Source organism: Pseudomonas sp. LAP_36, assembly GCF_019456785.1.
In the GTDB taxonomy this organism is placed as follows: domain Bacteria; phylum Pseudomonadota; class Gammaproteobacteria; order Pseudomonadales; family Pseudomonadaceae; genus Aquipseudomonas; species Aquipseudomonas tritici.
Map to the genome: position 1 here is coordinate 1 of NZ_JAHZMS010000006.1, position 57,671 is coordinate 57,671.

At 61.6% G+C, this 57,671-nt stretch carries 47 protein-coding genes and 1 pseudogene (1 of these 48 running past the window's edge); 35 read left to right on the forward strand and 13 right to left on the reverse strand.

The window, feature by feature from the left end; genetic code table 11:
* Nucleotides 1-68 precede the first annotated feature (68 nt).
* Nucleotides 69-2,381: a peptidoglycan glycosyltransferase PbpC gene (gene pbpC / locus JBO08_RS19150; protein ID WP_220074902.1), complete on the reverse strand. Its 2,313-nt coding sequence runs from the start codon at nucleotides 2,379-2,381 to the stop codon at nucleotides 69-71.
* Nucleotides 2,382-2,522: 141 nt separating this feature from the next.
* Here pbpC and JBO08_RS19155 point away from each other — a divergent pair, with 141 nt between their 5' ends.
* Entirely contained in the window at nucleotides 2,523-2,816 is a 294-nt protein-coding gene (locus JBO08_RS19155; protein ID WP_049710209.1) for a hypothetical protein, read from the forward strand.
* A 52-nt stretch (nucleotides 2,817-2,868) separates the two neighbouring features.
* Here the strand turns inward: JBO08_RS19155 and JBO08_RS19160 are convergent, their stop codons facing one another.
* Complete coding sequence (locus JBO08_RS19160) at nucleotides 2,869-7,767, reverse strand: alpha-2-macroglobulin (protein WP_220074851.1); 4,899 nt, start codon at nucleotides 7,765-7,767, stop codon at nucleotides 2,869-2,871.
* Nucleotides 7,768-8,004: 237 nt separating this feature from the next.
* On the opposite strand from JBO08_RS19160, the gene JBO08_RS19165 reads away from it, so the two are divergent.
* Nucleotides 8,005-9,348, forward strand: coding sequence for an MATE family efflux transporter (locus tag JBO08_RS19165; RefSeq protein ID WP_065874281.1), 1,344 nt, complete (start codon nucleotides 8,005-8,007; stop codon nucleotides 9,346-9,348).
* A 127-nt stretch (nucleotides 9,349-9,475) separates the two neighbouring features.
* On the opposite strand, the gene speA is transcribed toward JBO08_RS19165, so the two are convergent.
* The 4 genes from speA to JBO08_RS19185 all read right to left on the reverse strand — a co-directional run bounded on the left by speA (nucleotide 9,476) and on the right by JBO08_RS19185 (nucleotide 13,599).
* On the reverse strand, nucleotides 9,476-11,389 hold the full coding sequence (gene speA / locus JBO08_RS19170; RefSeq protein WP_065874282.1) for an arginine decarboxylase: 1,914 nt from the start codon (nucleotides 11,387-11,389) through the stop codon (nucleotides 9,476-9,478).
* 142 nt (nucleotides 11,390-11,531) lie between these two features.
* Complete coding sequence (locus tag JBO08_RS19175) at nucleotides 11,532-11,903, reverse strand: translation initiation factor Sui1 (RefSeq protein ID WP_017849660.1); 372 nt, start codon at nucleotides 11,901-11,903, stop codon at nucleotides 11,532-11,534.
* 89 nt (nucleotides 11,904-11,992) lie between these two features.
* On the reverse strand, nucleotides 11,993-12,529 hold the full coding sequence (locus tag JBO08_RS19180) for an NUDIX hydrolase (RefSeq protein ID WP_065879936.1): 537 nt from the start codon (nucleotides 12,527-12,529) through the stop codon (nucleotides 11,993-11,995).
* 2 nt (nucleotides 12,530-12,531) lie between these two features.
* Nucleotides 12,532-13,599: a DUF2333 family protein gene (locus JBO08_RS19185; RefSeq protein WP_065874284.1), complete on the reverse strand. Its 1,068-nt coding sequence runs from the start codon at nucleotides 13,597-13,599 to the stop codon at nucleotides 12,532-12,534.
* A 299-nt stretch (nucleotides 13,600-13,898) separates the two neighbouring features.
* Here JBO08_RS19185 and JBO08_RS19190 point away from each other — a divergent pair, with 299 nt between their 5' ends.
* The 10 genes from JBO08_RS19190 to purH all read left to right on the forward strand — a co-directional run bounded on the left by JBO08_RS19190 (nucleotide 13,899) and on the right by purH (nucleotide 25,884).
* Complete coding sequence (locus JBO08_RS19190) at nucleotides 13,899-15,569, forward strand: PleD family two-component system response regulator (RefSeq protein ID WP_065874285.1); 1,671 nt, start codon at nucleotides 13,899-13,901, stop codon at nucleotides 15,567-15,569.
* A gap of 1,466 nt (nucleotides 15,570-17,035) precedes the next feature.
* Nucleotides 17,036-17,584, forward strand: a complete 549-nt coding sequence (locus JBO08_RS28515) for a methyl-accepting chemotaxis protein (RefSeq protein WP_405045938.1) — start codon at nucleotides 17,036-17,038, stop codon at nucleotides 17,582-17,584.
* 316 nt (nucleotides 17,585-17,900) lie between these two features.
* Nucleotides 17,901-18,356 carry a type II 3-dehydroquinate dehydratase gene (aroQ, locus tag JBO08_RS19200; protein WP_012721999.1) on the forward strand — a complete coding sequence of 152 codons (456 nt, stop codon included), beginning with the start codon at nucleotides 17,901-17,903 and terminating at the stop codon, nucleotides 18,354-18,356.
* 24 nt (nucleotides 18,357-18,380) lie between these two features.
* Nucleotides 18,381-18,842, forward strand: coding sequence for an acetyl-CoA carboxylase biotin carboxyl carrier protein (gene accB, locus JBO08_RS19205; RefSeq protein ID WP_065889044.1), 462 nt, complete (start codon nucleotides 18,381-18,383; stop codon nucleotides 18,840-18,842).
* 17 nt (nucleotides 18,843-18,859) lie between these two features.
* Nucleotides 18,860-20,221, forward strand: coding sequence for an acetyl-CoA carboxylase biotin carboxylase subunit (gene accC, locus JBO08_RS19210; protein ID WP_003188188.1), 1,362 nt, complete (start codon nucleotides 18,860-18,862; stop codon nucleotides 20,219-20,221).
* A 299-nt stretch (nucleotides 20,222-20,520) separates the two neighbouring features.
* Entirely contained in the window at nucleotides 20,521-21,399 is an 879-nt protein-coding gene (prmA, locus tag JBO08_RS19215) for a 50S ribosomal protein L11 methyltransferase (protein WP_065874288.1), read from the forward strand.
* Nucleotides 21,400-21,429: 30 nt separating this feature from the next.
* Nucleotides 21,430-22,689, forward strand: coding sequence for a DUF3426 domain-containing protein (locus JBO08_RS19220; protein ID WP_065879934.1), 1,260 nt, complete (start codon nucleotides 21,430-21,432; stop codon nucleotides 22,687-22,689).
* A 175-nt stretch (nucleotides 22,690-22,864) separates the two neighbouring features.
* Nucleotides 22,865-23,878, forward strand: a complete 1,014-nt coding sequence (dusB, locus tag JBO08_RS19225; protein WP_220074852.1) for a tRNA dihydrouridine synthase DusB — start codon at nucleotides 22,865-22,867, stop codon at nucleotides 23,876-23,878.
* Nucleotides 23,875-24,195, forward strand: coding sequence for a DNA-binding transcriptional regulator Fis (fis, locus tag JBO08_RS19230; RefSeq protein ID WP_003221275.1), 321 nt, complete (start codon nucleotides 23,875-23,877; stop codon nucleotides 24,193-24,195). The genes dusB and fis overlap by 4 nt, the downstream gene beginning before the upstream one ends.
* 81 nt (nucleotides 24,196-24,276) lie before the next feature.
* A complete protein-coding gene (gene purH / locus JBO08_RS19235; protein WP_220074853.1) occupies nucleotides 24,277-25,884 on the forward strand; it encodes a bifunctional phosphoribosylaminoimidazolecarboxamide formyltransferase/IMP cyclohydrolase in 1,608 nt (535 codons plus the stop codon).
* 14 nt (nucleotides 25,885-25,898) lie between these two features.
* Here the strand turns inward: purH and JBO08_RS28195 are convergent.
* Nucleotides 25,899-26,012: pseudogene (locus JBO08_RS28195) on the reverse strand (outer membrane lipoprotein carrier protein LolA); the annotation flags it as partial.
* 21 nt (nucleotides 26,013-26,033) lie between these two features.
* Between JBO08_RS28195 and purD the strand changes: the two are divergent.
* The 3 genes from purD to JBO08_RS19250 all read left to right on the forward strand — a co-directional run bounded on the left by purD (nucleotide 26,034) and on the right by JBO08_RS19250 (nucleotide 30,974).
* A complete protein-coding gene (purD, locus tag JBO08_RS19240) occupies nucleotides 26,034-27,326 on the forward strand; it encodes a phosphoribosylamine--glycine ligase (protein ID WP_065879932.1) in 1,293 nt (430 codons plus the stop codon).
* Between the two features lie 114 nt (nucleotides 27,327-27,440).
* The gene (locus tag JBO08_RS19245) at nucleotides 27,441-30,212 is read left to right on the forward strand and encodes a hybrid sensor histidine kinase/response regulator (protein ID WP_065874293.1); all 2,772 of its coding nucleotides are present in this window, start codon (nucleotides 27,441-27,443) and stop codon (nucleotides 30,210-30,212) included.
* 165 nt (nucleotides 30,213-30,377) lie between these two features.
* Nucleotides 30,378-30,974 carry a MarC family protein gene (locus JBO08_RS19250; RefSeq protein WP_003171467.1) on the forward strand — a complete coding sequence of 199 codons (597 nt, stop codon included), beginning with the start codon at nucleotides 30,378-30,380 and terminating at the stop codon, nucleotides 30,972-30,974.
* Here the strand turns inward: JBO08_RS19250 and JBO08_RS19255 are convergent.
* From JBO08_RS19255 to cobG, 5 genes are all read right to left on the reverse strand, one after another.
* Complete coding sequence (locus JBO08_RS19255; protein WP_220074854.1) at nucleotides 30,971-31,750, reverse strand: hypothetical protein; 780 nt, start codon at nucleotides 31,748-31,750, stop codon at nucleotides 30,971-30,973. The two genes, JBO08_RS19250 and JBO08_RS19255, sit on opposite strands and share 4 nt — an antisense overlap.
* A 236-nt stretch (nucleotides 31,751-31,986) precedes the next feature.
* The gene (gene cobJ / locus JBO08_RS19260; RefSeq protein ID WP_220074855.1) at nucleotides 31,987-33,624 is read right to left on the reverse strand and encodes a precorrin-3B C(17)-methyltransferase; all 1,638 of its coding nucleotides are present in this window, start codon (nucleotides 33,622-33,624) and stop codon (nucleotides 31,987-31,989) included.
* On the reverse strand, nucleotides 33,624-34,355 hold the full coding sequence (locus JBO08_RS19265) for a precorrin-2 C(20)-methyltransferase (protein ID WP_065879930.1): 732 nt from the start codon (nucleotides 34,353-34,355) through the stop codon (nucleotides 33,624-33,626). The genes cobJ and JBO08_RS19265 overlap by 1 nt, the downstream gene beginning before the upstream one ends.
* Nucleotides 34,355-34,981 carry a precorrin-8X methylmutase gene (locus JBO08_RS19270; protein WP_065874298.1) on the reverse strand — a complete coding sequence of 209 codons (627 nt, stop codon included), beginning with the start codon at nucleotides 34,979-34,981 and terminating at the stop codon, nucleotides 34,355-34,357. The genes JBO08_RS19265 and JBO08_RS19270 overlap by 1 nt, the downstream gene beginning before the upstream one ends.
* Complete coding sequence (gene cobG / locus JBO08_RS19275; protein ID WP_065874299.1) at nucleotides 34,974-36,320, reverse strand: precorrin-3B synthase; 1,347 nt, start codon at nucleotides 36,318-36,320, stop codon at nucleotides 34,974-34,976. The genes JBO08_RS19270 and cobG overlap by 8 nt, the downstream gene beginning before the upstream one ends.
* A 38-nt stretch (nucleotides 36,321-36,358) precedes the next feature.
* On the opposite strand from cobG, the gene cbiE reads away from it, so the two are divergent.
* The 9 genes from cbiE to JBO08_RS19320 all read left to right on the forward strand — a co-directional run bounded on the left by cbiE (nucleotide 36,359) and on the right by JBO08_RS19320 (nucleotide 44,408).
* The gene (gene cbiE, locus JBO08_RS19280; RefSeq protein WP_220074856.1) at nucleotides 36,359-37,564 is read left to right on the forward strand and encodes a precorrin-6y C5,15-methyltransferase (decarboxylating) subunit CbiE; all 1,206 of its coding nucleotides are present in this window, start codon (nucleotides 36,359-36,361) and stop codon (nucleotides 37,562-37,564) included.
* Nucleotides 37,561-38,286 carry a cobalt-precorrin-6A reductase gene (locus JBO08_RS19285; RefSeq protein WP_065874301.1) on the forward strand — a complete coding sequence of 242 codons (726 nt, stop codon included), beginning with the start codon at nucleotides 37,561-37,563 and terminating at the stop codon, nucleotides 38,284-38,286. The genes cbiE and JBO08_RS19285 overlap by 4 nt, the downstream gene beginning before the upstream one ends.
* A gap of 56 nt (nucleotides 38,287-38,342) precedes the next feature.
* A complete protein-coding gene (locus tag JBO08_RS19290) occupies nucleotides 38,343-38,675 on the forward strand; it encodes a type II toxin-antitoxin system RelE/ParE family toxin (protein ID WP_058423566.1) in 333 nt (110 codons plus the stop codon).
* A gap of 5 nt (nucleotides 38,676-38,680) precedes the next feature.
* Nucleotides 38,681-39,004, forward strand: coding sequence for a DNA-binding protein (locus JBO08_RS19295; RefSeq protein ID WP_049710234.1), 324 nt, complete (start codon nucleotides 38,681-38,683; stop codon nucleotides 39,002-39,004).
* Between the two features lie 416 nt (nucleotides 39,005-39,420).
* On the forward strand, nucleotides 39,421-39,816 hold the full coding sequence (locus JBO08_RS19300) for a DUF2946 domain-containing protein (RefSeq protein ID WP_065874302.1): 396 nt from the start codon (nucleotides 39,421-39,423) through the stop codon (nucleotides 39,814-39,816).
* 47 nt (nucleotides 39,817-39,863) lie between these two features.
* The gene (locus JBO08_RS19305; protein ID WP_049710236.1) at nucleotides 39,864-40,346 is read left to right on the forward strand and encodes a copper chaperone PCu(A)C; all 483 of its coding nucleotides are present in this window, start codon (nucleotides 39,864-39,866) and stop codon (nucleotides 40,344-40,346) included.
* 11 nt (nucleotides 40,347-40,357) lie between these two features.
* The gene (locus JBO08_RS19310; protein WP_065909658.1) at nucleotides 40,358-40,747 is read left to right on the forward strand and encodes a DUF2946 domain-containing protein; all 390 of its coding nucleotides are present in this window, start codon (nucleotides 40,358-40,360) and stop codon (nucleotides 40,745-40,747) included.
* Between the two features lie 93 nt (nucleotides 40,748-40,840).
* Entirely contained in the window at nucleotides 40,841-42,910 is a 2,070-nt protein-coding gene (locus JBO08_RS19315) for a TonB-dependent copper receptor (RefSeq protein ID WP_220074857.1), read from the forward strand.
* A gap of 115 nt (nucleotides 42,911-43,025) precedes the next feature.
* Nucleotides 43,026-44,408 (forward strand): PepSY domain-containing protein, encoded by a 1,383-nt coding sequence (locus tag JBO08_RS19320; RefSeq protein ID WP_220074858.1) that lies wholly within the window; start codon nucleotides 43,026-43,028, stop codon nucleotides 44,406-44,408.
* 18 nt (nucleotides 44,409-44,426) lie between these two features.
* Here JBO08_RS19320 and JBO08_RS19325 read toward each other — a convergent pair whose 3' ends face one another.
* The gene (locus JBO08_RS19325; protein WP_220074859.1) at nucleotides 44,427-49,034 is read right to left on the reverse strand and encodes a DUF4329 domain-containing protein; all 4,608 of its coding nucleotides are present in this window, start codon (nucleotides 49,032-49,034) and stop codon (nucleotides 44,427-44,429) included.
* A gap of 316 nt (nucleotides 49,035-49,350) precedes the next feature.
* Here JBO08_RS19325 and urtA point away from each other — a divergent pair, with 316 nt between their 5' ends.
* From urtA to ureC, 11 genes are all read left to right on the forward strand, one after another.
* On the forward strand, nucleotides 49,351-50,616 hold the full coding sequence (gene urtA / locus JBO08_RS19330) for an urea ABC transporter substrate-binding protein (RefSeq protein ID WP_065874307.1): 1,266 nt from the start codon (nucleotides 49,351-49,353) through the stop codon (nucleotides 50,614-50,616).
* Nucleotides 50,617-50,758: 142 nt separating this feature from the next.
* Nucleotides 50,759-52,261, forward strand: a complete 1,503-nt coding sequence (urtB, locus tag JBO08_RS19335; RefSeq protein WP_220074860.1) for an urea ABC transporter permease subunit UrtB — start codon at nucleotides 50,759-50,761, stop codon at nucleotides 52,259-52,261.
* Entirely contained in the window at nucleotides 52,261-53,328 is a 1,068-nt protein-coding gene (gene urtC / locus JBO08_RS19340; protein WP_065874309.1) for an urea ABC transporter permease subunit UrtC, read from the forward strand. Before urtB ends, urtC begins: the two co-directional genes overlap by 1 nt.
* Nucleotides 53,325-54,158: an urea ABC transporter ATP-binding protein UrtD gene (gene urtD / locus JBO08_RS19345; RefSeq protein WP_162490584.1), complete on the forward strand. Its 834-nt coding sequence runs from the start codon at nucleotides 53,325-53,327 to the stop codon at nucleotides 54,156-54,158. The genes urtC and urtD overlap by 4 nt, the downstream gene beginning before the upstream one ends.
* Nucleotides 54,159-54,170: 12 nt before the next feature.
* Nucleotides 54,171-54,869, forward strand: a complete 699-nt coding sequence (gene urtE, locus JBO08_RS19350; protein ID WP_049710245.1) for an urea ABC transporter ATP-binding subunit UrtE — start codon at nucleotides 54,171-54,173, stop codon at nucleotides 54,867-54,869.
* Between the two features lie 30 nt (nucleotides 54,870-54,899).
* Nucleotides 54,900-55,739 carry an urease accessory protein UreD gene (locus JBO08_RS19355; protein ID WP_065874310.1) on the forward strand — a complete coding sequence of 280 codons (840 nt, stop codon included), beginning with the start codon at nucleotides 54,900-54,902 and terminating at the stop codon, nucleotides 55,737-55,739.
* 59 nt (nucleotides 55,740-55,798) lie between these two features.
* On the forward strand, nucleotides 55,799-56,101 hold the full coding sequence (gene ureA, locus JBO08_RS19360) for an urease subunit gamma (protein WP_003171437.1): 303 nt from the start codon (nucleotides 55,799-55,801) through the stop codon (nucleotides 56,099-56,101).
* A gap of 10 nt (nucleotides 56,102-56,111) precedes the next feature.
* Complete coding sequence (locus JBO08_RS19365) at nucleotides 56,112-56,624, forward strand: GNAT family N-acetyltransferase (protein WP_065879923.1); 513 nt, start codon at nucleotides 56,112-56,114, stop codon at nucleotides 56,622-56,624.
* Between the two features lie 5 nt (nucleotides 56,625-56,629).
* Nucleotides 56,630-57,163, forward strand: coding sequence for a GNAT family N-acetyltransferase (locus JBO08_RS19370; protein ID WP_065889072.1), 534 nt, complete (start codon nucleotides 56,630-56,632; stop codon nucleotides 57,161-57,163).
* Complete coding sequence (locus tag JBO08_RS19375) at nucleotides 57,160-57,465, forward strand: urease subunit beta (RefSeq protein ID WP_065874313.1); 306 nt, start codon at nucleotides 57,160-57,162, stop codon at nucleotides 57,463-57,465. Before JBO08_RS19370 ends, JBO08_RS19375 begins: the two co-directional genes overlap by 4 nt.
* A 136-nt stretch (nucleotides 57,466-57,601) precedes the next feature.
* Nucleotides 57,602-57,671 carry the start of an urease subunit alpha gene (gene ureC / locus JBO08_RS19380; RefSeq protein WP_065874314.1) on the forward strand. Its footprint extends 1,631 nt past the window's final position, so the window shows 70 of its 1,701 coding nt (coding positions 1-70); the start codon lies at nucleotides 57,602-57,604; its stop codon lies off the right edge, out of view.

Genomic DNA, 57,671 nt, shown 5'->3' on the forward strand with positions numbered 1-57,671 from the left:
CCAGGGCTCGACAGCTGCTACGCAATTTCACTTTGAAGATGTGTAGATACTTATGCTGCGATGAGGGTTTAGTCGATGACGCTGAATTCCAGGCGGGCGGTTTGGCCGGCTTCGTCGAGGACGCTGAGTTGGTAGCGGCCCAGGTGTTCGAAGCTGGCGTTGATGAAGTCCTGGTTGGCGCTGTCGCCCAGTGGCGCGCCGTTGAGGAACCACCAGCGCCGGCCACTGCCGCCGAGGGCGGAGATTTTCAGGCGCAAGGTTTGCTGGCTGGCGGCGGGCAGGCGCAGTTGGTCGCCCTCGCGTACGCCAACGATCGACAGCGGTGAAGACGCGGCCAGCGCCGGTGGCGGGCAATCGGCGTCAGCGGGCGGGATGCGTGCTTCGCGGCGTTCGGCCCTTGGCAGCCAGGGTTCCAGGGGCGCAGGCCACAGGGCGATGTTTTTCGGCTCCGCACCCGGGCAATGGGCGTCGACCCGCAAGCCTTTGGCATTGACCCATACGCTTTCCATCAGGCCCACGCTCAACGGTTGGTCCAGTGCCTGCAAGGTCGGCGGCGTGGTGTTGTCCAGCGTCCAGGCGAAGCGCTGGCGGCGGCAATTGGGGTCGCTGCGGCTCATGGGCTGGCCTAGTGGCCAACAGATCGCTGCCACGCCGACATTGGCGGGCACCGGTTTGACCGGCGCGCTGATGCCGCGCTGGCTGTCGCGGTTGCTCAGTACGTCGTGCACCTGCAACATCAACGGCGCCGCCGAGGCCAGCCCGAACTGGCCCGGCACCGGCGTGCCGTCCGGGCGGCCGATCCACACGCCGATCAAGTAACGCGGCCCCACGCCAATCGCCCAGGCATCACGAAAGCCGTAGCTGGTGCCGGTCTTCCAGGCCAGGACCGGGCGTTGCACCAGCTCGGCACGCGGGTCGCGGTCGGGACGCGCCTGGCCGCTGAGTATGCGCCGCACAATCCAGGCGGACCCTGGCGACAGTAATGGCCGCTCCCTAAGCGCATCGTCCGGCTGTAATCGAATAGTTGCACTCCTGCCGTCACGGGCGAAGGCGCTATAGCCGCTCACCAGATCTTCCAGACGGCTGCCTGCGCCGCCCAGGATCAAGGCCAGGTTCGGCTCGGCCAACGCCGGCAACGCCAAAGGCACCCCCCCGATACGCATCTCGGCGGCGAACCGCTTCGGCCCATAGGCTTCCAGCAACTGTACCGCCGGCAGGTTGAGCGAACTGGACAGCGCCGTACTCGCCGGCACTGCGCCGGTAAAACCCATGGAGAAGTTGCCCGGCCGGTAATCCCCGTAACGCCGCGGCACGTCCTGCAGCAGGGACTCAGAATGAATCAGCCCGTCATCAAGGGCCATGCCGTAGAGAAAGGGTTTCAAGGTGGAGCCCGGCGAACGCAGTGCGCTGATCATGTCCACATGGCCAAAACGCTTGGCATCATTGATGTCCACCGAGCCGAGGTAGGCGCGTACCGCCATGGTTTCTTCCTCCACCACCAGGATCGCGGCGGAGGTGTGCTCCGGCAAGCGTGCACGCCAACCCAACAGCAGGTCTTCGAGGCGGCGTTGCAGGGTGGCATCCAGGGTGGTGCGGATCAGCGGCGGGCTGTCGGGGCGGTTCAGGCGGCGCGCGAGCAGGGGCGCCAAGCTCGGCTCCAGGCGCGGGGCGAGCAGCAGCGGTTCCTGCAGGGCTTCATCGACGGCGGCTTGCGGCCACACCTTGAACTCGCCAAGACGACGCAGCACTTTGTCGCGCGCTTCCTGGGCACGCTGCGGGTGACGGTCCGGGCGCAATCGGCTGGGCGCCTGGGGCAAAACCGCGAGCAAGGCGGCTTCGGCATGGGTCAATTGTGATGGAGACTTGCCCAGATACGCCCAACTGGCCGCCGCCACGCCCTGCAATGTTCCGCCAAACGGTGCGCGATTCAGGTAGAGGTTGAGGATTTCCTCCTTGGACAGGTGCCATTCCAACTGCGCCGTGCGCCACAACTGGCGCAACTTGCCGTGGAAGGTGCGCGAATGCGGATCCAACAACCGCGCCACCTGCATCGACAACGTACTGCCCCCCGACACCACACGCGCCCCGGTCAGGTTCTGCCAAGTCGCCCGTACCAGCGCCAGCGGGTTTACGCCAGGATGCTGATAGAACCAACGGTCTTCATAGGTGAGCAACGCATCCAGGTAATACGGCGACACTTCGCTGGTTTGCACGGGATAGCGCCACACCCCATTCGCATCGGCAAACCGCCATAACGGCGTGCCATCCTCAGCCAACACCACCCGCGCCAAATCATCCTGGGGCAACGGCAACGGCCAAACCCGATCCGCCCCCCATAACAACACCACCAACAACACCACTGCCCCCAAAGCCCAGCGCAGTAAATGTGGGAGCGTACACCCGCAAATGACGCAACTTAATCGCAAATTCAACCGAGCAAACCTCTATGCTTGTAGGGAACTAGCCTCTCGCAATAACAACCAAAGACACAGATACGCCCACCTCTTCATCAGGACACACACATGCAGGTAGAAAGCTTTTTCGAATGGCTGGGCCAGGCGCTCGGTTCCATCATCCGCTTTATCGTCGATGGCCTCAGCGGCCTGTTCGGTGCCCTGACCAACGCCGGCGGCAACTTCGTCGAAGGCCTGTCCCGCACCTTGGGCATGGACACCTCGATCATCAGCATCATCACCCTGATCATCGGCCTGCTGTTCCTGTATTCCGCCGTACGCGCCTTCATGCGCGCCTCGGTCATCATGGGCATCATCTGGCTACTGCTCGGCCTATGGCTCCTGAGCTGGGTCGTCCACTAACCCTACAAACACCTCAAACCCCCTGTGGGAGCCAGTCCTGCCAGTTAGGTTATCAGCGCCCCTTGATCACCAAATCCGCCGGCGTCTCCCCCACCGCCTGCCAATTCGGCCGGTACATCGACTCCACCTGCGGCGGTGGTACGCGATAAGTCCCCGGTGTCACCGCCCGCGCCAGATACAGCAGGTGCGTGGTGCCAGACCCCTCCAGATTAATCGCCGCCACATACCGATCATCCCTGAACTCCTGATGCTTGAGCGACGCGTTCTGCATCGACTCACGCCACTCCTTCACTTGGCTGCTGGCGTTCTCCAGGCTGGCAGCACTCTGCGCCAGGTTCTGGTTTTCAAGCTCCAGGCCAGCGGGCAGCAAATCCACCACCAAGGCATCCGGCACACGTTGCTTGGCACCGACCGCCAGATGCACCAGCACCAGATCCCCACTGTTGAGGCTACGAAGATTCAACGGCTGGCCATTCATGCCCAGGTACTCACGACGAATACTCAGGTTGTCGCCGCCGGCAGCCGGAGGCACCTGTGGATAACCCGAGATCGTCAGTTGCTGATACACCGGTGTTTCGCCCTGATTGCTCAAGGTTAAATCACTGGAAAGCAGCTTACCGTCCAGCGCCAGCGTCGATTGTTGATTATTCAACTCTTGCACACCGCCACTGCCGGTCAGCGACACCTGCCAGTTCGAATCCGGCTTGGCGAAACCGAGGCGCCCCGCCAGGAACAACGAATTACGCTCCTGGGTCGACAGATACGGACTGGCCGCCAGTTGATCCGACAGCGTAAACAAGCGCTCCTCACGCTTGCCCTTGGCCAAATCGTTTTCTTCCAATAACGCCAGGATCATTGCCTGATCGCGCAGCGGGCTGCCGTAATCGGCCAACCATTCATTGGCATTGCGCTGCGCCGCCAGCCCGGCCAGCAAGGCTTGATCGGCACGCGGCTGGTCGCCCATCTTCTGCAACGCGATAGCCAACTGCACCAGCGGCAACCCGGAGCGGGCGTCGCTGCGTCGTTCAAAGATGCTGCGCAACGCGCCCAACGGTGCCTGCTGACTGCGCGCCAAGACCATACCGGCGTAGGCCTGCACGGCAAAGCGCGTGTGATCGGCGTTATCGCTGTAGTCGACATCGATCAGGTTGCGCTCCTGCACATAACGCAGCAGGCGCTCGCTGGCCTTTTTCAAGGCTTCAGGCGGTACCGCAAAACCCTGATCTCGGGCGCGCAACAGGAAGTCGGTGACATAGGCCGTCAGCCAATATTCTTCTTCACCATCGGCGCCCCACAAACCAAAGCTGCCGTTGTAGCGCTGCATGCCCAGCAAACGTTCAATGCCCAGCTCGATCTTGCGTTTGCGCTCGCTGTCCGACTCGCCCTTTATCGACAGGCGCTTGAGCAACGCATCGTCCGCATACAGCGATGGGTACAGGCCGCTTGCCGTCTGTTCCAGGCAACCGTAAGGGTAAGCCTTGAGTGCACTGATCTGCGCACCGAGGTTCAACGGCGGCCGGCTCGACAGGCTCAGCAGGGCCTGGCGCCCCGAGGTATCGAATTGATCCAGGGTACCCGGTGGCAGGCTCCACGGCTGATCCTTGAGTACCGCGCGATAATGTTTGAGCAGTGCCGGATACGCCGGCCGCACGCCCAAGGTCCATTCACGGGTGAACGGCGGCAGGTGCTCACCTGGCAAGTCCAGCCCATTCACGGTCACCTTGACCTTGCCCTGCCCCAACCCGCCCCAGGCTTTTACGGGGATGCGCAAGGTGGTGCGTTGGCCTTGTGTCAGCTCGACGGTTTGCGCGCCGCTGTTGACCAATTCCAACTGCCCCTCGGCAGTCAGTTGCACATCAAGCTTCTGCGCCTTGCCCGACAGGTTGGACAGGTCCAGCGCCAACGTTGTCTGGTCACCACCGGCCAGGAAGCGTGGCGCCGACAGTTCGGCAATCAGCGGTGCAGCAATGACCGTCTTGGCTTCAGCCATGCCGTAGCGGTCATCGCTCCAGGCCTGGGCCATCAGGCGCAGTTCGCCGTTGAAGTCGGGAATATTGACGCTGACTTCGCCTTCGCCCTGCTCATTCAAAGTGACCGGCGCGCTTTGCAGGGCAACGATGGTCACACTGGTGTCCGGACGCTTGCCGCCCTTGGCCAACGCTGCGTCACCACCAAACGCCAGGCTGGCCAGGCGACCCTGGCCGGCCTCGATCAACTGACCGTAGATATCGAACTGGTCCACGCCATACGCCTTGCGGCCGAACAGGCTGGAATACGGGTCCGGTGTCGGGTATTCGGTGATGTTGAGGATGCCCACGTCCACCGCCGCCACCAGTACGTGCACCTGTTTCGGCACGCTGCCATCGGCATTTTTAGCCGAGATCTTCACCGCCAGCGGTTGTTTGGGGCGCATTTTTTCCGGCGCAGTGAGGGTCACGCCCAGTTTGCGCTGGGTGCGATCCAGCGGCAGGTGCAGCAGGCCCACTGCACGTTTGGGGGTGATATTGGCTTTACGCTCGCCTGGGCGAATCACCAGGGCACTCACGTACAAGTCATGCCGCGACCATTTCGGGTCGAGCTTCACGGCGAAGCTTTTGCCCTCGGCAGGCACGTCGATTTCCTGCCACCACAGCGGCCCTTCGGCGGACTCCACCAGCAGGTAGCCTTTACCGGCTGCCGGTGGCGTGACGGTGACATTGGCGGTGTCACCATCGCCATACGCGGGTTTGTCCAGCGCCAGCTTGACCTGATCGGGGCGCACAGCGCCGCCTTCGGTATTGTCCTGGCCCTGGTAGCCGGCCCAGAAGCGCAAGCTGCTGACCAACCCCGTCTGCGGGTCTTCGACCTCGACGCGGTACGGGCCCCACTCCACCTGGAAGCTGACCTTGGCGGTGTCGCCAGCCTTGATAGTCAGGGTCTGCTCGTCAAGGTTGAGGAATTTCTCGTTGAAGTGATAGCTCCAGCCATCGTTCTCGGAGTAGTTCCAGTAGTAGTCACGGCGCTCGCGCACCAGGCGTACCTTGAGGTTTTGCGCGGCGAGTTTCTGCCCATCCTGATTGGCCAGCAGTACTTCAAATTCCGCCGGGCCATCGCCATTGGTTTCGGTGCCGTCAAACAACCCACGCAGGCCCGGAAGCTGCTCGGCGGGCCAGATCGGCTGCACCAGACGCCGCGTGATCGGGCGCCCGCCGGACTCTTGCAGGCTGGCTTGCACGATCAATTGCAACGGCGACTTCGCGTCGGCCCACTTGCTTTCCAGGGTCATCGCTTCCTGGCCCTTGGCGTCGAGCACGCTTTCATCCAGTTCGAAATCCTGGCTCAACTCTTCTTCGGTAACAGAGCCGAACTGGTAGCCCGGCAATGACTTGACCGCTTCGCGCAACGGGCGCACATAAACCTGACCACTGACGCGGTTGCCCGATGCTGGCGCACCGTACAGGTAACGGCCGTTAACCTGAATGACCGGGTTGTCCGCGGGGCTCAGCGCGGTGTCGCTGCCCTTGAGTTCCAGCGCCAGGCGCTCGGGCAAGAAGTCTTCAACGAGGAACTCATACAACTGCGGTTTGCCATCGCCCAGGTCGAATACCAGCTGCCAGCGCCCAGTCGGCGCTTCGCCGGCCAGTTGCAGCTGGTATTGATAAAGACCGGAGGCATCCGCATCCCAGACGAATTTGCGGCTCACCTGCTCGTCCGGGCGACGCACTTCGACGCTCACCGGCTGCGGTTTGACGGCATTGCCGTCCTTGTCCCGCAACAGTGCATTGAGCAGTACCGTTTCACCGGGGCGATACAGATCACGCGGGCCGAACACAAAGAACTGCAAGGGGTGGGAAGGCTGGCCGCCAATGTCGAATTCGGCCAGGTCCAGTGCAGCGCTGTCGAGGCGCAACAGACTGGTCTGTTCACCCTGCTTGGCCAGGAGCACCTGGGCCTTTTTCGGCAGCGGCAATTCAGCGTGGCCGCCCTTCTCGGTCTTGCCCTGGCCCAACACACGGCCCTCGGCGTCGAGTACTTCAAGGTCAACCCCATCCAGTGCCTTGCCGCCTTCCAGCGCCTGGGTAAACACATCCAATCGGTTGGCGTAGCGGTGCACCGACAGGCCAATGTCACTCAAGGTGAACAGCGTGGCCGGTTGCGAATAGTTGTAGGTGCCCGACGCACGCATCACCGCCAGGTACACGCCCGGCTGCTGCAGTTGCTTGAGGCCGGCGATCGGCAGTAAAAGGGTTTCGCGAGTGTTGCGCGCCGGGTTCAAGTCGAAACGGCCACCGTAGACCAGGTCGGCCAGCGGCAGCAGTTCGCGGGATCCATAACTTTGCAGGCTGGTATTACGCCCCCACTGCGCCAGGAATGACGGCAAGGATTCGGGCTTGATGCGGAAGAACTCGACGTCGATCTTGTCGACGTTCAGCGCAATCACCGGCAGGCCTTCTGCCAGGCGCGTCGGCAACAAGGTGCCACGGCTGGCGAAGCCGACAGTGGCTTGCAGGTCGCGGGTTTCCAGACGGGCGATGTACTCGGCGGCGAGCGTTTTGTCGTTGACCGCCTTCACCCCGGCATCCACCGTGAGCACCAGTTTACGCTGTGGCTCCAGGTGGCGAAGGCGCAGCTCCATGAGGTTGTCGGAGATTTCCCAGGCGCCATCGACCTTGCCGGACTTGCTGTCCACCAAGTGCAATTTGTCAGCGAATTTCTGATCGGGGTCCAGCGGAATGGAAAAGCTCACCGACAAGGTACTGGCCCCATCGAGCTGCACTTCAGACACGTCCACCACGCTCAACTCACGCCCGGCGTAGCGTTGCTTCAGCGCCGCCACATCCACCGCCGCTTTAGCCGGCTTGGGTGCAACCGTTGCCGCCGCAGGCGCGGTCGGGGCAGTCGGTTTATCGGAAGAATCGCAGGCGCTCAGCAGGGCCAGCGCGCAGGCCAGGAACAATCCTTTGTTAAGCATGAGGCACTCGTAGTGGGAGGGACCGAAGGACTCACTATATATCAGCCCGAGTGGGGCCGATGAGGTGCTGGTCACATTGACCGACGGGAGGATGGTTTGGTTCTAAGGGGCTTCCAGACCAAGCCAAATCCCACAAACAACAGAGATCTAAATGTGGGAGCTGGCTTGCCAGCTCCCACATTGGTTCCGCGGTGTCATGGAGGGACAGTTACAATACCCCTCCCCAAAGGAGCCCTCATGACCACCCTGCTCACCGACTGGCGCCACCGCCCCACCCACCGCCGCGTCTGGGCCCTGGCTGCGCCGATGATCCTGTCGAACATCTCGGTGCCGCTCGTAGCGCTGGTCGACAGCATGGTCATCGGCCACCTGCCCCACGCCCACCAACTGGGTGCCGTGGCCGTCGGCGCCAGCCTGTATACCTTCCTCGCCTGGGCCATGGGTTTCCTGCGCATGGGCTCCACCGGTTTCGCCGCCCAAGCTGCCGGGCGCAATGATGGGGCAGCGCTGCGGCAAATCCTGCTGCAAGGTTTGCTGTTGGCACTGGGCCTGGCGATGCTGCTCGGCACCGTGGGCATCCCGCTGAGCCATCTGGCGCTGGAGTGGATGCAGCCCTCCCCCGAGCTCAATCAACTGACGCAGGATTTCTTCCACACCCGCCTCTTCGGCCTGCCCGCCGCGCTGGCCAGCTACGCGCTGGTCGGCTGGTTCCTCGGCACACAAAACGCCCGCGCGCCGCTGGCGATTCTGCTGACCACCAACCTGGTCAACATCGCCCTCAACCTGTGGTTCGTACTGGGCCTGGATTGGGGGGTGGTCGGCTCCGCCCGCGCCTCGGTCGTTGCCGAATGGACCGGCGCCCTGCTGGGCCTCGCGCTGACGCAAAAAGCCCTGCGCGCCTACCCCGGTCACATCGCCTGGGCGGCACTGAAGCTGTGGGAAAGCTGGCGCCCGCTATTGGCGGTCAACCGCGACATCTTCATCCGCAGCCTCGCGCTGCAATCGGTGTTTTTCATGATCACCGTACAAGGCGCCCGCCTGGGCGACGCTACCGTGGCCGCCAACGCGCTGCTGCTCAACGGCCTGTTGCTGACCGCCCACGCCCTGGATGGGTTGGCTCACGCCGTCGAGGCCCTGTGCGGCCACGCCATCGGCGCCCATGACCGCCCAGCGCTGCGCCGTTCGCTGGTAGTGGCCGGCGGCTGGTCGCTGATCGCCAGCGTCGGTTTCGCGCTGCTGTTCACCGTCGCTGGCCACTTGTTTATCGCCATGCAGACCGATATTCCCAGCGTACGCGAAACCGCCGACATCTACCTGCCTTACCTCGCGGTATTGCCGTTGATTGCGGTGTGGAGTTACTTGCTGGATGGTTTGTTTATCGGCGCTACGCGCGCGCGGGAGATGCGCAATGGGATGCTGTTGACGGTATTGCTGACATTACCTGTCGCATGGATGTTGCAAGGCTTGGGCAACCACGGGCTGTGGATAACCTTCCTGATGTTTATGGCGGTGCGCAGCCTGACGCTGTGGGCGATTGCCTGGCGTTTAAATCGGCGGGGGTTATGGCTAGGTAGCAACTGAAGAAATGAGATCCAAATGTGGGAGCGGGCTTGCTCGCGAAAGCGGTGGGTCAGTCAACATTTTCGGTGACTGACACTCCGCTTTCGCGAGCAAGCCCGCTCCCACATTAGATTGATGTCAGCTCAGATTACGAGGACAAGTACGAAGACCGCGTCAGCCCCAAGCGCAACGCATCCAGGAACTGAGTACGCTCCGACGCACTGATCTTCGCACTTGCACACTTGTCGCGGTAATGCGTCATCAACTCTTCCGGCGACAAGTGCACATACCGCAGCATGTCTTCGATTGTGTCGTGGGTCTCGATACCCGCGCTGTACACCGACCCATCTTCACGCTGGTAGATGTTCACCGAATCGGTGTCACCAAACAGGTTGTGCATGTCACCGAGGATTTCCTGGTAAGCGCCCACCAGGAAGATCCCCAGCAAGTAGTCCTCACCTTCGTTCAAGGCGTGAACCGGCAGGCTGGTCTCGATGCTCTGCTCATCGACGTACTGCTTGATCTTGCCGTCGGAGTCGCAGGTCAGGTCTTGTAGCACGGCACGGCGCAGCGGCTCTTCGTCGAGGCGATGCAGCGGCAGGATCGGCAATACCTGGCCGATGGCCCAGGTGTCCGGCAGGCTCTGGAACACCGAGAAGTTGCAGATGTACTTGTCGGCCAGCTTGTCGTTGAGTTCGTCCAGCACTTGGCGGTGTGAGCGCTGGCGGGCTTTCAACGAGTTGTGCAGGCGACGGCACACGGCGAAGTAGCACTGCTCGGCCAGGGCTTTTTCGGCCAGGGTCAGCTTGCCGTCGGCGTACTGGGTGGCCACGTCGCTCATGTAGTGAGTGGCGCGCCAGTAGGTCTCGGTGACCATCTCGATGTCGGTCGGGCCGAGCAGGTCCACCAGCCATTGCACGGTTTCCGGCAGGCTTTCCTTGTTTTCGATGGTCGGGATTTCGTCGTTGTGTTTCTCGACGTCGGTGACCTGCACCACCAGCATGGCGTGGTGAGCGGTCAGGGAGCGGCCGCTTTCAGAGAAGATGTTCGGGTGCGGCAGGCTCTGCGCATCGCAGAATTCCTTGAGCATGCCCACGACCACGCCGGCGTAGTCGTCCATGTCGTAGTTGATCGAGCTGGCGTTACGCGAGTGCGTACCGTCGTAGTCCACGCCCAGACCACCGCCCACGTCGATGTGGTCCACCGGCAAGCCGAGGTTGCGCAGTTCGCCGTAGTAACGAATGGCCTCCTTGAACCCGTGCTGGTAGTCGGCCAGGTTGGCGATCTGCGAGCCCATGTGGAAGTGCAGCAGGCGAATGCCCTGGTCCAGGCCCGCCGCGCGGAAGCGCTCGACCACAGACAGCAGTTGCGCCGCCGACAAACCGAACTTGGACTTCTCGCCACCGGTGTCTGCCCACTTGCTCGACGCCAGGGACGACAAGCGCACGCGCAGGCCGACCTGTGGCTTGACCTTGAGGCTGGCGGCCTCTTCGATCACCAGCTCAACTTCGGATTCTTTCTCGATCACGATGAACACGTTGTGGCCGAGCTTTTGGCCCATCAGCGCGAGGCGGATGAACTCACGGTCTTTGTAACCGTTGCAGACGATGGTGCCGCCCTTCGGCGCCAGGGCCAGTACGGCCAGCAGCTCAGGCTTGGAGCCGGCTTCCAGGCCGATGGACACATTCTGGGTGGCGATGATGTTCTCGATCACCGCTTCCTGCTGGTTCACCTTGATCGGGTACAGCGCGGTGTACTTGCTCTGGTATTCCAGGCGCTCGATGTTCGAATCGAAGGCGCCGGTCAGCTGGCGTACACGGTCTTGCAGAATGTCGGGGAAGCGCACCAGCAACGGCAGCGACAGGCCGCTTTTACGCAATTCGTCGACTTGCTCGTACAGGTCGACGGGCGTGCTGTTCGGGCCGTTCGGACGGACTTCAACGCGACCGGCTTCATTGATCGCGAAATACCCGGCCCCCCAATGGCGGATCCCGTAAACACTGCGGCTGTCCGCAACTGTCCATTGGCTGCCATCGTCTTTGCGTGTGCGTCGTACGGACATCGAAGTCCCCTATAAATGAAGGCGAAGGCGCCACCTCTCGCAGAGGCTGGCGCAGTCTAAAGAATGAAAATGACGATTTGCCTGTGAGGGAGGTAGACCTCATTCGCAGGACAGAGTTTAGACACAGGTCGGGAAGAGGCTTTCAGCCGCCGGACTTCTTGGCCTTGTACCCGAGCTTGATCAGCTCGGCCAACAGCAATTCGACGTGATCGCCCTGGATCTCGATGACGCCGTCTTTCAACGCGCCGCCGGTGCCGCAGCGCTTCTTCAGCGTGGTGGCGAGTTCCTTCAGCGCGTCTTCTGCCAGCGGCACGCCGGTGATGGTGGTCACCGTCTTGCCGCCACGGCCCTTGCTCTCGCGTCGCACGCGGGCAATACCGTCGCCTTCGGGGATCAGGGTCTGTTTACAGGTACACGCGTCCACGGGCTGGCGACAGTCCGGGCAGTGTCGACCTGCGTCGGTGGAAAATACCAGGCCGCCCAGGGCGGCGAAGGATGCGGCTTTTTTGGCCACCGGCAATCCTCTTGGGGGATGAAAAGTGGCGCAGTGTAACGACAAAAAGCCCACTTGCTAAGGGCCAAATGGCGCCATTTCATGCAACTTTAGCGACGTGACGCCAGATAGCGTCGCAAGCCTTCCTGGGCGTCCGGGCAGTAAGGCTTTTGTTCAGCCTCCTGCAGGACTGCTTCAATCGGTAAAAAGCGCGCTTCCATGACCTCTTCGGGCTGCAGGCGCAGCGGCCCGTCCCAGACAGCGGAGTAGGATTTGCACCAGAGTTTGCTGTCACCGTCTTCGAAGTAGAAATGATCGTGTTCGGTCAGCTCCACACCGCTGACGCCCAATTCCTCCTCCAACTCGCGGGCCGCCGATAAGGCGTAGGACTCGCCCGCCGCCACCATCCCACCCGCTGCCGTGTCCCAGAAACCGGGATACATGGCTTTGCTCAGGGTGCGTCGATGCACACACAGCTCACCACGGGCGTTAAACAGGAAGATAAAGGTGCACCGGCCGATCAGGCCACGCTGGCGCAGGTCGGACCTGACAAGGGTGCCGAGCAGGTTGTCCTGCTCGTCGACCCAGCAGATCAGTTCAGCATCGGAAGCCGCGCGGTGCGCGGCCTCCTTTTGAGGAGCGTCCATCATCAACCCTGGTTGAGGAGCTGACGCAAGTCGATCACTGCAGCGTTGGCCCGGGAAATGTAGTTGGCCATGACGAGCGAGTGGTTCGCCAGTATGCCGAAGCCACTGCCATTAAGGATCATAGGACTCCAAACCGGCTCCTGCGAGGCTTCCAGCTCACGGATGATCTGGCGCACGCTGACGGTGGCGTTTTTCTTGGCCAGCACGTCGGCGAAGTCGACTTCGATGGCGCGCAGCAGGTGGGACAGGGCCCAAGCTTGACCGCGAGCCTCGTAGAACACGTTATCGATCTGCATCCATGGGGTTTCCACCACTTCTTCATCGACCTGCGGTACTTCACCCGGCGCCAGCGCCTCGGTTTTCAGAGCGGTGTTCAATTTCACCCGACCCACACTGGCCGACAGGCGTTGCGACAGCGAACCCAAACGGGTGGCGACGTCGCCCAGCCAGTTGTTCAGGTTGTCGGCGCGGGCATAGAACAGCGCACCGCGCTGATTCGGGTCGGACAGACGTGCTTCATAGCGGCTCAGGGAGTTGATGCCTTCTTGGTACTCCGACTCACTGGACGGCAGCACCCAGCTTTTGTTGTCGAAGTTGAAGCGTGGCTCGGCCTTGGCCAAATCAGCGTCTTCGGCCGACTGCGACTGGGAACGGGCGAAGTCCTTACGCAGGGCGCGCGTCAGGTCGCGCACCTGCACCAGCACGCCATATTCCCAACTCGGCATGTTGTCCATCCACAGACCCGGCGGGAAGCGGTCATTGGAAATGTAGCCACCCGGCTTGTTCAGCAAGGTGCCGACCACGGTCTTGAGGGTTTCGACGGTAGTGAACCCTACCACCATCTGCTTGCCGTCTTTTTCGGCGGCAATCTGCGCATTTTGCTGGACCGGAAACAGCGCCGGCTCTTCGCTCCAGTACCAGCCGAGCGCGCCGGTGACCAACAGGTACAGGCCGAGGACGCTCAGCAATGCCCGACTCATCAGCAGCGTACGGAAGTAGCTGCGGTTGGCCGACTTGGGCTCAGGCGCAGGGCCTTTGGCACTGCCTGCACGGTTTTTCCAGTCCAGCATGGCGATATCCTTTCAATCACTTGAGTTCATGCACTTGAATTGATGGCGTGCGTTCAAACACTCCGACCACAACCCTACCCCATCGTGCCCGCCCATGCGGGGCTTTTCGCCAAACTGGCGCACAGGGAGAGTTCGACTATAAAGGATGCACGCTTTTTCCGCTGCGCGACCACCGGGTCAGCAACTGAATAACAAGGAAGAGCAGTTTATTGACGCAAGACACTCATCCCATCGGAAAGATGGTGCTAGCATAGAGCCACCACTCGACCTCAGCATGCACCCTAACTAGTAGTCAGGATATGACCGAGCCAGAAGACCCCAGCCGTGAGCGTCTCAAGCAGCATTTTGCCCAGCGGGTAATTCATCAGGCACGTCAAATTCTTGAGATCTGGCAGCGCCTGCAACGCAGCGAATGGTCCGGCGCCGACCTCTCCGAACTCAGCGAAGCCAATTTGCGCCTGCTGCGCTTTGCCGAGCGCTTCGAACAACCCGAGCACGGCCAGTTGGCGCGGCATATCGGCGAATCACTCAAAGCAGTGGACGACAACCGTGGCCGCCTGAGCAGCCAACTGATCACCGAACTCAACCGCTTGATGCAGCGCCTGTCCCGCACCGGCCTGCGCCAGGGCGACCAGTTCGAACACACCTTTCTGCCGCCGATGCGCAAGCCGATCTACGTGATGCTGGCCGATCACGATCGCGCCGAGCGCCTGGCCAAGCAACTGGAATTCTTTGGCATGAGCGCCCAATCCCTCGACAGTGTGGCGGCATTTCGCGCGTCGATGGCCGAACGCTTGCCTTCGGCGATTGTGATGGATGTGGATTTCTGCGGCACAGGGCTGGGGCTCAAGCTCGCCGCCGAAGCCCAGGAGGGCCTGGAGCACAAGTTGCCGCTGCTGTTTTTCAGCCTCCACGAAACCGATACGCCAACTCGCTTGGCCGCCGTGCGCGCCGGGGGCCAGGAATTCCTCACCGGCACCCTGGAAGCCTCCAGCCTGCTGGAAAAAATCGAAGTACTGACCTGCGTCGCCCAGTACGAGCCGTATAAAGTGCTGATCATCGATGACTCGCGGGCCCAGGCGCTGCACACCGAGCGGCTGCTCAACAGCGCCGGCATCGTCACCCGCACGCTGATCGAACCGATCCAGGCCATGGCCGAGCTGGCGGATTTCCAGCCGGACCTGATCATCCTCGACATGTACATGCCCGCCTGTACCGGTACCGAACTGGCCAAGGTCATCCGCCATAACGACCGTTACGTCAGCGTGCCGATCATCTACCTGTCGGCCGAAGACGATCTGGACAAGCAACTGGACGCCATGAGCGAAGGCGGCGACGACTTCCTCACCAAGCCGATCAAGCCGCGCCACCTGATCACCACCGTGCGCAACCGCGCGGCCCGTGCGCGCAACCTCAAGGCGCGGATGGTGCGCGACAGCCTGACCGGGCTGTACAACCACACCCACATCCTGCAATTGCTCGAAGACTGCAGCTTTCGCGCACGCCGCGAGAACAAGCCGTTGAGCTTTGCCATGCTCGATATCGACCACTTCAAGCGGGTCAATGACAGCCACGGCCACCCCATGGGCGACCGCGTGATCAAGAGCCTGGCGCTGTTTCTCAAGCAGCGACTGCGCAAGACTGACTATATCGGGCGCTACGGCGGCGAAGAATTCGCCATCGTGATGCCTGACACCGACCTGGAATCGGCCTGCAAGGTCCTGGATGATATCCGTGGGCGCTTTGCGGAAATCCACTACCCGGCCCAGCCCGAGGATTTGTGGTGCACCTTCAGCGCCGGGCTGGTGGAACTGTGCGACGGTTCCGACAGCCTGATGATGGCCGCCCAGGCCGATGAAGCGCTGTACCGTGCCAAGCATGCCGGGCGTAACCGCGTGCAAGCGGCGCGCACATCAAAGCAAAGTGCCATCTTTTCACCTGAATTCACCGATTCGGTCATAACGCTGTAATGGAAACGCAATAACTTCAGGCACTTATCTTTTGCTGTCGGTTGAAACCACGCATGCGCCTGAAGCTGCTGACCAATCTCAACACCCTCCTTCTTGTGGCCGTGTGCCTGGCGCTCGGGGCGACGCTGTGGTGGTCGCAGCGCGCTCTGGAACGGCCGTATTTGCTGATGGAGCGCTACTTGGGCCTGTCGCAGGCTTTTCAGAACCAGGCCGCGCGCAATATTGACGACTACCTGGCCAGCGGCGACGCGCTGCGCCTGAGCAGCGCCAGCCAGAGCCTGGAAAGCCTGTTGCAAGACCTGGATCAACTGCCCGCCGACCTGGCGCAAAGCCTGCGCCCCAGCCTGGTGGACCTGGATGCCTTCAGCAAGACTGACCTGCTCGCCGCCGGCAAATTAGCGGGTGACCCACAGGCCCTGCTGCTGCAAGCCGAGCGCGAACTCGGCGCGAACCTGGAGCAACTGGGCCAGTACGCCATCGGCGTCAATTCTGCAGAGGCCGCACGTTACCTGCCGCCACTGCTGGCGGCGTCCCAGCATCTGGCCAAACTGTCCCTGGCCCGCGACAAACTGGTGAGCAGCGGGCGCGCGGAACTGGCTGATGATGTGGAGCGCGAAGTCGGCAATATCCGCAGCCAGGCGGATGTGCTGGAACAACTGCCGCTGTTGGGCGTAAAGGCCAGCGCCGAATCCAGCGCGGATGATTTTTCCGCGCTGATGGGCCTGGAAAACACTGAGAAAACCGAGGCCCAAGACACCGGCGTCGACCTCAAGCGCGAACTCAACAGCTTATTGACCCGCTACCCTGCCGAACTCAAGCGCACCCGCGAACAGATCCAGCAACGCGCCGGACTGGCCGCCGCTACCCACCTGAAAATCAAGGCCGTGCAGGAAGCCATCGCCGGCCTGGAGCCGGTGGTGCGCGCGCAGCACGGCACGATCCAGGGCGAAGTTCGCCTGATGCAAGGGGTGATGATCGGCCTGATCCTGCTGATCGCGCTGTTGATCGACACCTTGCAACGGCGCCTGGCACGCGTGCTGACCAATCTCGCGCCGGCCCTGTCGACTTGGGCCGAGGGCGACTTCAGCCAGCCGATTGCCCTGGGCAAGACCAACCGTGAGCTGCACGATATCGAAGCCTCGCTGAACCGCCTGCGTGCCTATCTGGTGGACTTGGTGGGCACTATTCGCGGCAATGCCGAGGAAGTCGCCGGCAGCAGTCGGGCATTGGCCGAACTGAGCAGCGGCCTGCACGACGGTGCCAAACGCCAGGCTGGGGATACCGCGCAGATCCGCGATTCGCTGGGGGAACTGGAAGCGACCATCCAGCAAGTCGCCGGCGATGCCAGCCAGGCCGCGGGCGCCAGTCGCAGTGCCGGCCAGGCGGTAGAGCAAGGCCAACGCGTGATCGGCCTGAGCCTGACCGGGCTGCACGCCCTGGTGGGCGAAGTGCAGCAAAACGCGCAGATGATCGAAAAACTCGCCGAAGAATCCGCCACCATCGGCGGCGTGCTCACGGTGATTCGCGCGATTGCCGAGCAGACCAATCTGCTGGCCCTCAACGCTGCCATCGAGGCTGCCCGTGCCGGTGAAGCCGGACGTGGTTTTGCCGTGGTCGCCGACGAAGTCCGCTCCCTGGCCCAACGCACCGCTGGCGCCACGGCGGAGATCCAGACCCTGATTGCGGGCCTGCAAAGCGCCGCCCACCAATCCGTGCAAGGCATGCGCGCCCAGGTCGAACACGCAGAAGCCACCGCCCAACAGGCCCAGGCGGCGGACGGTGCGCTGGATGAGATCGTCGGCGCGATCCAGACCATTTCCGACACGGCCGTGCGCATTGCCGATGTGACGGCGCAGCAGAGTGGGGCCGTGAGTGAGATTCGCGATAACAGTGAGCGGATTCATCAGCTGGGTGAGGATAACTTGCTGCGCATTGGTCAGGGGCGCAGCCAGGGTGAGCATCTGCTGGTACTCGGTGGGCAGCTCAACACCGCGGTGCAGGCGTTCCGCGTCTAATCCGATCTACCGCCTCATCAAGATCACGGGCTATGCGCAGATCAAAACTGTGGGAGCTGGCTTGCCTGCGATAGCGGTGGGCCAGTTAACACATCCGGTACTGACACACCGCCATCGCAGGCAAGCCAGCGCCCACATTGAATCTCCATCAACTTCAAAGACGTACCACCAATGACCAGATCCCACGACTTGGTCACATACTTTGCGCTATCCTCGCTAATCGTGCTGCCTACTGCATAGAACTGGACAGTCACAAAGGCTTTGCGGCATAGTCGCCGGGTTCTGCCGTACTCACATCAATAACAAGGAACAGCCGATGGCGACCTTACTGGTTCTTCACGGACCCAACCTGAACCTGCTCGGCACCCGTGAACCGGGCGTCTACGGGGCAGTTACCCTGGATCAGATCAACCTCGATCTTGAGCGCAGGGCGCGTGAAGCCGGCCACCATCTGCTCTACCTGCAAAGCAATGCCGAGTACGAATTGATTGATCGCATCCATGCCGCGCGCGGCGAAGGCGTGGACTTTATCCTGATCAATCCCGCCGCTTTTACGCACACAAGCGTTGCATTACGTGACGCGCTGCTGGCGGTGAGCATCCCATTCATCGAAGTGCATTTGTCGAACGTGCACAAACGTGAACCTTTCCGCCATCACTCTTACTTCTCCGACGTAGCGGTAGGAGTGATCTGCGGCCTTGGCGCCAGCGGTTACCGACTGGCCCTGGAGGCCGCCCTGGAACAGCTTGAACAACCGGCCAAGCGCCCCTGACCGACCCTTGGGAGTTGATGATTCATGGATATCCGTAAAGTTAAGAAACTGATCGAGCTGCTGGAAGAATCCGGTATCGACGAGCTGGAAATCAAGGAAGGCGAAGAGTCCGTACGGATCAGCCGTCACAGCAAGACTCCGGCCCAACAGTTCTACGCGCCACAGATGCAAGCGCCGGCTCCGGCCGCTGCTGCTCCGGCCGCCGCACCTGCTGTCGCTGCACCTGCAGCACCCGCAGCGCCTGTGCTGAACGGTTTCGTGGTCAAGTCGCCAATGGTCGGTACGTTCTACCGTACCCCGGCACCGACGTCGCCAGCCTTCGTTGAAGTCGGCAAGACGGTGAAAGTGGGCGACACCATCTGCATCGTTGAAGCGATGAAGATGATGAACCACATCACCGCTGAGAAAGCCGGCGTCATCGAATCCATCCTGGTAGAAAACGGTCAGCCGGTTGAGTACGACCAGCCGCTGTTCACCATCGTTTGAACCGCGGAGCGCCTTCGATGTTGAAACCTGCGAAGAAACTGCAAAAAGTCCTGATCGCTAACCGCGGCGAGATCGCGCTGCGTATCCTGCGCGCCTGTAAGGAAGAGGGCATCAAGACCGTCGCTGTTTACTCGACGGCCGATACCGAATTGATGCACGTGAAACTGGCGGACGAAAGCATCTGCATCGGCCCGCCACTGGCCACGAACTCGTACCTGAAAGTCTCGAACATCATCGCCGCGGCAGAAGTGACCGGCGCTGATGGCATCCACCCGGGCTACGGTTTCCTTGCGGAAAACGCCGATTTCGCCGAACAGGTGGAAAAATCCGGGTTCGCCTTCATCGGCCCGAAAGCCGAAACCATTCGCCTGATGGGCGACAAGGTGTCGGCCAAGGACGCTATGATCGCGGCCGGCGTGCCCACCGTTCCTGGCTCCGACGGCCCGCTGCCGGAAGACGAAGAAACCGCTCTGCGCATTGGTCGCGAAGTCGGCTACCCAGTGATCATCAAGGCCGCCGGTGGCGGTGGTGGTCGCGGCATGCGTGTGGTGCACAAGGAAGAAGACCTGATCGAAGCCGCCAAGCAGACGCGCTCCGAAGCGGGCGCCTGGTTCGGCAACCCGATGGTCTACTTGGAAAAGTACCTGACAAACCCACGTCACGTGGAAGTGCAAGTATTGTCCGACGGCCAAGGCCACGCCATCCATCTCGGCGATCGCGATTGCTCGCTGCAACGTCGTCACCAGAAGGTGTTGGAAGAAGCGCCGGCCCCCGGCCTGGACGAAAAAGCGCGCCAGGAAGTACTGGCTCGTTGCGTCAAGGCGTGCATCGACATCAACTACCGTGGCGCCGGTACCTTCGAGTTTCTCTACGAGAACGGCCGCTTCTACTTCATCGAAATGAACACTCGTGTGCAGGTAGAGCACCCGGTTTCGGAGATGGTCACCGGTATCGACATCGTCAAGGAGATGCTGAGCATCGCCGCTGGCAACGTGTTGTCCTTTACCCAGGACGACGTGAAGATGCACGGCCACTCCCTGGAGTGCCGGATCAACGCCGAAGACCCGAAAACCTTTATCCCGAGTCCAGGCCTGGTCAAGCACTTCCATGCGCCAGGCGGCAACGGCGTTCGCGTCGATTCGCACCTGTACAGCGGCTACAAGGTTCCGTCCAACTACGACTCGCTGATCGGCAAGCTGATCACCTGGGGCGCCACCCGCGACGAGGCCATGGCCCGTATGCGCAATGCCCTGGACGAAATCGTGGTCGACGGCATCAAGACCAACATCCCGCTGCACCGGGACCTGGTTCGTGATGAAGGCTTCTGCGAGGGTGGTGTGAACATTCACTACCTGGAACACAAGCTGGCCAACCAGTAAGTGCTCCACTCAACAAAGCCGCCTTCGGGCGGCTTTGTTGTTTCTACTCCCCCCGGTTTCTGTGGAAAAACACCATCCCCTGTGGGAGCGGGCTTGCTCGCGAAGGCGGTGTGTCAAGTCATACATGTGCTGACTGATACACCGCCTTCGCGAGCAAGCCCGCTCCCACATTTTGTTGTGTGTGTATCCCCTGCACCGCATATCGTCGGCACAGTCGTCTTCTGCCCTCCGCTCGCGTAAACTTGCGCCCTTTCGCAGCCCAACCCCGCTGCACACTCATTTTTTCAAAGGTGCCCGCCATGCCTTGGCTGCAAGTCCGTCTCGCCATCAGCCCAGAACAAGCCGAAACCTATGAAGACGCGTTCCTCGAAGTGGGCGCTGTCTCGGTCACCTTCATGGACGCCGAAGACCAACCGATCTTCGAACCTGAACTCAACACCACCCCGCTGTGGTCCCACACCCATTTGCTGGCCCTGTTCGAAGACGGCACCGACGCTGCCGCCGTGCTGGCCCACATGGAATTGCTCACCGGCGGCCCATTGCCGGAGCATCACAGCGAAGTGATCGAAGACCAGGACTGGGAACGCAGCTGGATGGACAACTTCCAGCCGATGCGTTTCGGCCAGCGCCTGTGGATCGTGCCAAGCTGGCACGCCGCGCCTGAGCCGGATGCCGTCAACCTGCTGCTGGACCCGGGCCTCGCGTTCGGCACCGGCACCCACCCGACCACCGCCCTGTGCCTGGAATGGCTGGACGGCCAGGACCTGACCGACAGCCACGTGCTGGACTTCGGCTGCGGCTCGGGCATCCTGGCAATTGCCGCCCTGCTGCTCGGCGCAAAGGAAGCCGTGGGCACCGATATCGACGTACAGGCCCTGGAAGCCTCCCGCGATAACGCCGGACGCAACAACATTCCTGAAAGCAAATTCCCACTCTACCTGCCAGAGCAATTGCCCCAGGTGCAGGCCGATGTGCTCGTGGCGAACATTCTCGCCGGGCCGCTGGTGTCCCTGGCGCCGCAGCTGTCCAGCCTGGTCAAGCCGGGCGGCCGTTTGGCGCTGTCGGGCATCCTCGCAGAGCAAGGCGAAGACGTCGCCGCTGCCTACGCGCAGGATTTCGAGCTGGACCCCATCGCTAACCGTGATGGCTGGGTACGCATCAGCGGTCGTCGGCGCTAGAATGAGCGCTTGCCTGAATCGGATGGCCGCATGACCGACAGTTTCGTCACCCAGTGCCCGCATTGCCAAGCGCGCTTTCGCGTCAACCACGCCCAATTGAGCGTGGCTCGCGGCGTGGTGCGCTGCGGCTCGTGCCTGCAAGTGTTCAATGCAGCTCGCCAGTTGCTGGAGCAGCGTGGCCAAGTGCCGGCGCCGCAGCCTGATCTGCCTGATCTGCCTGCTGCCGAGCCTGTTCCAGAGATCACACTTGAGGCACCGCGGGCAATCAGCCAGAAGCAGTGGACCGCCGAAGAGCTGGACCTGGACAACCTTGACTTGGACGAAGAGCTGGCCAAGCTGGAACGTCGCGAGATTCAGCACACGCTGCCGGCGGGTGCAGAACGTCGCCAGCCCGGCGCCGAGCGTCGCCAAAAAGAAGAATCCTTCAGCGCCAGCCGCGACACGGTTAAAGCCGAAGAAGAAAAATGGGCCGCCAGCCTGTTCAGCGAACCGCCTGAAGAGCGTGCCCAAAGCACTGAAGCCGAACCCGAGCCGACGAACGCACCTGCGACCAAGCAGCGCACCGAACCGTCCATGTCGTTCCACACCGACGATATCGACGATGAACCGCCACTGCGTTCAACGCCAGAAGATGACGACACCGATCCGCCATTCACGCCATTGACCCAGTCGGCCGATGACGTTGAACCCGAAGAACGCCCCAAACCCCGGCGCAAGCGCCCGCGCGCCGAAACGAATGTGCACGACGACCAACTGCTGGATCTCGAAGACGACCCGCTGCACCTCTACGCGCAAAAGCGTCCGGCCAGCCTGGGCCGTCGCCTGATCTGGCTGTTGCTGGTACTGATCGCCGCCGCCGGTCTCGCAGGCCAGTACATCGCCTACCAATTCGACGAGCTGGCCCGCCAGGACGCCTATCGCCCCTGGTTCCAGGAACTGTGCCCTACACTGGGCTGCACCGTGCCGTCACGGGTCGATATTGCCCATATCAAGAGCAGCAACCTGGTGGTGCGCAGCCACCCGGACTTCGCCGGGGCGCTGGTAGTGGACGCGATCATCTATAACCGCGCGACCTTCTCCCAGCCCTTCCCGCTGTTGGAGCTGCGTTTTGCCGACTTGAACGGCGGCCTGATTGCCAGTCGTCGCTTCAAACCCGCCGAATACCTCAGCGGCGAACTGGCCGGCGTTAGCGAAATGCCATCACAGGTCCCGATCCACATCTCCCTGGACATCCTCGATCCGGGCAATAAAGCGGTGAATTACAGCCTGAGCTTTCACTCGCCCGAGTAAATCAAGGCCCGCATCGCGGATTGAATGGCTGGACCATCGGCAACCAAACCGGTGGCGATAAGAAAATAACTGTTCAGATTTTATCCAATTCAGCCTTTATCCAGTCATCGAGAGCGGGTATCATGCCAACCCTTTTTCGAACTCTAATGATCCGGCCCCACAACAGGGAAGTCCTATGTCGGCGGTACGCATCGGCCCATACACATTGCAGAACGGCTTGATTCTCGCCCCGATGGCGGGCGTCACCGACCAGCCCTTTCGTCAGCTGTGCAAGCGTTTGGGCGCGGGTCTAGTAGTCTCGGAAATGGTCACCAGCGACATGAGCTTGTGGAACACCCGCAAATCGCGGATGCGCATGATCCACGAAGGTGATCCCGAGCCCCGCTCGGTACAGATCGCCGGCGGTGATGCGCAAATGCTGGCGGATGCGGCCCGGGCCAACGTGGAGTTGGGGGCGCAGATCATCGATATCAACATGGGCTGCCCGGCCAAGAAGGTCTGCAACAAGGCCGCCGGTTCCGCCCTGTTGAAAGATGAGCAGTTGGTTGCCGAGATCCTGCAGGCCGTTGTCGCCGCAGTGGATGTGCCGGTCACCCTGAAGATTCGCACCGGTTGGGACCGGGAGAACAAGAACGGCCTGGTGGTGGCGAAGATCGCCGAACAGGCAGGCATTACAGCGCTGGCGGTGCATGGCCGCACCCGCGCCGACCTTTACACCGGTGAAGCCGAGTACGACACCATTGCTGCGATCAAGCAGGCGGTGTCGATGCCGGTGTTTGCCAATGGCGACATCGACTCAGCCGAGAAAGCCCGGCGCGTACTGCACGCAACCGGCGCCGATGGTTTGTTGATTGGCCGGGCCGCCCAGGGGCGGCCGTGGATTTTTCGTGAGATCGAGCATTTCCTGCGTACCGGCGAAATGTTACCGGCGCCAGGGTTGGTCGAGGTGGAACGTATTCTGCTAGAGCATTTGAATGCCCTGCACGTTTTCTACGGAGACGTGATGGGCGTGCGCATTGCTCGCAAGCATGTCGGCTGGTATCTCGCAACCTTGCCGGGCGCCAAGGAGTTTCGCGCCCAGTTCAATCGTTTGGATGAAACGCAGGCACAGGTCGCCACCGTTCGTGAGTTCTTCGCCGAACGTGACAACAGCCTGGGAACAGGGGATACAAAGTGGGTGGCCGCATGACGATGATGACCGAGACTTTAGTGAGTGGAACAGCACCCGTGAGCGACAACGTCAATTTGAAACAGCACCTCAACACGCCGAGCGAAGAAGGCCAAACCCTTCGCGGGAGTGTCGAGAAGGCGCTGCACAATTATTTCGCCCACCTTGAGGGCGCTTCCGTCACGGACGTGTACAACCTGGTGCTCTCCGAAGTCGAGGCGCCCTTGCTCGAAAGCGTGATGAACTACGTCAAGGGCAACCAGACCAAAGCCAGTGAGCTGCTGGGCCTCAACCGTGGCACCTTGCGCAAAAAGCTCAAGCAATACGATTTGCTGTAAGCATTCAATCAAACCAGAAAGGCGCCCGCGTAAAACCGGTCGCCTTTTTTGCTGACTCCTTTGCTTTTGATGGAAATTGAAATGACCGACCAGACTACCCGCCTGCCGATCCGCCGCGCCTTGATCAGTGTTTCCGACAAGACCGGGATCCTCGAATTTGCCCGGGAGCTGGAAGCCCTGGGTGTGGAAATCCTCTCCACGGGCGGGACCTTCAAACTGCTGCAGGACAACGGCGTGGCCGCAGTGGAAGTGGCGGACTACACCGGTTTCGCAGAAATGATGGACGGCCGGGTCAAGACCCTGCACCCGAAAATCCACGGCGGCATCCTCGGCCGTCGCGGCATCGACGACGCGATCATGACCGAACACGGCATCAAGCCGATCGACCTGGTGGCCGTTAACCTCTACCCGTTCGAAGCCACCATCAACAAGCCGGGCTGCGACCTGCCGACCGCTATCGAAAACATCGATATCGGCGGCCCAACCATGGTTCGCTCGGCGGCCAAGAACCACAAAGACGTGGCCATCGTGGTTAACGCCAGCGATTACGCCAACGTGCTCGAAAGCCTGAAAGCCGGTGGCCTGACCTACGCCCAGCGTTTCGACCTGATGCTCAAGGCGTTCGAACACACCGCCGCCTACGACGGCATGATCGCCAACTACATGGGCACCGTTAACCAAACGGCCGAGACCCTGAGCACCGAAGGCCGCAGCCAGTTCCCGCGCACCTTCAACAGCCAGTTCATCAAGGCCCAGGAAATGCGCTACGGCGAGAACCCGCACCAGAGCGCGGCGTTCTACGTTGAGGCAAAACCGGCCGAAGTCGGCATCGCCACCGCGACCCAACTGCAAGGTAAAGAGCTGTCCTACAACAACGTGGCCGACACCGACGCAGCGCTGGAATGCGTGAAAAGCTTCGTCAAGCCGGCCTGCGTCATCGTCAAGCACGCCAACCCGTGCGGCGTGGCCGTGAGCCCGGACGCAGAAGGCGGTATCCGCCAGGCCTACGAACTGGCCTACGCCACTGACACCGAATCGGCGTTCGGCGGCATCATCGCCTTCAACCGTGAGCTGGATGCCGAGACCGCCAAGGCGATCGTCGAGCGTCAGTTCGTTGAAGTGATCATCGCGCCAAGCGTCAGCGAAGAAGCCCGCGCCATCGTCGCCGCCAAGGCCAATGTGCGCCTGCTGGCGTGCGGCGAGTGGTCGGCTGACCGCGCCGCTGCCTGGGACTACAAGCGCGTCAACGGCGGCTTGCTGGTACAGAGCCGCGACATCGGCATGATCGGCAGCGAAGACCTGAAAGTGGTGACCAAGCGCGCACCGACCGAGCAAGAGATCAACGACCTGATCTTCGCCTGGAAAGTGGCCAAGTACGTTAAATCCAACGCCATCGTCTACGCCAAGAACCGCCAGACCATCGGTATCGGTGCCGGCCAGATGAGCCGCGTGAACTCGGCGCGTATCGCCGCGATCAAGGCTGAACACGCCGGTTTGCAGGTCGTGGGTTCGGTAATGGCTTCCGATGCGTTCTTCCCGTTCCGTGATGGCTTGGACAATGCCGCGAAAGCCGGCGTGACCGCCGTGATCCAACCGGGCGGTTCGATGCGTGATGCCGAGGTGATCGCCGCTGCTGATGAAGCCGGCATTGCCATGGTATTCACCGGCATGCGCCACTTCCGTCACTAAACACCACTGCTTTCGACTGTAGGAGCGAGCTTGCTCGCGAAAAGCCCGAGAGCGCCACGGGGTGTCAGGTTTCCCCCGTTATCGTTGACGATCTTCGCGAGCAAGCTCGCTCCTACAGTGAAGCACAGCGTTTCCCAGAGGTTTTTGAAATGAATGTTTTGATCATTGGCAGCGGTGGCCGTGAACACGCCCTGGCCTGGAAAGTTGCCCAAGACCCGCGCGTCCAGAAAGTTTTCGTTGCACCCGGCAACGCCGGCACCGCCATTGAAGCCAAGTGCGAGAACGTTGCTATCGACGTGCTCGCCCTTGAACAACTGGCCGACTTTGCTGAAAAGAATGTGTCCCTGACCATCGTCGGTCCGGAAGTCCCATTGGTTGCCGGCGTGGTGGACCTGTTCCGCAGCCGCAACCTGGACTGCTTCGGCCCAACCGCCGGCGCTGCCCAGCTGGAAGGTTCCAAGGCGTTCACCAAGGATTTCCTGGCGCGCCACAAGATCCCGACCGCCGACTACCAGAACTTCACCGAGATCGAGCCGGCCCTGGCTTACCTGCGTGAAAAAGGTGCGCCCATCGTGATCAAGGCCGACGGCCTGGCCGCCGGCAAAGGCGTGATCGTCGCCATGACCCTGCAAGAAGCCGAAGACGCCGTGCGCGATATGCTCGCCGGCAACGCTTTCGGTGACGCAGGTTCCCGCGTGGTGATCGAGGAGTTCCTCGACGGCGAAGAAGCCAGCTTTATCGTGATGGTCGACGGCAAGAACGTATTGCCGATGGCCACCAGCCAGGACCATAAACGCGTCGGCGACGGCGACAGCGGCCCGAACACCGGCGGCATGGGTGCCTACTCCCCTGCCCCGGTCGTCACCGCCGACGTGCACAAGCGCGTGATGGACCTGGTGATCTGGCCGACCGTGCGCGGCATGGCCGATGAGGGCAATGTGTACACCGGTTTCCTGTACGCCGGTTTGATGATCGACAAAGCCGGTAACCCGAAAGTCATCGAGTTCAACTGCCGCTTTGGCGACCCGGAAACCCAACCAGTGATGCTGCGCCTGCAATCGAGCCTGGTGCTACTGGTGGAAGCCGCCCTGGCACAGGCCTTGGACAAGGTTGAAGCGCAGTGGGACCCACGTCCGAGCGTTGGCATTGTGCTGGCGGCCGGTGGTTACCCTGCCGACTACGACAAGGGCGACGTCATCGAAGGCCTCGACGCCGCCGCGACGCTGGAAGGCAAGGTGTTCCATGCGGGCACCGCGCTGAAGGATGGCCAGGTCGTGACCGCCGGTGGCCGTGTGTTGTGCGCCACCGCCATGGGCGCCAGTGTCGACGCCGCGCAGCAGCAAGCGTACAAGCTGGCCGCGAAAATCGATTGGAAAGGCTGCTTCTACCGCAAAGACATCGGCTACCGCGCCATCGCCCGCGAACGTGGCGAAAACAGCTAAGCCGCCGACGTCAGTAGCTATCCGTTCGGCTAGGCAAGGGCCTCTGGCCCTTGCCGTATACGGGCCTCCCCGCGCATAGTTACCCCGTGCATCAACCTACGAAGGGATTTCGCCGTGCGCTGGCTCAGGATCGCCATAGGTTTTACTGTCAGCCTGCTGACGCTGCTCTGCCTGTTCCCGGCCCAGGCTGCCGCGCAAGGCAGTGGCTGGGCAGTATTGCTTGATGAACAGGCCGACCTGCAGCTGAGCGACATCCGCTCTTCACGCTACACCAATCAATTCAGCCCCATCGAACTGGACCGCATCAGCGCCGCGGAACCGAACGGCGCGCTGTGGATACGGTTTAAGTTGCAACCCGGCAAACACGAGCAAGTGTTGCGGGTATTTGCCCCGGATTTGTCCCACCTGAGCCTCTATGTACTGGACGGCGATACCCTGGTGGAACAACAGAGCACCGGCACGCGCCAGCCCCAGACTGAGCGGCCGTTGCCCAGCAGCGACTTCATGCTGCCGATGCCCCAGAGCCAGAAACCGTTAGAGGTTTACCTGCGCCTGGTCTCGGAGCACGAACTGCGCCCGTATATCACCCTGGAACCGGCTGTGCTCGCCGCCGCCGACCAGACCCAGACGCTGATCTACGGCCTATTGTTCGGCTGCCTGCTGATGCTGATCCTGCACAACCTCACGCGCTTCGCCTACCACCGCTCACGCAGCAGCCTGTGGCTGGCGGCCTGCGAAGCGCTGTTGATGCTCAGCCTGGCGCTATTGCTGAACCTGGTGGGCCCATGGCTGCCGAACTGGCATGCGATCCAGACACCGGGCGCCTACCTGGCGTTGCTGCTGACCGCGCCCTGCGGGCTGATGTTTGCCTACCGTTTCTTCATGCCTCTGGGCCCACATCCACTGAACAAGCTGTTGATGGCCGACATCCTGGTCATCGTGCTGTGCGGCCTGCTGCTGTTGTTCGTCAACACCCTGCCGCTGAACATCATCACGTACGCGCTGGTGGCCCTGGCTGGCTTGAGCATGCTGTTTATCTCGGCCTGTCACTGGCAGAAAGGCTACCGCCCGGCACGCTTGTTCGTGGCGGCAATGGTGGTATTCAACATCGGTACGCTGATCATCCTGCCGGCGCTGCTTGGCCTGACGATGATTTCGCCCCAGGGCCTGATCGTCACGCTGCTGGCGTTCATCTGCCTCAGCGGCTTGTTGATGAGCCTGGCGTTGGGCGAACGCCAGCGCGCGATTGTCGAGGCACGTTTCAGCCTCAGTCGCGACCTGGCAGCGAGCAATGCCGAGATCGCCGCCAAGGCCGAGTTCCTGGCCAAGATCAGCCACGAAATCCGTACCCCCATGAACGGCGTGCTCGGCATGACCGAGCTGCTGCTCGGCACGCCGCTGTCGGTGAAACAGCGCGACTACGTGCAAACCATCCACAGCGCAGGTAATGAACTGCTTACCCTGATCAACGAAATCCTCGACATCTCCAAGCTGGAGTCCGGCCAGATAGAACTGGACGACGTGCAGTTCGACCTCAATGCGCTGATCGAAGATTGCCTGAGCATCTTCCGCGCCAAGGCCGAACAGCAGAACGTCGAACTGATCAGTTTTATCCAGCCCCAGGTGCCCCGCGTGATCAGCGGCGACCCGACGCGCCTGCGTCAGGCCATGTTGAGCCTGCTGGAAAATGCCCTGCAAAAAACCGACGAAGGCGAAGTGCTGATCGTGGTTGCCCTGGACGACCGCAGCACCAAGCCACGCCTGCGCATTGCCGTCCAGGACAGCGGCCTGCCGATGGAAGCGGCCGAGCGCGACGCCCTGCTGCACAGCGAACTGCACAGCAAGAATTTCTTCTCGGCTACCCGCTTGAACGGCCACTTGGGCCTGGTTATCGCCCGCCAGTTGATCCTGCTGATGAACGGCGAGTTCGGCATCAAGAGCGGCAGCCATCAGGGCAGCACCCTGTGGCTGACCTTGCCGCTGGACCCGGAACGCCTGGAACACCCGACCTCCGACCTCGACGGCCCGCTCAAGGGCGCGCGGGTGCTGGTGGTGGACGACAACGACACCTGCCGCAAAGTGCTGGTGCAGCAATGCTCGGCCTGGGGCCTTAACGTCAGCGCCGTGCCATCGGGCAAGGAAGCCCTGGCGTTACTGCGCACCAAGGCGCACCTGCGTGACTACTTCGACGTGGTGCTGCTGGACCAGAACATGCCCGGCATGACCGGCATGCAACTGGCGGCGAAGATCAAGGAAGACCCAAGCCTGAACCACGACATCCTGCTGATCATGCTCACTGGCATCAGCAATGCGCCGAGCAAGATCATCGCGCGCAACTGCGGGATCAAACGCATCCTCGCCAAGCCCGTCGCCGGTTACACACTCAAGACTACCTTGGCGGATGAACTGACCCAGCGCAGCAAGGGCAACGTGCAACCGCGCGCGGTGCTCAGCACGCCAGCCGCCGTCACCGTACCCAGCGATTTCCGCATCCTGGTGGCCGAAGACAACAGCATTTCCACTAAAGTGATCCGTGGCATGCTCGGTAAGCTCAACCTCAACCCGGACACCGCCAGCAACGGCGAAGAAGCGCTGGAGGCGATGAAAGCCCAGCGTTATGACCTGGTGTTGATGGACTGTGAAATGCCGATCCTCGATGGCTTCTCGGCGACTCAGCAACTGCGTGCGTGGGAAGTCAGCCACCAGCGTATTCGCACACCGGTGGTGGCGCTGACGGCGCATATCCTTTCGGAACATAAAGAGCGCGCACGCCAGGCCGGTATGGACGGGCATATGGCCAAGCCGGTGGAGTTGTCGCAGTTGCGCGAGCTGGTGGAGTTCTGGGTGGCGCAGCGTCAGCAGCGCCCGGAGCACGCGCCTTCTTGACTTGAAAGACAGTCCCCATGTGGGAGCGGGCTTGCTCGCGAATGCGGTGGATCAGTTAAAGATGCATTGACTGACACACCGCATTCGCGAGCAAGCCCGCTCCCACATTTGGTCTCTGTCGCCTGATAGACTTCCCCAACTCTTTCTCTGCCGCGAGCCACTCACATGCTCCACGTGTTATTCAGCGTCTACCTGAAAATGCTGGTGCTTTACAGCCCGTTCTTCGTGCTGTCCTGCTTTATCAGCCTCACTCGCGGCTACTCCAGCAAAGAGCGGCGGCGCCTGGCCTGGAAAGTGGCGCTGGCGACCCTGGTCTCGAGCGTGTTGCTCTACCTGTTCGGCCGAGTGATTTTCAGCGTGTTCGGCATCACCGTCGACGCCTTCCGCATCGGCGCCGGCAGTGTGCTGTTTATCTCGGCCCTGGGCATGGCCCAAGGCAAATCGGCTGTGCAGACCGACAACGTGCAGCAGGACGTGACCATCGTACCGCTGACCATTCCCCTCACCGTCGGCCCCGGCACCATTGGTGCACTGTTGGTGATGGGCGTGAGCCAGCCGCACTGGGATGACAAGCTCACCGCCATCCTCAGCATCGCCCTGGCCAGCCTCACGGTCGGCGTGGTGCTGTACCTGTCCAACCGTATCGAACGCATCCTCGGTGATCAGGGCTTGCAGATTGTCAGTCGATTAATGGGATTGTTTGTGTGCGCCTTGGCCGCGCAAATCATCTTTACCGGGGTGCGCGGCTACCTGGTGCCCTAGATCCGGTACTTGGCGATCGCCTGTTGCACCTTGTCACCCGCGCTCTCGCGCATCAATTGGATAGTCTTTTCGTTGACCACCGAGGTATTCAGCACCAGGCACGTCTGCCCGCTGAAAGCCTCGAACGAGGAGCTGTCCCATTCCAGGAATGGCAGCCCTACCTGTTTGCTCACGCTGTGGGTGCTGTAGGTCACCAGCACCATCATCAATTCACCCTCTGTTTCGGCACAGGACGCCAGGCCGAAATCACCGCCCTGGTGTACCGCGCTGTTGCGTTTGAACAGCTCGAAATTCGCAGGCGCCTGCTTCAATGCCTCCAATGCATCGGCGGCCAATTTAGGCAAAGCCGTGAGCAACGCTGCCGACAATGACGTCGACGCCAGCATGGCGGCGATGATATTCAACACCGCCAACTGCACGGTCAGCCCCTTGCCCGAACGTGAGACCCGCTCGAAACGGCTGCGTACCGGCAGCCAGCCCAAACCGACCATCACCTTGATAAATTCCTCGTACCAGACCTCGGTACCGCGCTGGATTTTCAACACATCGCTGACGTAGCTGCTGGCCAGCAGATAGCTCTTTCGAATGTATTCCCGGTTCAAGCCCGACAGGCCATCGGCAAACGAAATCACGCTGTTGTTGACCACCGCCGCATTGAAATCGTCCTCAGTGTCCATCGGCAACGCCTTCAGCGCTCCTGGCGCTCCCGGCAGTTTGTAGGCGGCAATCAATTTGCGCCTTTGTTTACTGTTGATCCTTCTGTGATGTCGCTCCATTTTGACTCTCCACAAGCACCCCAACTCGGGGCTTATGTCCACCCTAGTCCACCCACCGACGGGCTTACCAGACGACAAACATCCCTTGGCGCGTCACGTAAAACTACCGCGCCCAGCAATCGCGTGGCGTAACGGGTGAGCCTCCAGACTTCGTCGCAAAAAAAAGAAAAAGCCCCGAACAACGCCAGGAATATCCCTGGATCATTCGGAGCTTTCCGGCAACCTGCAGGCCGTTTTCAGCAGGCAGGTTTCTCGCCATACCAGCGCGGTGTGTATACCCATTCACCGCCACTGGCACGGGGGAATGTGCAGGTGGTGGACGAGCCGATCAGCACCATGGTGCGCATGTCCACCTGGTCCGGCGTCAGTTGCCCCAACGTGGTGACACGCAAGGTCTGCCCCGGACGGCCAATATCGCGGCCCAGCACCACCGGTGTGTGCGGCGTGCGATGCAGCGCGACGATTTCCAGGGCACGCCCCAGTTGCCACGGGCGCGAACGGGAAATCGGGTTGTAGAACGCCAGGGCGAGATCGGCCTGGGACGCCAGGTCCAGGCGCTTCTCGATGATCGACCAGGGCTTGAGGTTGTCCGACAGCGACATCACGCAGAAGTCATGGCCCAACGGTGCACCGGCCTGGGCCGCAGTGGCCAGGGAGGCCGAGACGCCGGGCAGGATTTGCAGGTCGACCTGATGCCAGGCCGGGTCGCTGGACTCGTGCAAGGCCTCGATCACGGCGGCAGCCATGGCAAACACGCCTGGGTCGCCGGACGACACCACCACCACCGACCGGCCCTGCGCGGCCAGCTCGAAGGCGTGACGGGCGCGCTGCATTTCTTCGCGGTTGTCAGTGCAGTGCTGCACCTGATCGTCGCGAAACGGCCCGGCCATGCGCACGTAGGTTTCGTAGCCGAGCACGTCGGTGCAACGCGCCAGTTCGGCTTTCACCGCGGGCACCATCAATTCGGCAGCGCCGGGGCCCAGGCCGATCACGGCCAGTCGGCCACGGGGGCGACCGATTTGCGCCAGGTCCAGCGGTTGCTCGGCAACGTTGATGAGGATATCGGCGTCCTGGGTAACGCTGGCAAACCGCAGCGGTACGCCCAGTTCCAGAGCCGCTTCATGCAACGATGCTTCGGCCATTTGCGTATCACTGGCCAACAAGCAGGCCAGGGATTGCACAGCGATACCCGCCTCATGCAATGCCGTGCGCACACGCTCAGCCAACTGCGTGCCTGGCTTACAGCTCACACAGACATTCTTCGGATAGATCAGCAACTCATTGGCCGCAGGCGTGCGCTCGGCGCTGCCCACATGAATCGCCAGGCGTGCCTGTTGATCCTGCGGCAGATTGGCCTTCTCCAGCCACGGCGCCGCGCCTTCGATGCGCACGCTTTCGCCGGCCAGCAGGTCCGAGACAAAGCGCTTACCCAGCTCCAGATCCGCCAGTTCATACCCCGCGGGCGGATTGAGCAGGCAGGTGCCAAAACGCAACTCGCCACTGGTGGTGATTGCAGCGGCAACGTTCAAGGCAGCGGCGATTTCGCGCGCCATGACATTCACCCCGCCAAGGCCTCCGAGCAACGGCACCACGGCGCTGCCGTCTTCGGCCACGGCCAGCACGGCGGGTTCTTCGCCTTTCTCCAGCAGCAACGGCGCCAGGGTGCGTATGACGATGCCGGCGGCGCACAGGGCAATCAGCGGCGTGCCGTGTTGATAGAGCTGGCGCAGGGTCGCGCCGAACTCGCTGTAGGCCTGGTCAGCCCCTTCAACACGTCCGGCCAAGCCGTGGATCACCGCGCCTGGGTAAACCTGCTGGATCTGGCGCGCAGTCGCCAGGCTGCCCTGCCCCAGGATGACAATCGCCGGGCGCATCAACCTTGCCACCGTTCGCCAGGCACGATGATCAGCGAGAAATACGGCGACGACATCGGTTCCACCTGATCCAGCGGCACGATTTTCTGGTTGGCCATGGTCGCGCGTTCCACATAGAGCGCACGCCCGGCCAGGCCGAGTTCTTCGAGCACCTGGCGCACTTTGGGGAAGTTACGGCCCAGCTTCATGATCACCGCCGCGTCGGCATCCGCCAGGCGCCGCTTGAGGTCCTCATGTGGCAACACGCCTGACAACACCGACAGGCTCTGGTTGCGATACACCAACGGCGCACCCAGCACCGAGGCGCCACCTAGCATCGAGCACACGCCTGGGATGACTTGCGCTTCGTAGCGTTCGGCGAGGCGGTCGTGCAGGTACATGTAGGAGCCGTAGAAGAACGGGTCGCCTTCGCAGATCACCGCCACATCGCGGCCAGCGTCCAAATGCGCGGCGACGTCGACACTGGCGGCGTCGTAGAAATCGCTGATTACTTGCTCGTAGGACATCGGCGCCGGCAGCGCTTCGGTGGTCACCGGGTACACCAGCGGCATCAGGGTCTGCTGCGGCACCAGGTGATCTTCGATGATGCCGAAGGCGTTGCCCTTCTTGCCCTTGGCCACGAAGTACGCCACAACAGGCGATTCGCGCAGCAGGCGCAGCGCCTTGAGGGTGATCAGTTCGGGATCACCGGGGCCAACGCCCAAGCCGATCAAGCGTCCGCGTGCCTGCATTATTCGACCTCCGTGGCCAGGGCATTCACCGCTGCGGCGGCCATCGCGCTGCCGCCCAGGCGGCCTTGCATGATCACGAATGGCACGCCGCGGCTGTCGGCGGCCAGCATCGCCTTGGATTCGGCGGCGCCCACAAAGCCGACCGGGAAGCCGAGGATCAACGCCGGTTTTGGTGCGCCAGCATCAAGCATCTCCAGCAGGTAGAACAACGCGGTCGGCGCGTTGCCGATCACCACCACGCTGCCTTCCAGGTGCGGGCGCCAGAGTTCCAGGGCGGCAGCGGAACGGGTGTTGCCCAACGCCCGTGCCAGCTCCGGCACGCTGTCGTCACGCAGGGTGCAGATCACTTGATTGTTAGCCGGCAGGCGTGTGCGGGTCACGCCTTCGGACACCATCCGCGCATCACACAGAATCGGCGCGCCAGCGGCCAACGCATCGCGCCCGGCCTTGCCTGCGCCTTCGGAGAACTGCAGGCCGTCGATGGCATCGACCATGCCGCAGGCATGAATCACGCGCACCGCGAGTTTTTCCAGGTCGGCCGGGATGCGGTCCAACTTGGCTTCCGCGCGAATAATGGCGAAGGAGTTGCGATAGATCTCCTGACCATCGCGGATGTAATCAATCATCGGTGTTGCTCCGTGGGCGAGCGCGCAGCAAGGCGCCCGTCGCTTCAATAGAAAGGTTGCGCGCGTGCAACCGGCCGAAACCGGGATGGGCTGCTTCGCGGAAATAGAGGTCGTAGTGGCCGGGGCTCACGGCCAGCAATGTCACCGGCGCAACGTGTGCGGCGGCGCAGGAACGTGGGCAGCCGGACAGGTGCACGTCGTGATCGGGTTTCAGCGCGGCGAGTTGCACCGCATCAGCCTTGGTGTCGGCCAGCGCTTTGCCGCAGCCCCTGGAACCGGTGCAGGCAGTCATGCGCGCCAGGGGTTGGTCAACTGAGCAGAGGAAGCCCAGCTGCGCTAGGCGCTCGGTCACGGCGTGAGGCTTTTCGACGTTGGGCAGCAGCACGCCCTGCCAAGGGGTGAAACGCAAGGTGCCGTCGCCGTACTCGCTGGCGAGTTGTGCGACGCCCGCAAGCATCGCCGAATCCAGGCGACCCAAGGGTGCGATGGCAGCGACATAGAACTGATTTTTTTGCGTCTGTGGATAAGTCCCAAGGTGCAGCAAAGCACCACTGGGCGGGCGATTGAAGCCGTCGACCGGCAGTAGCTTCAGGTGCAAGCGGCTCAGTAGGTTATCCACAGGCAGATGACGCATGCGGGTTTGTTCCGGAGTGGCGAGGTCAAGAAACGCCTCCAGCACCGCCACCACCAGCGCATGGCCCTGCTCCAATGGCACAGCCGCCAACGGTGCATCCAGCCCAGGGCAACCGGCCAGGCCGAATGCGAGGAGCGTCTCACCATCGCGTACAAACGCCGAAAGCCACAGATCATGATGATGTTCGAGCATCGCCAGCGCTTCACCGCCATCCAACTGCACAGCGAACTTTGCCGACAGCTCATGGAAACGTGGGTGGTTTTGCAGGGTGGCGAGGATCTGATCGGCCAGCGGGCGGGTGTCGAACAGCATCTGCGGGTCGATACCGGCGCTGGGGCTGAGCATCAGGTTGCGCACATCGTCGCCAGCGGCGTTGCTGGGGCCTAGGCCTGCGGCCAGCAGCATGGCGATCAAGGCGTGCTCTTCGGCACCGATCCCGCGAATCTGCAGGTTGGCGCGGTTGGTCGCCTCAATCACTCCACCGGCATAGGCCTGGGCCGCGTCCGCCACCGCATGGGCCTGCACTGCGGTGATCGAACCACCGGCCAATTTGATCCGGCAAATGCCACCGTCCAGCGCCTGGACAATACGCAGCAACCCCGGACAAGCCGAGGGGCGCAAGGTATTCACAGCGGGCGTCTGGTTCACGGGGCTACCGGTTCGCGGGTAAAGGCGCGGTATTATGCCTGCTTTGTCCGGCGGCATGAAAAGCCTGCCCGTCGGATGTCGTTCAAGGAATTCATATGTCGCCCTGGCTGACGGTTGTAGGCATCGGTGAAGACGGCTTCAAGGGGCTGGGCAGGAATGCCCGGCATGCCCTGTTGCGCGCCTCGCGGATTATAGGGGGTCAGCGTCAGTTGGACCTGTTGCCCGTGTGTATTCGTGGCGAGCGCGAGTTGTGGCCGAGTCCGTTTTCGCTGGAACCGTTGCTGGCGCGGCGCGGGGAACCTGTGTGTGTGCTGGCAAGCGGCGACCCGATGTTTTATGGCGTGGGAGCGAGTTTGGCGCGACAGGTGGCGGTGGATGAGTTGCTGATATTGCCGGCGCCTTCGTCGGTGTCCCTGGCGGCGGCGCGGCTGGGCTGGCCGTTGCAGGAGGTGGTGACGTTATCCGTGGTGGCGCGGCCGTTGGCGGCGCTGAATGCGCATCTGGCCAGTGGTGTGCGGTTGTTGGTGTTGAGTAATGACGGTCGCAGCCCTGCGTTGATTGCCTCGTTGCTGGCTGAGTCCGGGTTCGGGCCGAGCCGGTTGAGCGTGTTTGAACACTTGGGCGGCACGGATGAGCGGCGTCTCGACGGGCTGGTGCAGGCGTGGGAACACAGCTTGGTCGCTGATTTGAATCTGGTCGCCATCGACTGCCTGGCCGACGCGAATACTGCACGCCTGTCGCGCCTCGCCGGCCTGCCGGATTCGGCGTTCAAACATGACGGCCAACTGACCAAACGCGACGTGCGCGCCATGACCCTCGCCCGCCTCGCCCCGATGCCCGGCGAACTGCTGTGGGATGTGGGCGCGGGCAGCGGCTCCATTGGGATTGAATGGATGCGCGCTCATCCGAGCTGCCGTGCAGTGGCGATTGAAGGCGATGCGGGCCGCCAAGGCCTGATCGAACACAACCGCGACGCCCTTGGCGTGCCTAGCTTGCAACTGGTTCGCGGCAAGGCGCCCGATGCGCTTCTCGGCCTGGAAGCACCGGACGCGATCTTCATCGGCGGCGGCGTTACTCGCGAAGGCGTGCTCGACACCTGCTGGCAACACCTGCGGCCTGGGGGGCGATTGGTCGCCAACGCAGTGACCCTGCAAAGTGAAATGACCCTGACGGCTTGGCGCGCGCAGCACGGCGGCGAACTGACGCGCATCCATGTGGCTCAGGCTCAGCCGCTGGGGGAATTCGATACCTGGCGCCAGGCGTTGCCGATCACCTTGCTGGAAGTGGTCAAGCCGCTATGAAGCGCATCCTGCTGCTGGGCGGCGTGACTGAAGCGCTGGCTATCGCACGGACCTTGGGGCCGGAGCATATCTACAGCTTGGCCGGCGTTGGCCGCGTGCCTACTGATCTGACCTGCCAAGTGCGGGTCGGCGGTTACGGTGGCGCTGAGGGTTTGGCGCAGTTTGTTCGGGATGAGGCGATTAGCTTGATTCTCGATGCGACTCATCCGTATGCGGCGCAGATCAGCCGCAATGCCGCCGAGGCTGCGCAGTTAAGCCATGTGCCGTGCTGGGCGTTACGCCGACCGGCATGGCAGCCGCAGGCGGGGGATGATTGGCGCGAGGTGGGTGATTGGACCTCGTTGATCGAAGCGCTCAAACCCTTCAAACGCCCATTGTTCACGCTGGGGCGTGAGCCGTTGCAGCATCTCGACGAAATCCCGCCGGAGCAGTTCTGGACGTTGCGTGCGCTGGATGTGTATCCGGGGAATGAGCGGTGTGAAGTGATCGGCGCACGCGGACCGTTTCTGATTGAAGACGAACGGGCGCTATTTGAAAGACGGCAGATCGATGTCTTGATCAGCAAGAACAGCGGCAGCAGCGCAACCGAGCCGAAGTTGGAGGTGGCGCGGGAGCGCGGAGTACCGGTGTTGGTGTTGAAGCGGCCCGTGTTGGCTCAAGTAGATCGGGAACTCTTGTCGCCTGATGAAACACTCATCGCGTTGGCAAATTTCATTCGGTAAGTCAGGATCGCTCGCTTGCTTGATTAGTAACCTATTTGTTACCTTCAGGACGGCTAATGATTGAGATTGAAGAATACCGACGCGATAACCAGTCCAGCCCGTTCGATGAGTGGTTTTCATCCTTGAGTGTGCCGGCAGCCACCAGAGTTTCCACCGCTTTGGTTCGACTTGAAATGGGCAACACCAGCAACATCAAGTGGTTCGATGGGTTGGGCGAATACCGCATCGACTGGGGACCAGGCCTGCGAATCTATCTGATACAAGAAGCCCACCGACTAATCATCCTTTTCGGTGGTGGCGACAAGTCCAGTCAAAAGCGCGATATCAAAGTCGTGAAGTCGCTGATCAATGAACATCAGCGTGACAAGAAATTGAAACAACAGAGGTAACCGACATGGCGCTCACCCGCAGCTACAAACACACCATCGCCGAACGTGCTCAGCGCGACCCTGAATTTGCCCAGGCTCTCCTTGATGAGGCTGCTACGTTGTTTCTAAATGGTGAGCCGGAAGTTTCACGTGTCATTCTGCGTGATCTGGTCAACGCCACAGTAGGCTTTGAAGGCCTTGCGAAAGAAACGGCCAAACCGAGTAAAAGCCTGCACCGAATGCTGTCGGCCAGTGGCAATCCAAGCATGGATAACCTCGCGGCAATTTTTGCGGTGATTAGAAAAGCCCTGGGTGTTGATATGCAGGTCCACGGAGTTCCCACTGCATAATTTGCGGCCCTACGTCACCCATTGTGTCGACGCTGTCGACACAATGTAGTGAGCGGGCTTGTCCCGCGCTGGGCTGCGAAGCGGCCCCAATAAGGCCACCGCGCTTTTCAGGTAACACGCGATGCCAGGTTTTAGGGCCGCTTCGCAGCCCAGCGCGGGACAAGCCCGCTCACTACAAATTGCTCTTAAGCCATTAAAAAATGCGCAGATCCCGATGCCATCGCAGGCAAGCAAGCTCCCACAGGTTTGCGCAGCACCTTGAGCATCGCGCCCAATCTGCAAAAATTGGCAATCCGTGGTTCCCGTCTATCCTGTAACCAGTCACTGCGACACCAAACCACACCCACCCTTTTTACTTATCCCCACCGATCAGGCTAAATACCCCCCTGATCGTTTAACCCTACGGATTGTCCGCCATGGCCCGTCAACGCTTTGCAATCGCCTGGATCGCCTGCCTTGCAGTGCTGTTCAACGCCTTTGCCATGCCGATGGCCAGTGCGATGCAGCAAGCCGATGATCCGGTCAAGAGACTGCTCTGGGGCAGTTTCTGTTCCTCCAATGGCGCCAGCCTGAAGACCATTGCCCTGGGCACGCTGGAAATTCCGGCGCCACAACAGGACGATCACTCCACCATGCAGCATTGCTGGTGTTGCTCAGGCTCGGCGCCGTTGGTGGCGTTGCCGGGGCATGTGCCGCAGTTGTATGTCACGCGGTTCGAGGCGGTGCAAAACCTGCCGCAGCCCCCACTGCAAAACCCTACCCCGCGCCAGCAATGGCCGAGCCTCAACCCCCGTGCCTCTCCAACGGTCTGATCTTCTTCGCAAGTGAACTGCGTTTAGAACCGTTCTGGAGAACTGCCATGCTCAAATCTTCCCTGCTTCTGGCTGCGTTGTTGCTGCCGGTGTTCAGTGCTGCCAATGCCGATGACTACAAGGCCGGCGACCTGTTGGTCAGCGATCCCTGGTCCCAGGAATTGCCGCCCAACGCGCCGACTGTTGCGGCGTACTTCGTGATTCATAACACCGGTGCTACCCCGGACCGTCTGCTCAGCGTCGAGACGCCAGTGGCCGACAAGGCCGAGCTGCATGAGCATGTGATGCAGGGCGACCTGATGAAGATGCAGCAGGTGCCCAGCGTCGCCGTACCTGCAAAAGGCGAGCTGACCTTTGCGCCGATGGCGTATCACGTGATGCTGCTCGGCCTCAAAGACCGCAGCCTGTTGGCCGACGGCAAGCAATTCCCGCTGACCCTCACCTTCGAAAAGGCCGGCAAGGTCGAGGTGGAAGTGTCGGTGCAGAAGGTGCCGCCAATGGCCACACACGAGCATAAACACGCCCAATAGGCAGACTCCAGATGGGCGCCCCTCGCGCCAGGCTGTCTCCACGCCACCGCGTAATGCGCGGCAGTTGGATCAGCCTGTTCGCCATGCTGATGATCTTTATCGGTCCGCTGATTTCCCAAGCGATGCCGATGGATCATCACGCCGGCATGTCGATGGAAATGCCGATGGACCATGGCGATTCCCATCACAAAAAGGCCGCTGACGAACACCACGCCCTCTGGTCCAAGTGCGGCTATTGCGACCTGCTCTACAGCTGCCCCGCCCTGCCTGGCGGCATTTCAACGTTCACCCTAAGCAGCCCGGCACCTGCCAACGCCCTCACCGCCGCCACGCGCCTGGGCCACGCCCGGCAGAGCATCTTCCCCGGCGCCCGCAGTCGCGCGCCGCCCATCGCCTCGTAAGCACTTAGCACCGTTACTTCACCCCGGCCGACTTTAGACAGACAGCCGCAGGCTGCTGGCCGTGTTGTTTACGATTGATTGATGGAATTTGTCATGTCCAGGTTTTCTGCTGACACCCGTTTGGGAAGCACTCCTGTGTTCGCCGTTCTATGCGGCGCTCTTCTGGTTCCACAGGCGCATGCCGATGAGCACGCCGAGCACGAGCTCACCCCCACCGTCATCACCGCGATCGCCCCCAGCTCGCCGCTGACCGTGGTCACCAACCCCAAGGACCCGCGTCAACCGGTGCCCGCCAGTGACGGCGGTGACTACCTCAAGACCATCCCGGGCTTTGCGCTGGTGCGCAACGGCGGCACCAACGGCGACCCGGTGCTGCGCGGGATGTTCGGCTCACGCCTGAATATCCTCACCAATGGCAGCATGATGCTCGGCGCCTGCCCCGGCCGTATGGATGCGCCCACCTCGTACATCTCGCCGGAAACCTACGACAAGCTCACCGTGATCAAAGGCCCGCAAACCGTGCTCTGGGGCCCCGGCGCATCCGCTGGCACCGTGTTGTTCGAGCGCGAGCCGGAGCAGTTCGGCGAGTTGGGCACGCGCCTCAACGCCAGTGTGCTGGCCGGTTCCAACGGACGCTTCGACAAGGTCATCGATGCCGCCGCCGGTGGGCCGCTGGGCTATGTACGGGTAATTGGCAACCAGGCGCATGCCGATGACTACAAGGACAGCAACAACGACACCGTCGCCTCGCGCTATGACAAGTGGAACGGTGATGTAGCGCTCGGTTTCACCCCCGACGCCGACACGCTGCTGGAACTCACCGCCGGCCGTGGCGATGGCGAGGCACGCTACGCCGGGCGCGGCATGGACGGTTCGCAGTTCCTGCGCGAAAGCCTGGGGCTGCGTTTCGAAAAATCCAACATCGGCGACGTGCTGGATAAGGTCGAGGCCCAGGTCTACTACAACTACGCTGACCACGTGATGGACAACTACAGCCTGCGCACACCGTCGGGCACCGGCATGATGGCCGGGCCGATGGCCTCCAACGTCGACCGGCGTACCCTCGGCGCGCGGATCAAGGCCACCTGGCGCTGGGCCGATGTGCAACTGATCAGCGGCCTGGACGCGCAGACCAACGAACACCGCCAGCGCAGCAGCATGGGCATCGACACCTACAAGGATCTCCCCAAGGTCAAGGACGCCAACTTCCACAACTACGGCGTGTTCGGCGAACTCACGTGGTACGCCGCCGACCGCGATCGCCTGATCACTGGCGCACGCCTGGATCGTGCCTCGGCCAAGGACTTCCGGCAAACCACCGGCTCCGGCATGAACACTCGCGCCAACCCGACCGCCGACGACACCCGCGCCGACACATTGCCATCGGGCTTCGTGCGTTATGAACACGACCTGGCCGACAGCCCTGCCACCCTCTACGCGGGCTTGGGCCACTCGGAGCGTTTTCCGGATTATTGGGAGCTGTTTTCCCCCAATACCGGCGCGGCGGGTTCGGTGAATGCCTTCGACGGCGTGAAGCCAGAGAAAACCACCCAACTCGACGTCGGCGCGCAATACAAAGCCGAGGCGCTTGACGCCTGGGCCTCGGGTTACATCGGCCGGGTGCAGGACTTCATCCTGTTCGACTACAGGCCAGGGATGATGGGCACCACCTCACAGGCGCGTAACGTCGACGCTCGCATCATGGGCGGCGAACTGGGCGCGGCGTACAAACTGACGCGCCATTGGAAGGCCGACGCCACCCTCGCCTACGCCTGGGGCAAGAACAGCAGAGACGGCAGGGCGCTACCGCAAATGCCGCCGCTGGACGCACGCCTGGGCCTCACCTACAGCGAGGACGACTGGAGTGCTGGCGCCTTGTGGCGCGTGGTCGCCGCGCAGAACCGCATCGATCAGAACAAGGGCAACGTGGTCGGCAAGGACTTCGACAAGAGCGGCGGCTTTGGCGTGTTCTCGTTGAACGCGGCGTACCGCATCAACAAGCACTTCAAGGTCAGCAGCGGCGTCGACAACCTGTTTGGCAAGGCCTACGCCGAGCACTTGAACCTGGCCGGCAATGCCGGGTTCGGCTACCCGGCCAATGACCCGCAGGCCATCAAGGAGCCTGGTCGCACCCTGTGGACCAAGGTGGACATGAGCTTCTAAAAGCATCGCAGGCAAGCCTGCTCCCACAGGCGAAATGCATCCACCTGTGGGAGCGGGCTGGCCCGCGATAGCGGCATACCTGACGACAAAAATTAAAGCCTTTGCGGAGCACCTGATGACCACTCAAAAAATTTCCTTCTACAACCTGGCCTGGCGCTGGCACTTCTACGCCGGCCTCTTCGTCGCGCCTTTCATGGTGCTGCTGGCCCTCACCGGCATCATCTACCTGTTCAAACCCCAGCTCGACCCGCTGATGTACGGCAACCTGCTCACCGTAACCGCCGCCGAACACGCCCTGAGCGCCGACGAACAACTGCAACGCGCCAAGGCCGCTTACCCTCAGGGCGCCATCAGCAAATACCTGCCGCCGGCCAGCGCCACCAGCAGCGCGCAATTCGTGATGCACAACGGCGGCCGCGAAGTGACGGTCTTCGTCGACCCGTATCGCGGCACCGTGCTCGGTGAGCAGGACGCCAAATACAACCTGCAAGCCATCGCCCGCGCGCTGCACGGCGAGCTGATGATCGGCACCGTCGGCGACCGCCTGGTGGAACTCGCCGCCGGTTGGGGCGTGATGCTGGTGGTGTCGGGCCTGTACCTGTGGTGGCCGCGCGGCAAGTCTTCGGCAGGCGTTTTGTGGCCGCGGTTCAGCAGTCGTGGCCGGGTGTTCTGGCGCGACATGCATGCGGTCACCGGCTTCTGGGGCGCGTCACTGTTGCTGGTGATGCTGCTCAGCGGCATGACCTGGACCGGCTTCTGGGGCAAGCAATACGCCGACCTGTGGAACAGGTTCCCGGCGGCCATGTGGAACAACGTGCCGCAGTCCGACCAGCAGGCGCGAGCACTCAATACCGCAACGCAACAGACCGTGCCCTGGGCCATGGAAAACACCCCGATGCCGATGTCCGGCGACCACGCCGAGCACATGAATCACGGCGCGATGCACTCCGCGCCGGCCGCGCCCACCTTGCGCCTGCAACAGGTGGTCGACCTGGCCACCGCGAGCAAGGTCGAGCCCGGCTACAGCATCACCTTCCCCACCACCGCCGAAGGCGTGTTCACCGTTGCGGTGTTCGCCAACGACCCGCGCAACGACGCCACCCTGCATGTGGACCAGTACACCGGCAAGGTGCTCGCCGATGTGCGTTGGGAGCACTACAACCTGGTCGCCCGCGCCACCGAAACCGGCGTGATGCTGCACGAAGGCAAGATGTTCGGCCCGATCAACCAGATCATCGTGTTGCTGATCTGCCTGATGATCCTGCTCAGTGCCGTCAGCGGTGTAGTGATCTGGTGGAAGCGCCGGCCACAGGGCGGCCTGGGGGTTCCGCCGTTACGCCATGACCTGCCGAGATGGAAAACCGCGATGGTGATCATGCTCGGGCTGGCGATCATTTTTCCGCTGGTGGGTGCATCGCTGATCGTCGTGTGGGCGCTGGATCGCCTGGTGCTGTCACGCTTTTTTGGCCAGCATCAATCGGTCTCAGGTTCACGATGAAGCGCACAAACGCCGTCATCAAAGCTCATCTTTTTGATGGCCATACCAGGGCTCGCCTACATCCGGATCTATCGCGGCCCATTCATCACCCAACGGCCCACGTTTTCTCCAGAACGTATCAGTGACCAGCACCGACAGGCTGCCCAGTTGCCTCAAACGACTGACCAGCGCACTCGGGGAAGGCGCTGGCCGGGCGCTGAGTATCGTCGACTCGGCCGCCGTCAGCGCCGGTATGTACTTGAGCAGGGCACCATGCTGGCAGGACAGGTAAATACGCTCGGCGTCGGGCTGGTTACTCAGCACCACAGACAGGTAGCGGTTCAGTACGTCGCTGGAGATAAAATTAGGTAACAGGACGAGGTCAAGCGGCTTGAGATTGGGCTTCGACGGGATGGACTTGTAGAAGGCATGCACCGCCGCAACTTTGTAATTGCGCAGCACATTCTCAGCCGGTACGTCGAACCCGGCATGCCCCGTCCAGAACAGCAACTCCAGCGTACTGTTACCAAAACCGGGGCTGTCCTCCACGGGATCGATCGCGACAAACCCGGTCATTTTCGGAGGCATCAGCACCGCGCCTAGGTACGTTTTACCGGCAAAGGGCGCGATCAATCGCTGAGCGTAACGGGCTGCGTCATCGGCATAAAAAAACAACGGCCCGCAAAATGAATGGAAATGGGGGTCGGCAGTGAACGAATGCGGCGGCCGCTTGGGCCACCATAGCGTCGTGACCTGCTCCTTGCGCCCCCATATTTCACTGGTGACCCGGATGCGCAAATCCCCCATGGCTGCCAGCCGGCGCACATAGTCGAGTACGGTTAACGAGCCCTCGCGCAGTCGCGCCGAATCGTGGCTCACATTGCTTGCCCATTCGGACACGGGCGCGCTCTTGGGCACGGTATACCAAAGCAGTGCACGGTCAGCGCATAGCAGGTACAGCGGCAATGCCTCGCCGTTGCGTGGCGTCGTCATGAATGACAACGCTTTGGAGATGGCGGGCGGCGCAAAGAAGTGCTGGGCCATTTCATCGTCAGCGGCAGCGATGGTTTCGGTCGACGCGCACAAGTACAAACCCGCCAACACATAGCCTTGGGGTAGTTGGCCCTTGACAAAGACCGGTTTCAAATCGTCATAACGGTCTCTGACAAGCGGCAGGGTCGTCATGTACAGCTCCTTGCCAAACGCCTTGAGCACATAACCGACGGCAACCTGAGCCTGTGCGTTCCAATTACGGTAGACATGCCGAACCGCATCGAGTGCGCGGGTAAAGATCGGGCCGCACGGTGAGTCGGCTTCAGCATCGCGCACCTCCAATGGGCCAGCGCGGTACTGATTCGGCACAAACCCGATTTGTATCCGTCTGGGACTGCCCCACACTGCATTGCCTTCCACCACACGCAAATTGCCGGCCCGTGCCACTTGATCGATAAATGCCTGCGGTAGCAGTGCTCCACTGCGCAGTTGTCGTTCGATGGGGTTATCACTCAAGTCGCCAGCGCCAGGGGTTGTAGCGACCAACTTGTTTCTCAACAGCGCTTCCTCGACATCGCCCGTCAACTGATAACTGAGGATCGTGCCATTTGGCCCGAACACATACTGGCGTTTAACGTGCGCTTCACGGGTCAGCAGCCTGCCCAAAACCGCCGTGGGGATCATGCTTTGATAAAGGACTTTTTGAGAAGCCGACAACAGTATCTGCACCTCCTGTTCCATCCGGGACTGGTAGAAAGCCGCAAGGGTCGCGCCCCCTGGATAGAGGCCAGTCGCAATCACGGGGTCAGGGTAGATCCACTCCAGTGTTGGGCCTTGAGCCGGGACCACCAACGGTTCAGTCGCCACAAACAGGCCATTGGTCAGCCTGAGGATGACGCCACCGTAGGTCCGGCGCTGCCTGCTGCCGACCGCAACCGCGGCATGGCGTGCCGCATCATCCGGTGAGGCAAACGCCGGGCTCAGGCGTCGAGGCGTCAGCGTTTCATAGCCACTCCACGTCGGCTTGACCTGCCCGCTCCTATCCCAGAGCTGACTGCCGCGCACCACGTAAAGCATGCCCTTGGCGATCCATTCCTGGACAAACTCCAACGCCGTTTTCTTGCCGGACTCCAACTGCGTGCTTGCGATCCCCAGCACGTTGTCCGCCAGGCCTCCGGCTTTCACGTCGATCAATGATGGCTGATAGCGCAAAAGCGCACCGTCAAGGTTGGAAAAGTAAACCGGCAGACTCTGTGCTCTATCGCGCAGGCCTTCGGTCAACGCGACCAGCAACACTTCCGGCGTAACAAAATACTGCGTCAACCACGCATTCGCCCCCTTCAGCCACGGCGGCGACCAATGCTGCGACCGGAACAAGGCGTGCATCTCATAGCCCTCGGGCAATATCGGTTCATTACGTAGGTTGCGAGCGAACAAGCGATTGAACTCAAACAGCGCACCTGCGTTGACGGCGCCCACCGCTTCGGTCGCAATGTACTGCGGCAGGTCTTTATGCTTAAGGATGTACGCATAGCAGGCCGGCTCGGGAACTGTGCGTTCCTGCAAACGCGCATGCAGGTTACGCGCAGCATCATCGCCACTGGAGAACACCGCACTATAGAGGACGTAATCGAGTGGTCCGAACCTGGGTGCATAGGTGAAGTTGGGCGACCAATCACTGTAGACAACCCCACGTGGGCCCCACAACGTGTTGCCCTGGATGATTTTGAACTCCCCTGCAACCGCCAGTCGCCGCACCCAATCAGCCGGCCTGATCACACCGCGATCGAGTCGCCGCCCGAGTCGGTTCTCCCCGGCCGGAGGGCCAATATTGGCCAGCAGCAACTGTTCCTGAGGCGAATTGGTCGGCGCGTACTCCAGCAAACAATCCTGCGCCCCGGACAGGTAGGCCACCCGTTCATCCGAGATGATCGAGTACATCTCGTCATCGGAAAACACTTGCAGGTTGATCAGCGCTTCTTCCTGCGTCCAGCCACGTTGCATGACCCAGTTCGGATGGACCATCGACAGCGCCGTATGCGAGCCGTAGCGTGCGTGCAGCTCATAATCCTCCATCGGGATCAGCGCCCCTTGGTCACCCACGGGAAAAAACAGCGTGGACGAAAACGGATGTCCCATGCTTTGCAGGGGCGGCGTGACCACGAAACGGCCGTCTGCCCCCTTGAGCACATACCCGCCGTAATAGAGGCTGCGTCGGCTGCCGATTTGTTCATGGGCGTGCAGAGCCGCATCACGAGCGCTGAGAAACGAGCGCCCAAAGGCCTGCGGATACTTCGGGGCCAACAGCGGCGAGTGCGTATCCACGCGCCCAACATCACGCCATAAGTTACCCGCCTGCACCACCCACAGCTCAGTGGCTTGGATCACCCTGCGTAAATAGTTGCGCGGTGTCAGCGTACCGGCGACCAGTGCAGCCTGGGCGCCGTTGTCACTGATTAGGCCGTCGCTATCTGGCTTGAACAGCTCGGTGACCAGTGCTGTCGACGGCACCTTGAGCTTGAGCAACGCGTCGTCATGGGCACGCATGTAGAGGTCAAGACCGCGGCTGGGGTTTTGCAGGGCCAGCGTACTTTGCCCCTGACGAATAGCGGCCACCACTTGTGCAGGAGAAAAGAACGCGCTGGCCAGCCAGCGCTCTTTCGCCGCCACGGCATCCTTCTCGTACCAGTCGTTGAAGTAAATGGCCTCCAGACGATACTGGGCAGGCAACACCAACACGCCGCCAGGCCCCTTTGGAAACAATGCATCCAGCGCAAACAAAGGCTCACGCTTGGGCGACGCGATGGTCGCGATAAAACGGTCTTCGCTGATGTGCTTGAGCACAACGCCAACGCGCGGCTCCGTAGGCTGTGCCGACGGTGAAGAGAGCGCTGCCGCCAGCGCCAACGGCGCCTGGGCAAAGACGGCAGTGAACAGTGGCTGCTCGGTCAGCGCTGACGACGAAAAAGGTTCGAATACCACCCAATCGGCCGGTACTCGGCCAACGGAGCCGCCCCACAACGCGGTGGGCACAATCAAGCTCAAGGAGCCGAACGTGGCTATTTTTTTGACGAACTCATCAAACCCGCCATACACCCCCACCGGGCTATTGGGCGGCTTTCCAGCCTGCACCCACAAGGCAAAACTGAATTCTGCCGGCGTACCGGAGGGGGTATGGCGGATCAGCGAGCCATCCGGCCCGGACAAGTAGGACGATGGGAAAAAGTCGCGATCATGCACATCCCTGTAAAAGTCCGTGCTAGACAAAAAACCCAGAAACGCTTTGGCCATGCGCTCATCAAAACTGGCGTTTCTTTGGAGAATCAACTCATGCTGCGCAGGGTGTGAGTGGTAGCTGGCGACACAGGTATAGCCCGCTGGCTGAAGATAGTAGCCATCGGCGCTGATGCCCAATACCGCGCGCAGATCAAACTGCATACCCGCCCCCGCCACCGGCTGGGTCGCGAAATAGTCACCGGCGGAACTGCGCACAATCACCCCACCGTACTCGACATCGCGCCGGTCGCCGATTGCCTGGTGTGCCCAGTAGGCGGCGTCCGCTTCATTCACAAACGCAGGGCTCAGCGGCGGCAGCTTGGCCGCCCCCCGGTTCGAACTCGCAGCGCGTTCTTCACGTGACAATCTGATAGCCATTTCAACTCCTTGAAAGAATGCCTGGGCATAGCGCCCGGCCCCTCATTCTTAGGGCGGGGCGCGTCTTTCAATCGGTAGATAAGTAGCCTGCGGGATCAGCGCTCACCGTTGTCCGGCGTTGGCAGCACGCACCATTACGGCACATCCCCGTGCCCACCCGCTGCAACCGGGAGCCACATTGGTGCGCTAGCAACCTTGCGCTACCCCGCCACGCCATCTGTTCAAGGCTTTTGCGACTTCGGCACACCCCTTGCTATCACCTCTGCAACGTCCCTCATCTGCCACCCATAAAAATATCGGTCACGGAGATCGCACCATGAAGCGTCGCAGCTTGATCAAGGCTTTCACTCTTTCGGCATCCATCGCCGCCATGGGCATGACCTGGACGATCCAGGCTGCCGAGACCATCAAGGTCGGCATCCTGCATTCGCTGTCCGGCACCATGGCGATCTCCGAAACGTCGCTCAAAGACATGGCGTTGATGACCATCGACGAGATCAACGCCAAGGGCGGGGTAAACGGCAAGATGCTCGAACCTGTGGTCGTCGACCCGGCGTCGAACTGGCCGCTGTTCGCCGAGAAAGGCCGACAGTTGCTGACCCAGGACAAGGTCGCCGTGGTGTTCGGTTGCTGGACCTCGGTGTCGCGTAAATCGGTATTGCCGGTGTTCGAAGAGCTCAACGGCCTGCTGTTCTACCCGGTTCAATACGAGGGCGAAGAGATGTCGCCAAACGTGTTCTATACCGGTGCGGCGCCGAACCAGCAGGCGATTCCGGCAGTGGAATACCTGATGAGCGAAGAAGGCGGCAGCGCCAAACGCTTCTTCCTGCTGGGCACCGACTACGTGTACCCACGCACCACCAATAAAATCCTGCGCTCGTTCCTGCATTCCAAAGGCGTAGCGGATAAAGATATCGAAGAGGTCTACACCCCGTTCGGTCATGCCGATTACCAAACCATCGTGGCCAACATCAAAAAATTCTCGGCGGGCGGCAAGACCGCTGTGATCTCCACCGTAAACGGCGACTCCAACGTGCCGTTCTATAAGGAACTGGCCAACCAGGGTTTGAAAGCCACCGACGTACCCGTGGTGGCGTTCTCGGTGGGTGAAGAAGAACTGCGCGGCATCGACACCAAGCCGCTGGTGGGCAACCTCGCTGCCTGGAACTACTTCCAGTCGGTGGAGAACCCGGTCAACAAGAAATTTGTCGCCGACTGGAAAGCCTACGCGAAGAAACACAACCTGCCGGGCGCCGACAAAGCCGTGACCAACGACCCGATGGAAGCCACCTACGTGGGCATCCATATGTGGGCGCAGGCGGCTGAAAAAGCCAAGTCCACCGACGTCGACAAAGTGCGTGAAGCACTGGCCGGGCAGACCTTTGCTGCGCCGTCCGGCTTCACCCTGACCATGGACAAGACCAACCATCACCTGCACAAGCCAGTGATGATCGGCGAGATCCAGGCTGACGGGCAGTTCTCGGTGGTGTGGCAGACCCAGGAACCGATCCGGGCGCAGCCGTGGAGCCCGTACATTCCGGGGAATGACAAGAAGCCGGATTATGCCGTGAAGAGCAACTGATCCGAGGGGTGTCGGCACTTGAGTGCCGACACACACCCTGTGGGAGCTGGCTTGCCTGCGATGCAGACGACTCGGTTTGTCTGATGTACCGCTATCGCAGGCAAGCCAGGCTCCCACATTAGTTCGAGCAAGGCCCACGAATATGCCCACTGCCTTCTACCGCTTCATCCTGGCTACCCTGCTGTTGCTGCCTTTCGCCGCACACGCCAGCGACGCCGAAGACTTCCTGTCTGCCAACCCGACCCAACAAGCCAAGTTCCTGCAGGACTGGGCTGCGCAGCCTGACCCGGCGCGTATCGAGTTGGTGGACGCCTTGCAACAAGGCCAACTCACCGTCAACGGCGAGACCAAAACCGTCCGCCTGAACAACCGTCTGCGCGGCTTGATCGACAACGTACGGGCCAGCCAGCAACTGCTCGCCGCCGACCCCAAGGTGCGCCTCGCCGCCGCGCAAACCCTGCAAAAAAGCGCGCAACCTGCGCAGCTGAAATTCCTCGACCAGCAGGTCGCCGCCGAAACAGATGAGGACGTGCACACGGCACTCAGCCTGGCGTTGGCCAATCTGCAACTGGTCGACCCTGATCCCGTGGTGCGCCTTGCCGCTGTGCGCTTACTCGGCAACACCGGCGACCCACTGGCCCGCACCCGCCTTGAGGCGCTGCTGGCACCAGGCATCGAAACCGATGCCGCCGTGCACACCGCCGCCGAAACCAGCCTGGCCCAGGTCAAACGCAAGTTGATGGTCGGCGAGCTCCTCGGCCAGGCCTTCAGCGGCATGTCCCTGGGCTCGATTCTGTTGCTGGCGGCCCTGGGCCTGGCGATCACCTTCGGCCTGCTCGGCGTGATCAATATGGCCCACGGCGAGATGCTGATGCTCGGCGCCTACTCCACGTATGTGGTGCAAATGCTGATGCAGCGCTACGTGCCGCAAGCCATTGAGTTCTACCCGCTGATCGCGCTACCGGTGGCGTTTTTTGTCACCGCTGCCATCGGCATGGCGCTGGAGCGCACGGTGATTCGTCACCTGTACGGTCGGCCGCTGGAAACCCTGCTGGCCACCTGGGGCATCAGCCTGATGCTGATCCAGTTGGTGCGCCTGGTGTTCGGCGCGCAGAACGTCGAAGTGTCCAACCCCGAATGGCTGTCGGGCGGGATTCAAGTGCTGCCCAACCTCGTGCTGCCGTACAACCGCATTGTGATCATCGCTTTCGCATTGTGCGTGGTGGTGCTGACCTGGCTGCTGCTGAACAAGACTCGCCTGGGCCTCAACGTGCGTGCCGTGACCCAGAACCGCAACATGGCCGCATGCTGCGGCGTACCGACAGGCCGCGTGGACATGCTCGCGTTTGGCCTGGGTTCCGGCATTGCCGGGTTGGGCGGTGTGGCGCTGAGTCAGATCGGCAACGTCGGCCCGGACCTGGGCCAGAGCTACATCATCGACTCGTTCCTCGTCGTGGTGCTCGGCGGCGTCGGCCAGTTGGCCGGGAGTGTCATGGCCGCCTTCGGGCTGGGCATCGCCAACAAGATTCTGGAACCACAGATCGGTGCCGTGCTCGGCAAAATCCTGATCCTCGCGCTGATCATTCTGTTTATCCAGAAACGCCCGCAGGGACTCTTCGCACTGAAAGGACGGGTGATCGACTGATGAACCAGCCATTGATGCTTACGGCCGCGCAAAAGGCCGGCCCCAAGGTGACGATTGCCGTCGGCGCAGTGATCCTGATCCTGCTGCTGGCGCTGCCGTTGTGTTCCTTGCTGTCACCGGAAAACCCGCTGCATGTGTCGGCCTACACCCTGACGCTGGTGGGCAAGATCCTCTGCTACGCCATCGTCGCCCTCGCGCTGGACCTGGTGTGGGGCTATGCCGGTATGTTGTCTCTCGGCCACGGTTTGTTCTTTGCCCTGGGCGGCTATGCGATGGGCATGTACTTGATGCGCCAGGCGTCCGGCGATGAGTTGCCGGCGTTCATGACCTTCCTCTCGTGGACGGAATTGCCCTGGTACTGGGTCGGCACCGAGCACTTCCTCTGGGCCATGTGCCTGGTGGTGCTGGCGCCTGGTCTGCTGGCACTGGTCTTTGGTTTCTTCGCCTTCCGCTCGCGGATCAAGGGCGTGTATTTCTCGATCATGACCCAGGCCCTGACCTTCGCCGGGATGCTCCTGTTTTTCCGCAACGAGACTGGTTTTGGCGGCAACAACGGCTTCACCAATTTCCGCAGCATTCTCGGCTTTGGGATTACCGAGCCGGGCACGCGGGCAGTGTTGTTTGTGGCAACGGTGCTGCTGCTGGTGGCGAGCCTGTACATCGGCTGGCGCCTGGCCAAGAGCAAGTTCGGTCGGGTGCTGACCGCCTTGCGCGACGCCGAGAACCGCCTGATGTTCTGCGGCTACGACCCACGTGGCTTCAAGCTGTTCGTGTGGGTGTTGAGCGCGGTGTTGTGTGGGTTGGCCGGGGCGCTGTATGTACCACAAGTGGGCATCATCAACCCCAGTGAAATGTCGCCGACCAACTCGATTGAAGCGGCGGTGTGGGTGGCCTTGGGCGGGCGAGGGACGTTGATCGGCCCGCTGCTGGGCGCAGGGGTGGTGAATGGCATGAAGAGCTGGTTCACCGTGGCCTTCCCGGAATATTGGCTGTTCTTCCTCGGGGCGCTGTTCATCATCGTCACCCTGTACCTGCCCAAGGGCGTTATCGGTCTGCTGAAGAAATGAGGAACGTCATGCTTGAACCTATTTTCGACGCAGGCAGCGGCCGCGATGCCATCGGCATTGGCCAGGCCGCCGGCAAGGGCCTGAACACCCGCCACGGCACCATCCTGACCCTGGAAGACATCAGCGTCAGCTTCGATGGCTTCAAGGCACTCAACGATTTGAACCTGTACATCGGCGTCGGCGAATTGCGCTGCATCATCGGCCCCAACGGCGCGGGCAAGACCACGCTGATGGACGTGATCACCGGCAAGACTCGCCCCAGCCATGGCACCGCCTGGTTTGGCGAAAACCTCGACCTCACCGGTATGAGCGAAGTGCAGATCGCCCAGGCTGGCATTGGGCGCAAGTTCCAGAAGCCCACGGTATTCGAAGCCCTGAGCGTGTTTGAAAACCTGGAGCTGGCGCAGAAGACCGATAAATCGGTGTGGGCCAGCCTGCGCGCACGCCTGAGCGGTGAGCAGAAGGACCGTATCGATGAAGTGCTCGACACCATTCGTCTCACCGCTTCGGCACAGCGCCCGGCCGGCTTGCTGTCCCACGGCCAGAAGCAGTTCCTGGAGATCGGCATGCTCCTGATGCAAGACCCGCAACTGCTGCTGTTGGACGAGCCGGTAGCGGGCATGACCGACGCCGAAACCGAATTCACCGCCGAACTGTTCAAGCGCCTGGCGGGCAAGCACTCGCTGATGGTGGTGGAACATGACATGGGGTTTGTCGGCTCGATTGCCGACCACGTGACCGTGTTGCACCAAGGCAGCGTGCTGGCCGAAGGGTCGCTGGAGCAGGTGCAGGAAAATGAGCGGGTGATCGAGGTCTATCTCGGTCGCTGAGGAGAGTTGAATATGCTGCAAGTCGATAAGTTGCACCAGTATTACGGCGGTAGCCACATCCTGCGCGGGCTGTCCTTTGATGTGAAAGTCGGCGAAGTCACCTGCCTGCTCGGCCGTAACGGCGTAGGCAAGACCACCCTGCTCAAATGCCTGATGGGTCTGCTGCCCTCCAAGGAAGGCGTGGTGAATTGGGAAGGCAAGGCCATCACCGGGTTCAAGCCGCATCAGCGCGTGCATGCCGGGATTGCCTACGTGCCCCAGGGCCGGGAGATTTTTGGTCGGCTGACCGTGGAAGAAAACCTGCTGATGGGGCTCTCGCGTTTTCCGGGCTCAGAAGCCAAGGAAGTGCCCGCCTTCATCTACGAATTGTTCCCGGTGTTGCTGCAAATGAAGCATCGCCGTGGCGGTGACCTGTCCGGCGGCCAGCAACAACAGCTCGCCATCGGCCGGGCCCTGGCCAGCCGTCCGCGCCTGTTGATCCTCGATGAGCCCACCGAAGGCATCCAGCCGTCGGTGATCAAGGAGATCGGCGCGGTGATCAAGAAACTCGCTGAGCGTGGCGATATGGCAATCCTGCTGGTCGAGCAGTTCTACGACTTTGCCGCGGAACTGGCCGATCAATACCTGGTGATGTCCCGGGGTGAAATCGTGCAGCAGGGCCGTGGTGAAAATATGGAAAGCGAGGGTGTACGCGGCCTGGTTACGATCTAACCTGTAGCGTCCTGACGATAAGCACACAACATGAACCTGCCCCTTACTTCCGCCCTGTTCACCCCCAGCTGGCACGCCGAGCTGGAACTCGGCTACGCGCGTTTCGGCGACACCACGCGCCCGGTGATGCGTCGCCACCTCGGCCCGCTGCGCGTGCAAAAACACCTGTATGCCGAAGGCCCCGAGGTGTGCCAGCACATCATCGTGCACCCGCCGGGCGGGATTGCCGGTGGCGATCGCCTGGACATCAGCGCCCACGTCGGTGCCGGTGCCTGGGCACAGTTGACCAGCCCCGGCGCGGCCAAGTGGTACCGCGCCAACGGGCCGGCGTTTCAGCAGCTCGACCTCAGGGTCGAAGCCGGCGCGACGCTGGAATGGCTACCCCAGGAAACCATTGTATTCAGCGCCGCCCAGGCCGAACTCACCACGCGCATTGAGCTGCAAGGCGATGCGCGACTGTTCTACTGGGACGTGGTCGCCCTCGGTCGCCCGGCCAGTGGCGAGCGTTTTGACCTGGGCCACTTCCAGTCGCACCTGGATATCCGCCGCGACGGCCAGTTGCTCTGGCATGAGCGCCAGCGCATTGTGGGCGCCGACGGTTTGCTCGATTCACCTATCGGCCTGGACGGACAACCGGTGTTTGCCACGCTGTTGCTGACCGCTGATATTGACCCTGAATTACTGGAAACCTGCCGCGCCCTGCCCCACGCGGTGCGTGGCGATCTCACCCAATTGCCCGGCTTGCTGGTGGCCCGTTGTTTGGCCAGCGAAGCGCTGCTGGCACGGGGGTGGTTGATTGATTTATGGCGCGTGTTGCGCCCGGCCGTATTAGGCAGGGAAGCGGTATCACCGAGAATCTGGAGCACATGAAGATCCCACACTGGATCTCCATTGTTGATAAGAATGCTGTCTAAGAGAGACCTTGAACCATGGACCTGACCCCACGGGAAAAAGACAAACTGCTGATCTTCACCGCCGGTTTGGTAGCCGAGCGTCGCCTGGCGCGCGGGGTGAAGCTCAACTACCCGGAAACCATCGCCTACATCTCCGCCGCCTTGATGGAAGGCGCCCGCGACGGCCGCACCGTGGCCGACCTGATGCACTACGGCACCACCCTGCTCAGCCGCGAGCAGGTGATGGAAGGTATCCCGGAAATGATCCCGGATATCCAGGTAGAAGCCACCTTCCCCGACGGCACCAAGCTGGTCACCGTCCACCAACCCATTGCGTAAGAGGCCGGCCATGATTCGTGATGCAACCGAGCAGGACCTGCCTGCGATCCGCGACATCTACAACGATGCGGTGCTGAACACGACGGCGATCTGGAACGAACAACCGGTGGACCTGGCCAACCGTCAGGCCTGGTTCAGCGCGCGCCAGGCTTTGGGGTATCCGATCCTGGTGGCGGTGGAAAACGGCGAAGTCACGGGCTACGCCGCGTTTGGCGACTGGCGCCCGTTCGAGGGCTTCCGCTACAGCGTCGAACACTCGGTGTACGTGCGCAACGACCAACGCGGCAAGGGCCTGGGCCCGCGCTTGATGGAAGCGCTGATCGAACGCGCGCGCGCCTGCGGCAAACACGTGATGGTCGCCGCCATCGAAAGTGGCAACCAGGCCTCTATCCGCCTGCATGAACGCCTGGGGTTCATCACCACCGGGCAGATGCCGCGAGTGGGGATCAAGTTTGGCCGCTGGCTCGACCTCACCTTTATGCAGCTTGCCTTGAATCCGGGCGCAGAACCGCCCCAGGAGTGACACCGATGAACGCTGCTCAACTGCGTCGAGTCCATGCTGAAAGTTTTGCCCACTACCGCCTGGGCTTGATCGAGCTGTTGCTGGACGCGGTCAAGCATGGCGCTTCAGTGGGTTTCATGGCCGATTTCGATGAGGCTCAAGCGCGTGCTTATCTGAACGGCGTGCAGGCGAGTATTGAAGACGCCAGCCTGCTGCTGTGGGTGGTGGTGCGCGACGAAGAGGTGATCGCCAGCGTGCAGTTGGCGCTGTGCCAGAAGGCCAACGGCCTGAACCGCGCCGAGGTGCAAAAACTGCTGGTGCACAGCCGCGCACGGCGCCATGGCCTGGGCCAGCAATTGATGAACGCCCTGGAACTCGCCGCGCGCCAGCACAAGCGCGGCCTGCTGTACCTGGACACCGAGGCTGGCTCCGGCGCCGAAGCCTTCTACCAGTCGCTGCGCTACATCAAGGTCGGCGAACTGCCCGACTACTGCCAAAGCCCGGACGGGCGCTACAGCCCGACCGCTATCTACTTCAAGACCCTGGGGCAACCTGCATGATTCCTGGCGAATATCAGATCCAGCCTGGCGAGATCGAACTCAACGTCGGCCGCCGTACCGTCACCCTTGGCGTAGCCAACAGCGGCGATCGGCCGATCCAGGTGGGCTCGCATTATCATTTTTTCGAGACGAATGACGCGCTGACGTTTGACCGTGCGGCGAGCCGTGGCATGCGTTTGAATATTCCGGCGGGGACAGCGGTGCGGTTTGAGCCGGGGCAGAGTCGTGAGGTCGAGTTGGTGGATTTGAGCGGTGGGCGGCGGGTGTTCGGTTTTGCCGGACGCATTATGGGTGATCTCTAGGGCCTCATCGCAGGCAAGCCAGCTCCCACATGGGACTGTATTCACAAATCCAAATGTGTGAACACAGTCCCATGTGGGAGCTGGCTTGCCTGCGATAGCTATTTCACATTCAACACAAATATTTCAGGGCAGACACATGAAGATCTCCAGACAAGCCTACGCCGACATGTACGGCCCCACCGTCGGTGACAAAGTCCGCCTGGCCG

Bases quoted from the DNA above. Each gene is read 5' to 3' on its own strand.
- JBO08_RS19305 (WP_049710236.1), top strand. From the start codon at position 39,864: ATGCTCAAATCTTCCCTGCTTCTGGCTGCGTTGTTGCTGCCGGTGTTC.
- JBO08_RS19290 (WP_058423566.1), top strand. From the start codon at position 38,343: ATGATTGAGATTGAAGAATACCGACGCGATAACCAGTCCAGCCCGTTC.
- urtE (WP_049710245.1), top strand. From the start codon at position 54,171: ATGCTGCAAGTCGATAAGTTGCACCAGTATTACGGCGGTAGCCACATC.
- speA (WP_065874282.1), bottom strand. From the start codon at position 11,389: ATGTCCGTACGACGCACACGCAAAGACGATGGCAGCCAATGGACAGTT.
- dusB (WP_220074852.1), top strand. From the start codon at position 22,865: ATGTCGGCGGTACGCATCGGCCCATACACATTGCAGAACGGCTTGATT.
- JBO08_RS19325 (WP_220074859.1), bottom strand. From the start codon at position 49,034: ATGGCTATCAGATTGTCACGTGAAGAACGCGCTGCGAGTTCGAACCGG.
- aroQ (WP_012721999.1), top strand. From the start codon at position 17,901: ATGGCGACCTTACTGGTTCTTCACGGACCCAACCTGAACCTGCTCGGC.
- fis (WP_003221275.1), top strand. From the start codon at position 23,875: ATGACGATGATGACCGAGACTTTAGTGAGTGGAACAGCACCCGTGAGC.
- ureA (WP_003171437.1), top strand. From the start codon at position 55,799: ATGGACCTGACCCCACGGGAAAAAGACAAACTGCTGATCTTCACCGCC.
- JBO08_RS28515 (WP_405045938.1), top strand. From the start codon at position 17,036: ATGATCGAAAAACTCGCCGAAGAATCCGCCACCATCGGCGGCGTGCTC.
- JBO08_RS19355 (WP_065874310.1), top strand. From the start codon at position 54,900: ATGAACCTGCCCCTTACTTCCGCCCTGTTCACCCCCAGCTGGCACGCC.
- JBO08_RS19320 (WP_220074858.1), top strand. From the start codon at position 43,026: ATGACCACTCAAAAAATTTCCTTCTACAACCTGGCCTGGCGCTGGCAC.
- JBO08_RS19155 (WP_049710209.1), top strand. From the start codon at position 2,523: ATGCAGGTAGAAAGCTTTTTCGAATGGCTGGGCCAGGCGCTCGGTTCC.
- accC (WP_003188188.1), top strand. From the start codon at position 18,860: ATGTTGAAACCTGCGAAGAAACTGCAAAAAGTCCTGATCGCTAACCGC.
- JBO08_RS19295 (WP_049710234.1), top strand. From the start codon at position 38,681: ATGGCGCTCACCCGCAGCTACAAACACACCATCGCCGAACGTGCTCAG.
- JBO08_RS19165 (WP_065874281.1), top strand. From the start codon at position 8,005: ATGACCACCCTGCTCACCGACTGGCGCCACCGCCCCACCCACCGCCGC.
- urtA (WP_065874307.1), top strand. From the start codon at position 49,351: ATGAAGCGTCGCAGCTTGATCAAGGCTTTCACTCTTTCGGCATCCATC.
- JBO08_RS19190 (WP_065874285.1), top strand. From the start codon at position 13,899: ATGACCGAGCCAGAAGACCCCAGCCGTGAGCGTCTCAAGCAGCATTTT.
- JBO08_RS19160 (WP_220074851.1), bottom strand. From the start codon at position 7,767: ATGCTTAACAAAGGATTGTTCCTGGCCTGCGCGCTGGCCCTGCTGAGC.
- JBO08_RS19300 (WP_065874302.1), top strand. From the start codon at position 39,421: ATGGCCCGTCAACGCTTTGCAATCGCCTGGATCGCCTGCCTTGCAGTG.
- JBO08_RS19185 (WP_065874284.1), bottom strand. From the start codon at position 13,599: ATGCTGGACTGGAAAAACCGTGCAGGCAGTGCCAAAGGCCCTGCGCCT.
- JBO08_RS19310 (WP_065909658.1), top strand. From the start codon at position 40,358: ATGGGCGCCCCTCGCGCCAGGCTGTCTCCACGCCACCGCGTAATGCGC.
- urtC (WP_065874309.1), top strand. From the start codon at position 52,261: ATGAACCAGCCATTGATGCTTACGGCCGCGCAAAAGGCCGGCCCCAAG.
- cobJ (WP_220074855.1), bottom strand. From the start codon at position 33,624: ATGCGCCCGGCGATTGTCATCCTGGGGCAGGGCAGCCTGGCGACTGCG.
- JBO08_RS19365 (WP_065879923.1), top strand. From the start codon at position 56,112: ATGATTCGTGATGCAACCGAGCAGGACCTGCCTGCGATCCGCGACATC.
- accB (WP_065889044.1), top strand. From the start codon at position 18,381: ATGGATATCCGTAAAGTTAAGAAACTGATCGAGCTGCTGGAAGAATCC.
- urtB (WP_220074860.1), top strand. From the start codon at position 50,759: ATGCCCACTGCCTTCTACCGCTTCATCCTGGCTACCCTGCTGTTGCTG.
- cobG (WP_065874299.1), bottom strand. From the start codon at position 36,320: ATGCCGCCGGACAAAGCAGGCATAATACCGCGCCTTTACCCGCGAACC.
- cbiE (WP_220074856.1), top strand. From the start codon at position 36,359: ATGTCGCCCTGGCTGACGGTTGTAGGCATCGGTGAAGACGGCTTCAAG.
- JBO08_RS19250 (WP_003171467.1), top strand. From the start codon at position 30,378: ATGCTCCACGTGTTATTCAGCGTCTACCTGAAAATGCTGGTGCTTTAC.
- JBO08_RS19370 (WP_065889072.1), top strand. From the start codon at position 56,630: ATGAACGCTGCTCAACTGCGTCGAGTCCATGCTGAAAGTTTTGCCCAC.
- JBO08_RS19255 (WP_220074854.1), bottom strand. From the start codon at position 31,750: ATGGAGCGACATCACAGAAGGATCAACAGTAAACAAAGGCGCAAATTG.
- purD (WP_065879932.1), top strand. From the start codon at position 26,034: ATGAATGTTTTGATCATTGGCAGCGGTGGCCGTGAACACGCCCTGGCC.
- JBO08_RS19375 (WP_065874313.1), top strand. From the start codon at position 57,160: ATGATTCCTGGCGAATATCAGATCCAGCCTGGCGAGATCGAACTCAAC.
- JBO08_RS19220 (WP_065879934.1), top strand. From the start codon at position 21,430: ATGACCGACAGTTTCGTCACCCAGTGCCCGCATTGCCAAGCGCGCTTT.
- purH (WP_220074853.1), top strand. From the start codon at position 24,277: ATGACCGACCAGACTACCCGCCTGCCGATCCGCCGCGCCTTGATCAGT.
- urtD (WP_162490584.1), top strand. From the start codon at position 53,325: ATGAGGAACGTCATGCTTGAACCTATTTTCGACGCAGGCAGCGGCCGC.
- JBO08_RS19180 (WP_065879936.1), bottom strand. From the start codon at position 12,529: ATGGACGCTCCTCAAAAGGAGGCCGCGCACCGCGCGGCTTCCGATGCT.
- JBO08_RS19270 (WP_065874298.1), bottom strand. From the start codon at position 34,981: ATGATTGATTACATCCGCGATGGTCAGGAGATCTATCGCAACTCCTTC.
- JBO08_RS19285 (WP_065874301.1), top strand. From the start codon at position 37,561: ATGAAGCGCATCCTGCTGCTGGGCGGCGTGACTGAAGCGCTGGCTATC.
- prmA (WP_065874288.1), top strand. From the start codon at position 20,521: ATGCCTTGGCTGCAAGTCCGTCTCGCCATCAGCCCAGAACAAGCCGAA.
- JBO08_RS19265 (WP_065879930.1), bottom strand. From the start codon at position 34,355: ATGCAGGCACGCGGACGCTTGATCGGCTTGGGCGTTGGCCCCGGTGAT.
- JBO08_RS19315 (WP_220074857.1), top strand. From the start codon at position 40,841: ATGTCCAGGTTTTCTGCTGACACCCGTTTGGGAAGCACTCCTGTGTTC.